57 protein-coding genes and 1 pseudogene (1 of these 58 running past the window's edge) are annotated in these 57,671 nt (G+C 43.4%); 14 read left to right on the top strand and 44 right to left on the bottom strand.

Going from position 1 to position 57,671, the window contains the following annotated elements; all coding sequences use genetic code 11:
* The 8 genes from rlmN to I4V84_RS10000 all read right to left on the bottom strand — a co-directional run.
* Positions 1 to 966 carry the 5' portion of a 23S rRNA (adenine(2503)-C(2))-methyltransferase RlmN gene (gene rlmN / locus I4V84_RS10035; RefSeq protein ID WP_187565060.1) on the bottom strand. It extends 75 nt beyond the left edge of the window, so 966 of the gene's 1,041 nt are visible here — the first part of the coding sequence; its start codon is at positions 964 to 966; its stop codon lies off the left edge, out of view.
* 10 nt (positions 967 to 976) lie between these two features.
* On the bottom strand, positions 977 to 2,326 hold the full coding sequence (gene rsmB, locus I4V84_RS10030; protein ID WP_187565061.1) for a 16S rRNA (cytosine(967)-C(5))-methyltransferase RsmB: 1,350 nt from the start codon (positions 2,324 to 2,326) through the stop codon (positions 977 to 979).
* On the bottom strand, positions 2,319 to 3,032 hold the full coding sequence (locus I4V84_RS10025; protein WP_173718149.1) for a zinc metallopeptidase: 714 nt from the start codon (positions 3,030 to 3,032) through the stop codon (positions 2,319 to 2,321). The genes rsmB and I4V84_RS10025 overlap by 8 nt, the downstream gene beginning before the upstream one ends.
* A gap of 4 nt (positions 3,033 to 3,036) precedes the next feature.
* The gene (gene fmt, locus I4V84_RS10020; protein WP_195991843.1) at positions 3,037 to 3,993 is read right to left on the bottom strand and encodes a methionyl-tRNA formyltransferase; all 957 of its coding nucleotides are present in this window, start codon (positions 3,991 to 3,993) and stop codon (positions 3,037 to 3,039) included.
* Entirely contained in the window at positions 3,994 to 4,476 is a 483-nt protein-coding gene (gene def / locus I4V84_RS10015; protein WP_118578240.1) for a peptide deformylase, read from the bottom strand.
* Between the two features lie 93 nt (positions 4,477 to 4,569).
* On the bottom strand, positions 4,570 to 6,798 hold the full coding sequence (gene priA / locus I4V84_RS10010; protein WP_187565062.1) for a primosomal protein N': 2,229 nt from the start codon (positions 6,796 to 6,798) through the stop codon (positions 4,570 to 4,572).
* A 3-nt stretch (positions 6,799 to 6,801) separates the two neighbouring features.
* Positions 6,802 to 8,259, bottom strand: a complete 1,458-nt coding sequence (locus tag I4V84_RS10005; protein ID WP_195477675.1) for a UDP-N-acetylmuramoyl-L-alanyl-D-glutamate--2,6-diaminopimelate ligase — start codon at positions 8,257 to 8,259, stop codon at positions 6,802 to 6,804.
* Between the two features lie 240 nt (positions 8,260 to 8,499).
* Complete coding sequence (locus I4V84_RS10000) at positions 8,500 to 10,161, bottom strand: DUF11 domain-containing protein (RefSeq protein WP_195991842.1); 1,662 nt, start codon at positions 10,159 to 10,161, stop codon at positions 8,500 to 8,502.
* Positions 10,162 to 10,852: 691 nt separating this feature from the next.
* Here I4V84_RS10000 and arcC point away from each other — a divergent pair.
* Positions 10,853 to 11,785: a carbamate kinase gene (arcC, locus tag I4V84_RS09995; RefSeq protein ID WP_148461122.1), complete on the top strand. Its 933-nt coding sequence runs from the start codon at positions 10,853 to 10,855 to the stop codon at positions 11,783 to 11,785.
* A 160-nt stretch (positions 11,786 to 11,945) separates the two neighbouring features.
* On the opposite strand, the gene I4V84_RS09990 is transcribed toward arcC, so the two are convergent.
* Positions 11,946 to 12,842 (bottom strand): hypothetical protein, encoded by an 897-nt coding sequence (locus I4V84_RS09990; protein ID WP_195991841.1) that lies wholly within the window; start codon positions 12,840 to 12,842, stop codon positions 11,946 to 11,948.
* A 250-nt stretch (positions 12,843 to 13,092) separates the two neighbouring features.
* Between I4V84_RS09990 and asnA the strand changes: the two genes are divergently transcribed.
* Together asnA and I4V84_RS09980 are read left to right on the top strand one after the other, a co-directional pair.
* Positions 13,093 to 14,100 (top strand): aspartate--ammonia ligase, encoded by a 1,008-nt coding sequence (gene asnA, locus I4V84_RS09985; protein ID WP_118578181.1) that lies wholly within the window; start codon positions 13,093 to 13,095, stop codon positions 14,098 to 14,100.
* 20 nt (positions 14,101 to 14,120) lie between these two features.
* Positions 14,121 to 14,531, top strand: a complete 411-nt coding sequence (locus I4V84_RS09980) for a CBS domain-containing protein (RefSeq protein WP_118578180.1) — start codon at positions 14,121 to 14,123, stop codon at positions 14,529 to 14,531.
* An 83-nt stretch (positions 14,532 to 14,614) separates the two neighbouring features.
* On the opposite strand, the gene I4V84_RS09975 is transcribed toward I4V84_RS09980, so the two are convergent.
* From I4V84_RS09975 to I4V84_RS09965, 3 genes are all read right to left on the bottom strand, one after another.
* Positions 14,615 to 15,361 carry an amino acid ABC transporter ATP-binding protein gene (locus tag I4V84_RS09975; RefSeq protein ID WP_270413264.1) on the bottom strand — a complete coding sequence of 249 codons (747 nt, stop codon included), beginning with the start codon at positions 15,359 to 15,361 and terminating at the stop codon, positions 14,615 to 14,617.
* On the bottom strand, positions 15,351 to 16,043 hold the full coding sequence (locus I4V84_RS09970) for an amino acid ABC transporter permease (protein WP_118578179.1): 693 nt from the start codon (positions 16,041 to 16,043) through the stop codon (positions 15,351 to 15,353). Before I4V84_RS09970 ends, I4V84_RS09975 begins: the two co-directional genes overlap by 11 nt.
* A 171-nt stretch (positions 16,044 to 16,214) precedes the next feature.
* Positions 16,215 to 16,994: a transporter substrate-binding domain-containing protein gene (locus tag I4V84_RS09965; RefSeq protein WP_148461118.1), complete on the bottom strand. Its 780-nt coding sequence runs from the start codon at positions 16,992 to 16,994 to the stop codon at positions 16,215 to 16,217.
* Between the two features lie 336 nt (positions 16,995 to 17,330).
* On the opposite strand from I4V84_RS09965, the gene dapF reads away from it, so the two are divergent.
* On the top strand, positions 17,331 to 18,185 hold the full coding sequence (gene dapF, locus I4V84_RS09960) for a diaminopimelate epimerase (RefSeq protein ID WP_195991840.1): 855 nt from the start codon (positions 17,331 to 17,333) through the stop codon (positions 18,183 to 18,185).
* 43 nt (positions 18,186 to 18,228) lie between these two features.
* Here dapF and I4V84_RS09955 read toward each other — a convergent pair whose 3' ends face one another.
* From I4V84_RS09955 to yedE, 8 genes are all read right to left on the bottom strand, one after another.
* A complete protein-coding gene (locus tag I4V84_RS09955; protein ID WP_118578176.1) occupies positions 18,229 to 18,546 on the bottom strand; it encodes an AzlD domain-containing protein in 318 nt (105 codons plus the stop codon).
* Positions 18,536 to 19,261 carry an AzlC family ABC transporter permease gene (locus I4V84_RS09950; RefSeq protein WP_118578175.1) on the bottom strand — a complete coding sequence of 242 codons (726 nt, stop codon included), beginning with the start codon at positions 19,259 to 19,261 and terminating at the stop codon, positions 18,536 to 18,538. The genes I4V84_RS09955 and I4V84_RS09950 overlap by 11 nt, the downstream gene beginning before the upstream one ends.
* A gap of 121 nt (positions 19,262 to 19,382) precedes the next feature.
* A complete protein-coding gene (locus I4V84_RS09945; RefSeq protein ID WP_195991838.1) occupies positions 19,383 to 21,404 on the bottom strand; it encodes an ABC transporter permease in 2,022 nt (673 codons plus the stop codon).
* On the bottom strand, positions 21,397 to 22,164 hold the full coding sequence (locus I4V84_RS09940) for an ABC transporter ATP-binding protein (RefSeq protein WP_173716048.1): 768 nt from the start codon (positions 22,162 to 22,164) through the stop codon (positions 21,397 to 21,399). The genes I4V84_RS09945 and I4V84_RS09940 overlap by 8 nt, the downstream gene beginning before the upstream one ends.
* Positions 22,165 to 22,425: 261 nt before the next feature.
* Positions 22,426 to 23,064: a DUF3786 domain-containing protein gene (locus I4V84_RS09935; protein ID WP_195991836.1), complete on the bottom strand. Its 639-nt coding sequence runs from the start codon at positions 23,062 to 23,064 to the stop codon at positions 22,426 to 22,428.
* A gap of 31 nt (positions 23,065 to 23,095) precedes the next feature.
* Positions 23,096 to 23,338, bottom strand: coding sequence for a DUF3343 domain-containing protein (locus tag I4V84_RS09930; RefSeq protein ID WP_148461113.1), 243 nt, complete (start codon positions 23,336 to 23,338; stop codon positions 23,096 to 23,098).
* Entirely contained in the window at positions 23,338 to 23,544 is a 207-nt protein-coding gene (locus I4V84_RS09925; protein WP_148461112.1) for a sulfurtransferase TusA family protein, read from the bottom strand. The genes I4V84_RS09930 and I4V84_RS09925 overlap by 1 nt, the downstream gene beginning before the upstream one ends.
* Positions 23,545 to 23,635: 91 nt before the next feature.
* On the bottom strand, positions 23,636 to 24,715 hold the full coding sequence (yedE, locus tag I4V84_RS09920) for a YedE family putative selenium transporter (protein WP_118578170.1): 1,080 nt from the start codon (positions 24,713 to 24,715) through the stop codon (positions 23,636 to 23,638).
* A 169-nt stretch (positions 24,716 to 24,884) separates the two neighbouring features.
* Between yedE and I4V84_RS09915 the strand changes: the two genes are divergently transcribed.
* Both I4V84_RS09915 and I4V84_RS09910 read left to right on the top strand, forming a co-directional pair.
* Positions 24,885 to 26,048 carry an aminotransferase class V-fold PLP-dependent enzyme gene (locus I4V84_RS09915; RefSeq protein WP_118578169.1) on the top strand — a complete coding sequence of 388 codons (1,164 nt, stop codon included), beginning with the start codon at positions 24,885 to 24,887 and terminating at the stop codon, positions 26,046 to 26,048.
* A gap of 57 nt (positions 26,049 to 26,105) precedes the next feature.
* On the top strand, positions 26,106 to 27,005 hold the full coding sequence (locus I4V84_RS09910; protein WP_118578168.1) for a selenium metabolism-associated LysR family transcriptional regulator: 900 nt from the start codon (positions 26,106 to 26,108) through the stop codon (positions 27,003 to 27,005).
* A 184-nt stretch (positions 27,006 to 27,189) separates the two neighbouring features.
* Here I4V84_RS09910 and I4V84_RS09905 read toward each other — a convergent pair whose 3' ends face one another.
* From I4V84_RS09905 to I4V84_RS09845, 15 genes are all read right to left on the bottom strand, one after another.
* Positions 27,190 to 27,783, bottom strand: coding sequence for a 50S ribosomal protein L25 (locus I4V84_RS09905; RefSeq protein ID WP_118578167.1), 594 nt, complete (start codon positions 27,781 to 27,783; stop codon positions 27,190 to 27,192).
* A complete protein-coding gene (locus tag I4V84_RS19640; RefSeq protein ID WP_207748651.1) occupies positions 27,764 to 27,988 on the bottom strand; it encodes a hypothetical protein in 225 nt (74 codons plus the stop codon). The genes I4V84_RS09905 and I4V84_RS19640 overlap by 20 nt, the downstream gene beginning before the upstream one ends.
* Before the next feature lie 9 nt (positions 27,989 to 27,997).
* The gene (locus tag I4V84_RS09900; protein ID WP_195991834.1) at positions 27,998 to 28,615 is read right to left on the bottom strand and encodes an ATP-binding cassette domain-containing protein; all 618 of its coding nucleotides are present in this window, start codon (positions 28,613 to 28,615) and stop codon (positions 27,998 to 28,000) included.
* Positions 28,616 to 28,790: 175 nt separating this feature from the next.
* The gene (locus I4V84_RS09895) at positions 28,791 to 29,729 is read right to left on the bottom strand and encodes an ABC transporter ATP-binding protein (protein ID WP_118578165.1); all 939 of its coding nucleotides are present in this window, start codon (positions 29,727 to 29,729) and stop codon (positions 28,791 to 28,793) included.
* Between the two features lie 50 nt (positions 29,730 to 29,779).
* Positions 29,780 to 30,667 carry an ABC transporter permease gene (locus I4V84_RS09890; RefSeq protein ID WP_334286056.1) on the bottom strand — a complete coding sequence of 296 codons (888 nt, stop codon included), beginning with the start codon at positions 30,665 to 30,667 and terminating at the stop codon, positions 29,780 to 29,782.
* A complete protein-coding gene (locus I4V84_RS09885) occupies positions 30,664 to 31,656 on the bottom strand; it encodes an ABC transporter permease (protein ID WP_195991832.1) in 993 nt (330 codons plus the stop codon). Before I4V84_RS09885 ends, I4V84_RS09890 begins: the two co-directional genes overlap by 4 nt.
* A gap of 32 nt (positions 31,657 to 31,688) precedes the next feature.
* Positions 31,689 to 33,269: an ABC transporter substrate-binding protein gene (locus tag I4V84_RS09880; protein WP_195991830.1), complete on the bottom strand. Its 1,581-nt coding sequence runs from the start codon at positions 33,267 to 33,269 to the stop codon at positions 31,689 to 31,691.
* 585 nt (positions 33,270 to 33,854) lie between these two features.
* Complete coding sequence (locus tag I4V84_RS09875) at positions 33,855 to 34,616, bottom strand: ABC transporter ATP-binding protein (RefSeq protein ID WP_195991828.1); 762 nt, start codon at positions 34,614 to 34,616, stop codon at positions 33,855 to 33,857.
* Positions 34,613 to 35,407 (bottom strand): ABC transporter ATP-binding protein, encoded by a 795-nt coding sequence (locus tag I4V84_RS09870; RefSeq protein WP_195391971.1) that lies wholly within the window; start codon positions 35,405 to 35,407, stop codon positions 34,613 to 34,615. Before I4V84_RS09870 ends, I4V84_RS09875 begins: the two co-directional genes overlap by 4 nt.
* Positions 35,408 to 35,530: 123 nt before the next feature.
* Positions 35,531 to 37,069: an ABC transporter substrate-binding protein gene (locus I4V84_RS09865; RefSeq protein ID WP_195982578.1), complete on the bottom strand. Its 1,539-nt coding sequence runs from the start codon at positions 37,067 to 37,069 to the stop codon at positions 35,531 to 35,533.
* 146 nt (positions 37,070 to 37,215) lie between these two features.
* Complete coding sequence (nikC, locus tag I4V84_RS09860; RefSeq protein WP_226814808.1) at positions 37,216 to 38,205, bottom strand: nickel transporter permease; 990 nt, start codon at positions 38,203 to 38,205, stop codon at positions 37,216 to 37,218.
* Entirely contained in the window at positions 38,202 to 39,146 is a 945-nt protein-coding gene (nikB, locus tag I4V84_RS09855; RefSeq protein ID WP_173716039.1) for a nickel ABC transporter permease, read from the bottom strand. Before nikB ends, nikC begins: the two co-directional genes overlap by 4 nt.
* An 85-nt stretch (positions 39,147 to 39,231) precedes the next feature.
* The gene (locus I4V84_RS19635) at positions 39,232 to 39,384 is read right to left on the bottom strand and encodes a hypothetical protein (protein WP_207748650.1); all 153 of its coding nucleotides are present in this window, start codon (positions 39,382 to 39,384) and stop codon (positions 39,232 to 39,234) included.
* Positions 39,374 to 40,312: a LysR family transcriptional regulator gene (locus I4V84_RS09850; protein ID WP_148461105.1), complete on the bottom strand. Its 939-nt coding sequence runs from the start codon at positions 40,310 to 40,312 to the stop codon at positions 39,374 to 39,376. Before I4V84_RS09850 ends, I4V84_RS19635 begins: the two co-directional genes overlap by 11 nt.
* 57 nt (positions 40,313 to 40,369) lie before the next feature.
* Entirely contained in the window at positions 40,370 to 40,489 is a 120-nt protein-coding gene (locus tag I4V84_RS09845) for a nucleotidyltransferase domain-containing protein (RefSeq protein WP_118578158.1), read from the bottom strand.
* A gap of 209 nt (positions 40,490 to 40,698) precedes the next feature.
* Between I4V84_RS09845 and I4V84_RS09840 the strand changes: the two genes are divergently transcribed.
* The 4 genes from I4V84_RS09840 to I4V84_RS09825 all read left to right on the top strand — a co-directional run bounded on the left by I4V84_RS09840 (position 40,699) and on the right by I4V84_RS09825 (position 43,910).
* Complete coding sequence (locus I4V84_RS09840) at positions 40,699 to 41,559, top strand: transporter substrate-binding domain-containing protein (RefSeq protein WP_195991826.1); 861 nt, start codon at positions 40,699 to 40,701, stop codon at positions 41,557 to 41,559.
* A 70-nt stretch (positions 41,560 to 41,629) separates the two neighbouring features.
* On the top strand, positions 41,630 to 42,313 hold the full coding sequence (locus I4V84_RS09835) for an amino acid ABC transporter permease (protein ID WP_148461103.1): 684 nt from the start codon (positions 41,630 to 41,632) through the stop codon (positions 42,311 to 42,313).
* Between the two features lie 2 nt (positions 42,314 to 42,315).
* Entirely contained in the window at positions 42,316 to 42,813 is a 498-nt protein-coding gene (locus I4V84_RS09830; RefSeq protein ID WP_195991824.1) for a hypothetical protein, read from the top strand.
* Positions 42,814 to 43,163: 350 nt separating this feature from the next.
* Positions 43,164 to 43,910 (top strand): amino acid ABC transporter ATP-binding protein, encoded by a 747-nt coding sequence (locus I4V84_RS09825; protein ID WP_195991822.1) that lies wholly within the window; start codon positions 43,164 to 43,166, stop codon positions 43,908 to 43,910.
* Between the two features lie 183 nt (positions 43,911 to 44,093).
* On the opposite strand, the gene I4V84_RS19930 is transcribed toward I4V84_RS09825, so the two are convergent.
* The 4 genes from I4V84_RS19930 to I4V84_RS20515 all read right to left on the bottom strand — a co-directional run bounded on the left by I4V84_RS19930 (position 44,094) and on the right by I4V84_RS20515 (position 47,921).
* Complete coding sequence (locus tag I4V84_RS19930; protein WP_243284068.1) at positions 44,094 to 45,926, bottom strand: methyltransferase domain-containing protein; 1,833 nt, start codon at positions 45,924 to 45,926, stop codon at positions 44,094 to 44,096.
* A 167-nt stretch (positions 45,927 to 46,093) separates the two neighbouring features.
* Positions 46,094 to 46,954, bottom strand: a complete 861-nt coding sequence (locus I4V84_RS09815; protein WP_207664904.1) for a class I SAM-dependent methyltransferase — start codon at positions 46,952 to 46,954, stop codon at positions 46,094 to 46,096.
* A 203-nt stretch (positions 46,955 to 47,157) separates the two neighbouring features.
* Positions 47,158 to 47,679, bottom strand: coding sequence for a GNAT family N-acetyltransferase (locus tag I4V84_RS09810; RefSeq protein WP_195991820.1), 522 nt, complete (start codon positions 47,677 to 47,679; stop codon positions 47,158 to 47,160).
* Positions 47,680 to 47,804: 125 nt separating this feature from the next.
* Positions 47,805 to 47,921, bottom strand: a complete 117-nt coding sequence (locus I4V84_RS20515) for a DUF6783 domain-containing protein (RefSeq protein WP_308768459.1) — start codon at positions 47,919 to 47,921, stop codon at positions 47,805 to 47,807.
* Here I4V84_RS20515 and I4V84_RS20510 point away from each other — a divergent pair.
* Positions 47,880 to 47,993, top strand: a pseudogene (locus I4V84_RS20510) (DUF6783 domain-containing protein); the annotation flags it as partial. The gene I4V84_RS20515 and the pseudogene I4V84_RS20510 sit on opposite strands and share 42 nt — an antisense overlap.
* A gap of 33 nt (positions 47,994 to 48,026) precedes the next feature.
* Here the strand turns inward: I4V84_RS20510 and I4V84_RS09805 are convergent.
* The 4 genes from I4V84_RS09805 to I4V84_RS09790 all read right to left on the bottom strand — a co-directional run bounded on the left by I4V84_RS09805 (position 48,027) and on the right by I4V84_RS09790 (position 51,314).
* A complete protein-coding gene (locus tag I4V84_RS09805; RefSeq protein WP_207748649.1) occupies positions 48,027 to 49,046 on the bottom strand; it encodes an aldo/keto reductase in 1,020 nt (339 codons plus the stop codon).
* Positions 49,047 to 49,199: 153 nt separating this feature from the next.
* A complete protein-coding gene (locus tag I4V84_RS09800) occupies positions 49,200 to 50,138 on the bottom strand; it encodes a hypothetical protein (RefSeq protein ID WP_195700392.1) in 939 nt (312 codons plus the stop codon).
* 3 nt (positions 50,139 to 50,141) lie between these two features.
* The gene (locus tag I4V84_RS09795; protein WP_195700391.1) at positions 50,142 to 50,945 is read right to left on the bottom strand and encodes an ImmA/IrrE family metallo-endopeptidase; all 804 of its coding nucleotides are present in this window, start codon (positions 50,943 to 50,945) and stop codon (positions 50,142 to 50,144) included.
* 3 nt (positions 50,946 to 50,948) lie between these two features.
* The gene (locus I4V84_RS09790; RefSeq protein WP_173718179.1) at positions 50,949 to 51,314 is read right to left on the bottom strand and encodes a helix-turn-helix transcriptional regulator; all 366 of its coding nucleotides are present in this window, start codon (positions 51,312 to 51,314) and stop codon (positions 50,949 to 50,951) included.
* A 350-nt stretch (positions 51,315 to 51,664) separates the two neighbouring features.
* Between I4V84_RS09790 and I4V84_RS09785 the strand changes: the two genes are divergently transcribed.
* Positions 51,665 to 52,033, top strand: coding sequence for a metal-dependent transcriptional regulator (locus I4V84_RS09785; protein WP_118578152.1), 369 nt, complete (start codon positions 51,665 to 51,667; stop codon positions 52,031 to 52,033).
* 168 nt (positions 52,034 to 52,201) lie between these two features.
* Here the strand turns inward: I4V84_RS09785 and glgB are convergent, their stop codons facing one another.
* Positions 52,202 to 53,983 carry a 1,4-alpha-glucan branching protein GlgB gene (glgB, locus tag I4V84_RS09780; RefSeq protein WP_195991818.1) on the bottom strand — a complete coding sequence of 594 codons (1,782 nt, stop codon included), beginning with the start codon at positions 53,981 to 53,983 and terminating at the stop codon, positions 52,202 to 52,204.
* 956 nt (positions 53,984 to 54,939) lie between these two features.
* Between glgB and I4V84_RS09775 the strand changes: the two genes are divergently transcribed.
* Positions 54,940 to 55,488: a TetR/AcrR family transcriptional regulator gene (locus tag I4V84_RS09775; RefSeq protein ID WP_118578150.1), complete on the top strand. Its 549-nt coding sequence runs from the start codon at positions 54,940 to 54,942 to the stop codon at positions 55,486 to 55,488.
* A 113-nt stretch (positions 55,489 to 55,601) separates the two neighbouring features.
* Positions 55,602 to 57,539, top strand: coding sequence for a DNA helicase RecQ (gene recQ, locus I4V84_RS09770; RefSeq protein WP_207748648.1), 1,938 nt, complete (start codon positions 55,602 to 55,604; stop codon positions 57,537 to 57,539).
* Positions 57,540 to 57,671 lie beyond the last annotated feature (132 nt).

Below are 57,671 nucleotides of genomic sequence, written 5' to 3'. Positions count from 1 at the left end.
TTCCCTTCTAATAGTAACATTAATTCCGCATTTTTCAAGTTTTATTTTAAAATTCTCTACAGCCTGATGCGTAGAACGCCTGTAAGAACGCTCCTTAATAGGGTTTACCGGGATTAGATTTACATGACAATTAATATCATGGATTCTGCTGCTCAACTCTCTTGCATCTTCGTCACTGTCATTAACACCAGCCACAAGACTGTATTCAAAAGTAATTCTCCTTCCAGTCTCCTGAAAATAATTGCGGCATGCATCCAGGACTTCGTCCATACTGTACCGCTGTGCAATAGGCATAAGCTCCTGTCTTTTTTCATCATTTGGTGCATGCAGAGACAAGGCAAGGGTAATCTGCAGTTTTTCCTTTGCAAGCTCATAAATTTTTGGAACAATTCCGCAGGTCGATACGGTGATATTCCTCTGGCTGATGTTAAGACCATTTTCATCGGAAAGCAGATGTACAAAGCGTACAATATTATCATAATTATCCATAGGTTCGCCAGTTCCCATTACTACTACATTAGATACCCGCTCTCCCGTTATGCTCTGGATCCTGTAAATCTGATCCAGCATTTCCGAAGGAAGAAGGTTTCTTGTCCAGCCTCCAATAGTGGAAGCACAAAAACGGCACCCCATTTTACAGCCTACCTGTGACGAAATACATACGGAATTTCCATGCTTATAACGCATAAGAACACTCTCGATCACATTTCCATCAGAAAGGCGGAACAGATATTTTCTTGTGCCGTCAATGGCAGAAACCTGTTCATCCACCATTTCCAATGCCGCTATGGGATAGTCTTTCAGTTTTTCTTTTAGTTTTCCTGGTATGTTTCCCATCTCATCATAAGAGGTTACCAGATGTTCATGTAACCAGCTGTAGATCTGCTTTGCCCGAAAGGGTTTCTCTCCCAGTTCGGTCATCAGATTTTTCAGTTCGTCTTTCGTCATCGACTTAATGTCTGTCATATTTATATTCCTATTTTCTTCTGAATTTCGCAATAAAGAAACCGTCTGTCTTATGTACTCCCGGGAGCAGCTGCAGATATCCAAGTGCAGTTGTCTCTGAGTGCAGCTCCTCTGGAAGATAAGGATCCAGGCTCTCCAGCTTAAACGGATAATTATTCAAAAACCACATCATGTTCTCTTCGTTTTCTTCTTTTGCAATGGTACAGGTACTGAAGATCAGCTCTCCTCTTGGCTTCACATAGTTTGCTGCGCGATCCAGAATGGTTCTCTGCAGAATCACTATTTCATCCTGTTTCTGTGGCGTAACACGGTATTTGATCTCCGGCTTCTTGCCGATCACTCCATACCCGGAACAAGGTACATCTGCAATTACGACATCTGCAAGCAGTTCTGAATCCTGATCAAAAATAGTAGCATCCTGCACTCTTGCCTGTACATTAATAGAATTGGTACGCTGGATGTTTTCCTCGATCAGATTGACTTTATACTGGCTTACATCTCTTGCATCTACCGTTCCATATCCCTCCATCTTGTCTCCCATATGAAGACTCTTTCCACCTGGCGCAGCACACACGTCAATAACATAATCACCCTTCTTCGGATCTGCAACCTCCGCAACCAGCATGGAACTAACATCCTGCACGACAATTTTACCCTTGATAAAAGCATCCAGTGCAAGAATATGGTTAAATTCAGAAATGCTGTATGCATAAGACAGATATGGTGCAGGTGCTACATGAACGCCTTGACTTTCCAGGCTTTTTATAACCTCTTCCTTGGAATTCAGATAAGTCCGGCATCTGATGGTAAGAGGATGTTCCGTAAGAAAATCCGCCAGTATCTTCTCTGTTGTTTCTTCTCCATAGGCTTCCAGCCACCTGGTTACCAGCACCTCTGGCATGGAATACTTTACAGAAAGATATTTCAACAGATCATCTTCTTTTTGAGGGAACCGGACCTGATCCATTTCCCGGGCTATGGTACGAAGAACACCATTTACAAAAGGCTTCAGATTATAAAAACCTTTTCTTTGCGCCAGCTTCACAGCCTCATTGCACACTGCGCTGTCTGGCACACTATCCATGTATTTCAGCTGATATACTGCACTTCTTAAAATTTCCCGGATTGCAGGCTTCATCTTATCAACTGTCACCTTGGAAAAAGAATTGATAATGTAATCAATCTGGATCCGGTATTCCAGCGTTCCTTCACAGACACGGGTGATAAATGCCCGGTCCTGTTTGGGAAGGAACTGATATTTGGAAAGGGCATTCCGAATTGCCACGTGGCTGTGCTCGCCCTCTTCGATTTCAAGTAAAATTTCCAGGATCATCTCCCTGGAATTGATTCCGTTAATCATCCCGTCTTCTACCTCCGGAAAGTATGATCAGTCTCAGAAGCTGTAAAATGGAAGAAGCAAGAGCTGCTACATAAGTAAGGGCTGCCGCTGTAAGAACCTTCTTCGCACCTTTGTTTTCCTCGCGGCTTAAAATTCCTGTGCTTTCCAGCATTTTCAAAGCTCTTGAGGAAGCATTGAATTCTACCGGAAGTGTTACAAGCTGAAACAGTACCGCCAGTGAAAACAGCACAATTCCTACAGTTGTAAGTGCCGGTATGGAAAGGATCAGTCCCAGAAGAAAAATCGGCCAGGAAAGGGAAGATCCGATATTTGCCACCGGAACAATAGCTGAACGGATATTCAGCGGTGCATAATTTATATTGTGCTGAATGGCATGACCACACTCATGGGCAGCGACACATACAGCTGCCACAGAAGTTCTTCCATATACGTCCTGTGAAAGTGCCAGCCTCTTTGTTCTCGGATCATAATGATCTGTAAGGCTTCCGGAAATTGGAACAATCGTTACGTCGTAAATTCCGGCTGCATTTAAAATCCTCTGGGCAGTCTGAGCTCCTGTAAGACCTGAATGGCTGCGCACCTGCTGATAACGTGCAAAAGTGCTTTTCATCTTTCCAGATGCAGCCAGTGCCAGCACCATTCCAATGATCAGCAATACATAAGTAGGATCAACATAAAATCCATAAGGATATCCATATCCGTACATAAGATCACTCCTTTTTATCTGTGAATCTGCTTCCGGTTTCTATATGACATCCTCGAAGGAATGCATCCGCATCCATTCTCTTTTTTCCTTCTAACTGTACCTGTGAAAGTACCAGAACATCCTCACCGCAAGCCACGTAAATTCCTTTTTTGTCTGTTTTTACTACTGTTCCAGGTTCTGGCTTTTCTGCGCCAGTTTCTTCACTTTTTACTACAAAGCTTTCCCATACCTTCAAAGTTTTTCCATTCCAGAAGGTAAATGCGCTTGGCCACGGATTTAAACCTCGCACCAGTCTTTCCAGTTCCTCGGCTGATTTCCCGAAATTGATCAATCCCATCTGTTTGGTGATCATACCGGCATATGGAGTAGGGCTTTCCTCCGGCTGTTTCTCGTAAACAGCTGTGCCATCAAAAATGTGAGGCAATGTCTCAACAAGAAGCTTCGCTCCTGCTTCTGCAAGCTTATCAAACAGAGTTCCGCCCGTCTCATCTTTTGCAATCGGCACTACGATTTTTGAAATCATATCTCCTGTATCAAGACCTGTGCCCATTCTCATGATCGTAACACCAGACTCCTTTTCCCCATCAATAACCGCCTGCTGAATAGGAGCTGCACCGCGGTATTTCGGAAGCAGGGATGCATGGATGTTAATACATCCGTATTTCGGAAGCTCCAGAATGCTTTTGGGAATGATCTGTCCAAAGGCAGCTACCACAATAATATCGGGTTCCATTTTCTCCAGAACCTGTAAAAATTCCGGATTGCGTACCTTCACAGGCTGGTAAACCGGGAACCCATGTTTCATTGCCTCTTCCTTTACAGGAGTGGGAAGCATAGTCTTTCCCCTTCCCTTCGGCTTATCCGGCTGGGTTATAACACCTGCCACCTCATAGCCAGCTTCAGCCAGTGCATGAAGGGGATTAACTGCAAAATCCGGCGTTCCCATATAAACAATTTTCATTTATTCCTCTTCCTCCTCATTGTCATAACTTACATGATGTAATTCACCTTCAACCAGACGTGTGTACATTTTTCCGTCAAGATGATCCAGCTCATGACAAAATGCACGGGCAAGGAGTCCTTCTCCTTCATATATCTGCTCATTCATATCCATATCAAGAGCTTTTACCTTCACATAATTTGGGCGGGTAACCTGACCGGACATTCCCGGAACACTTAAACATCCCTCCTCGCCTGTCTGCTCACCGGATGTCATAAGAATTTCCGGATTGATAAGAATAATTGGACCATCTCCAATATCGATCACTACGATTCTCTTTAATATACCCACCTGGGGAGCTGCAAGGCCAACACCGCATGCGTCATACATGGTTTCCAGCATGTCTCCTACCAGATCCTTTGTACGTTTGTCGATTTTCTCTACTGGTCTGCAGATTTTTTCCAAAACGGAATCTCCCTCTGTTCTGATTGTTCTAAGTGCCATCTCTGTGTTATCTCCTTTATCTTTGAATTTGGAAATACCCGTTGTTTCAAAGCCCTGCACCTTAACGCAGCCCTTTATTTCCGGTATTTCGCCTTATGAAAAATCAAATTGTATATTAACTTTTCTGAAGCCGGAATTGATTTCTATATATTCCTCCAGCCTGTCCTTTATTCGGACAAGCAGATCATAATTCTCATGTTTCAGATAAAGTACTCTTCTGTATACATCCTTTACTTTCCCTACAGACGCAGGGGCGGGACCGATCACATGAAGATCTTTTCCCGCATATATTTTTCCTGTAAACAGACCAAGATAGTGCATGGCTGTCTCAAGAAGCTTCTCATCCTCCGAAGAACCAAGCACTGCCATCATATGGGCAGCCGGGGGATAATCCATAAGAAGACGGTATCCCATCTCTTCCTGGTAAAATTCTTCGTAATCCTGCTTTGCAGCTGTCTGTATGCTGTAATGATCCGGACTATAAGTCTGGATCAAGGCATGGCCTTCTTTCCTTCCTCTTCCTGCTCGTCCCACCGCCTGGGTAAGAAGCTGAAAAGTGCGCTCACCACTGCGATAATCATCAGCATTCAGGGATAAATCTGCAGCAAGGATCCCCACAAGCGTAACATCCGGGAAATCATGTCCCTTGACGATCATCTGGGTTCCAATCAAAATATCGGCCTCATGCCTGGAAAAAGCAGACAGAATTTTTTCATAGCTTCCCTTAGCTCTTGTAGTGTCGTAATCCATTCGAAGAACTCTTGCCTCTGGAAATTCTTTTTCTACCACCTGCTGGATCTGCTGGGTTCCCGCTTTAAAACCGCCTATATATGGGGAAGAACAGACTGGACATTTGTCCGGTTTCACAGTTTCATAACCACAATAATGACAGATCAGCTTTCTGCCATTATGCTCACTTAAGGAAACGTCACAGTGAGGACATTTCATTACATGACCGCAGGAACGGCATGAAACAAACCCTGCGTAGCCACGGCGGTTGAGAAACAACATGGCCTGCTCCCCTTTTTTCAGGCACTGGCTCAGGTCTTCTCTCAGTTCCAGACTGAGGGCAAGGCGGTTTCCTTTTTTTAGTTGTTCCCTCATGTCAATAATTGATACCCTGGGAAGAGGTCTTTCTTCAAATCTGGCTTCCAGCTTTACAAGGACATATTCTCCTTCTTTCGCCCTGTAATACGCTTCCATAGATGGAGTTGCAGAACCAAGAATTACTCTTGCGCCTTCCAGCTTTGCTCTGTGGATAGCCGTTTCCCGGGCGTGATACCTTGGACTGTTTTCACTTTTATAAGAAGATTCATGCTCCTCATCAATAATGATCAGCCTCAGCCTTCCAAAAGGAGTAAAAAGTGCTGAACGGGGTCCCACCATAACCTGCAGTTCTCCCTGTTTGGCTCTTTTAAACTGGTCATAACGCTCTCCCAGGGAAAGTCTGGAGTTAATTACCGACACCTTATCACCAAAACGACCATAAAATCGCCGTACAGTCTGATAAGTCAGCGCAATTTCCGGAATCAGCACGATTGCCTGACCGCCTTCCTTTATCACCTTATCGATCAGCTCCATATATACTTCCGTTTTTCCACTGCCGGTAACTCCGTGAAGAAGAACCGGTCTCGGATCCGGGTGTTCCCATTCTGATAAGATCTGATTCACAGCCATTTGCTGGGATATACTTAATACTGCTGGTGCCACATGCGGAATATTCTCTGCATCTGCAACTGCATTTCTATACACTTCATCTGACTCCACAGAAGCAATCCCCTGTTCTTCAAAATATCTCAGGACAGAAGCCGTAGTGCCAAGCTCCTTTGAAGCCCAGGCAGTCTCAATTTTCCCATTTTCATTCTGCAAGAGTGCTTCCAGAAGGCGGATACGTGCTTTAAATCTGGTCATGCTGAGCTCTTCCAGAAGCTTTTCCCCATCTTCTCTGGAAATCAGAAGGGTTATCCACCTTTTTTCCTGGGCTTTCATCTTTTTCTGAATAGGAAGAACTGTTTTCAGAGCCTGGATCATGGTAGAGCCATAATTTTCTTTCATCCACCCTGCCAGCGCGATCAGCCTGGATTCTGTGGTTTCCTGATCATTTTCAATACCGGCAACAGATTTGAGCTGGATTCCCTTTACTTTAGGCTCACCAGAAATCCCCACTACATATCCCTTGCGCACATGATTTCCTCTTCCAAATGGAATGGAAACCACCATTCCCACCTGTATCTCTTCCTTCAGTTTCTCCGGAACCAGATATTGAAAGCTTTTATCCAGCTTCTCATGGGAAATGTCTACAATAATATCTGCATATGTCATGTTTTACTTTCCAGCAAGAATATCTGCGATCAACACACGCTCATCCATAGGATATTTTTTACCTTTGATTTCCTGGTAATCTTCATGACCTTTACCAGCCAGCACCACAATATCCCCTGGTTCTCCGTGATGGATGGCATAAGCGATTGCTTCCTTGCGGTCTGGGATCTCCACATATTTACCCTCTGTCTTCGCCATGCCCACTTTGATATCATCAATAATAGCCTGAGGCTCCTCATCTCGCGGATTATCAGAAGTAATGATGGTCAGATCTGCCAGACGACCGGAAACTTCTCCCATCTCATAACGACGAAGCCTGGAACGGTTTCCGCCACAGCCAAACAGGCAGACTAGTCTGTGTGGATGATATTCACGCAATGTAGTAAGAAGACTTTCCAAAGCCATTGCATTATGTGCATAATCAATCATCAGGGTAAATTCATCAGATACTTTCACCATCTCAATACGGCCTTTTACTTTTGCTACCTTCAGAGCCTTCAGGATATTTTCCTGGGAAACCTTAAAATGACGGCAGATTGCAATAGCGGTAAGAGAGTTGTAAATACTGAATTTACCCGGGATGTCGATTTCAACAGGGAAATCCATAAGTCCCTTCAGCTGATAGGAAATTCCAAGATAGCCTTTTCCGCCAATCAGTCTGGCATCCTCAGCGCGAAGGTCTGCTTTTTTTGAAAAGCCATAGGTTTCCAGAGTACAGGTATGTCCCTCTACAATTCTGTCAAAATGCTCATCATCACGGTTTACAATTCCTACGCGGCACTGCTTGAGAAGCATAGCTTTACAAGACAGATAATGATCGAAGTCCTTGTGCTCGTTTGGACCAATATGATCTGGTTCAATATTTGTGAAAATTCCAAAATCAAACACAAATCCCTGAGTACGATGCAGCATCAGCCCCTGTGAGGAAACTTCCATAACCACACAATCACAGCCAGCTTCCACCATTTCGTGAAAATACTCCTGAACTACATAGGATTCTGGTGTGGTATTAGAAGCAGGTATTATCTTATTTCCGATAATTGCCTCAATAGTACCGATCAGACCAACCTTGTATCCGGCATTTTCCAGAATGGATTTTACCATATAGGTAGTAGTGGTTTTTCCCTTGGTTCCGGTAATTCCGATTGTTTTCAGCTTCTCTGCCGGATGTCCAAACCAGGCCGCTGAAATAAATGCCATAGCATATCTGGTGTCTGTCACCTGGATAACCGTAACATCTGACGGTGCAGAAACCTCCTCTTCTACTATCAGAACTTTAGCACCTTTTGCTGTCACATCCGGGATAAATTTATGTCCATCTACAACAGCACCTCTGATACAGATAAACAGAGAGCCGTCTGTTACCTTTCTGGAATCATAAACAACACCAGTGACTTCCTGCTCTGTGCTCCCCTGCACGCAGGTGTATTCTAACTTCTCTAATAAGGATGATAATTTCATAATATATGCCTCCCTATATTGACGTTGCTTTAAAATCACGCCAGAGCTTATTTGAAAAAGACTTTCAGCAAGATGTGCGTCACAATTTGCGGGAATGATTTTTCAAACACGCTCTAATCTGGTGACATCATACAGCAACGCATACTCTTTTATAGAATATCACACACAGAATTTGTTTTCAATCTTTCCTGTTAAAAAAGCAGTAACCGTTCACCTCACATTATAGTTTCCATTCACGGGTCATCTGTGAGCATTGCCTCCAAACATTCTTCTGGCGGCTACAGCGGAAAAAAGAAACGAAAGCAGAATCAGTACCTGAAACAGCTCTTTGTGGGAAGTATCCCCTGTTTTTGGAGAGGTGGACGCAGCCATTGTGCTGCCATCATTATTCCCACTGCCTATGCCAGTTCCATCTCCATTTCCACCCCCATTTCCGTTTCCGCTTCCATTTCCATCCTTCTCCTTATCTTCCACACGGATGGTTGCCTGATCCCGCACTGCGCTTTCCTCACCAGTCTCGTCAGTAACTACAATAATCTGATTCATCAGATTCTGGTCTTTCAGATCTTTTGGAAGTACAACTTTTGCCTTTAAATTCACACAGCCACCAGGTGCGATTTCCTGGATTTTCGCCTGAGTCCTGCTTTTATTCAAGGTTATACCTCTCTGTTCCTGAAAAGTAGCTGTTACTCCGGCAAGCCCGAAACGTTCTGTAGTAACTACGGAATGCAGAGTCACCTCCCCGGTATTGTGAATACTGATCTGATAAGTCACAGTCTCCCCAGGGCTGGCGTTGTCGCAGTCAGCTGTTTTCTTTACCGTAAAAGAGGCTTTTCCCTGCTGTAATGTTAACTGTTTTTCTGCTGCTTTCTCCAACGAAACCGGATTTTCTGTTTTTGCAAAAAGCTCCAGCTCCAGATTACTTTTCTGATCCATGTCCGGATCTATATAAAAAGACAGGATTCGTGTTTCCCCTGCGGAAAGGCTTTCCAGCACTGCACCACTTTCCGAAACTTCAAGGCCAGGCTCCTTTTCCCACACAGGTACCAGTTCCTGTTCTTTTACTTTGGCCTGAAGGGAAATTTTATAAAAAGGTACCTGACCATTATTTGTCAGATTCACTGCCATATGAATGCGTTTTCCAGTATAAAGCGCCTTTTTCTTGGCTTCCATCTCCACTGAAAAATCCATGTATGCAGCTGGTATCTCCAGACTCTTAGATAAGGCTTTACACAAAATGTTTTTTTCATTTTCCACTTTTTTTACAATGTAAACTCCGCCTCCATTTTCTTCTCCGCTTATAGCACCATTTGCATGCAAAATATCCTGACAGGTAGGAACTGTATGTTTTTCTGCTGGAAAACGATATTCATCCCGCAAGGTAACCGGAATTTTCAGCTGTTTGCCCTGTTCTCCCGGATTTATTTTCCAGCGGAATCCGGTTATACTGCTGGATCTTCCGTCAGCAGTCTCGATAGGAAGCTCCTCTTTCAGGCAGCCTTCAGGTGCCATAAACGAAGCATCTGGCTGAAAATATTCAGAAAGCCAGACTACCAGTTCGTAAGATGTTGGATGAGGTATTGTTTCATCCGAAAAATCATATTGATCATTTTCCAGGCTCCCGTCCTGATTTCCACTGCTGAATAAATTTTCATCGCCACTTTCATATTCCTGGTTTTCATTTTCCCACGTAAGTGACGCCAGCCCATCTGCCTTTACAGAAATCACCGCTTGAAATTTCTGTAAATCTGTCCATGCCGCATCTTGGGCAACAAATAACCCGCCTTCCATTTCTGCTCCATATGCCACTGCCGGCTGCGCCGTGCATCCAACCAGCATCCCAGCTTCTGCAAGCAGACTTACTCCCACTGCCAGTATCTTTTTCCATATCCTGTTTTTCATTATAACTTCTCCTTTTCTACCCCTATTTTTCACTAATCTCTGTTATTAAACTACTATTTTACAAAACGGACTTGCCGCCTACTGGCGACGTCACCATATAAATGAGTCACTGACAGCACATGGGAATCACACCTTTCTCACTTAAACAGATCCTATTCACAGCATTCCGAAGCAAATTTGCCTTGCCATTGTATGCATCCATTTTCAAAAAAGCGTATAAAACGCCCAGGTTAACAGGTTTCCTTCAAAAAACGGGTTATCTTGCGCCGAACCGGCGCGGTAGAAATTCTTTTCTGCAGAATGCAGAAACAAGATAGGTTTACTTTACCACACTTGGTCTTTAAATGCAATAAAGGGTCGGATTTTATTTTCATTTCATATTTTTTCGATTTCTTTTAGATTTGAGACACATTTTCCTCACAAATTGCCGATATAATGAATTTCGGATAGATGAAAAACCACTCTCTATCTCCCCCCTCAAAAATATAGGAAATGAGCCATCTGCCTGATGCGGATGGCTTTTCCTGTTTCAAGGACTTTTCTATTGCAATTCCCACCCTTAGCTTTTATAATGGAAGATATTACACAAGGATGTCCGGAGAAATCATTCATGTTGCTGTGAATACTTTCACAGTAATCCACTTAACTCTGATATCCGCATTATATTCTTGACAGAAACGAGGTATCTCCTATGAGTGAAAAAATCGTAGTAGTTGCATTAGGTCACAGAGCTCTCGGCACCACACTTCCAGAGCAGAAAGTAGCCACCAAAGCCGCAGCAAAAGCAATCGCAGATCTTGTTGAAGAGGGGGCCAAGGTGGTAATCTCCCACAGCAATGGCCCACAGATCGGCATGATCCACACTGCAATGAATGAATTTGGAAAGACACACCCGGATTATACATTCGCTCCTATGTCAGTCTGCTCCGCAATGAGCCAGGGCTACATTGGATATGACCTTCAGAATGCGATCCGCTCTGAATTTATCAGCCGCGGAATTTACAAACCTGTTGCTACCATTCTTACCCAGACTGTTATTGATCCATATGACGACGCTTTTGCAGATCCGGAGAAAATTATCGGACGTGTTCTCACTGAGGAAGAAGCTGAAGCAGAGGAAGAAAAAGGAAACTTTGTCACCAGACTTGCTGATGGCGGATACAGACGAATCGTAGCAGCTCCGAAGCCACAGAGAATTGTAGAGCTTGAGACCATACGAGCACTTCTCAATGCAGACCAGGTTGTTATCGCAGCCGGCGGCGGTGGAATTCCAGTGCTTGAGCAGGGCATCAACCTTCACGGTGCCAGTGCCATCATTGAGAAAGATCTTGCTGCAGGACTTCTTGCGGAAGAATTAAATGCCGATACTCTTCTGATTCTCACAAGTGTAGAGAACGTAAGTCTGAACCACGGTCAGGTAAATGAGCAGAAGCTTGGCAGCATCACTGTAGCAGACGCTAAGAAATACATCGAAGAGAACCAGTTTGCTTCCGGTTCCATGCTTCCCAAAATCGAAGCAGGTATTTCCTTTATTGAGAAAGGGGAAGGCCGGAGCACTGTGATTACCGATATGGCTCATGCCAAAGAGGGCTATGAAGGGAAAACAGGAACTACCATCCGCTAGAGAGTGTTTGAAAAAGGCTTTCTGCAAGATGTGCGTCACAATTTGCGGGAATGATTTTTCAAATACGCTCTAAACATACAAAAAGGAACCTCCGACGAAATAAGTACTCATCTGACGAGGTTCCTTTTTTTACTATTATTTTACTATTATTTCCCCAATCTCAACGAGCAGTAAGCATCAATGAGGAATCCTCTGACTCTGTATTTATGATTCCGATCAGATCTCCCTCTTTCAGGGTAATCTTACGCTCCACGCCATCTGTCACTGTCATGCTTCCGTTTTCACCATCTTCTCCCATGATCATAAAACTCACAAAACCATTTGAACAGGAAGCAATGTAATATCCTGGGACAATGCCTCCATCCACATTTTCCCCAACCTCCAGCACATCTCCCGCCATCAGTTTATAAGAGGCTGAATCAGCCCCAGAGCCGAACATATCTCCAAATTCTTCTTCAAGTATCGGAGCAAGGCTGTCCTTTAGGGAATCCCGGATTTCCGGTAAGCTTGCGCAAATGATCACCAGGACCATGAGCCATCCAAAAAGGGAGCCTTTTTTCTTTTTTACCGGTTTCTGGGTGTAAACACTGCTTTTTTTAGCTGTAGTGCTGTAAGTTCCAGCTGTACTTTGTCTGCTCTTGGAATTATAATTCCCAGCAGGGACAGAGACCTTATTTCCATTCTTAGCAGCGCCAGTGCTGCCTCCATATGTACTTCCAGCTTTCACACTTCCCTTATTATAAAAATTCCCTGTGCCTGCACCAGCCAGTGACTTAGAACTTCCAGTTCCCGTTTTCTGATCATATTTATTTCCGGCTCCTGCCACGCCTGTTCCGGTCCCGGTCTTATATGCAGCACTTCCAGCCTTCTTATCTCCCAGCGGGATTTCCTCCTGGCGCATGATTGCCCGCGCCCGGCTGGTAGCATGACGGTAATGGTCACTTCTGTTCTCATTCAGATGATACAAAGTCTCATCATTTCTATAAGGCATTCCACACAGCTTACATCTGCCATTTACAACAGGCCCGTCGCAGACCTGGCACCTCTTTTTCTCCATAGACATCCTCCCGGTTCTCTGGTTATTCTGTTTCACTGCAACCTGTAATTCCTGTTTTTGCTCCAACAGGGAAAAATCATCACATTCTTTGTCTTTTATTGTATCTTTTTTGCATATTTCTTGCAAGGTCTAAATTGCCAAGCGGGAAAATACCTGTTATAATAAACCAAGATTGTTCCTGTTCACGGTCTGACTAGAAATTATCGTGAACAGAAAACAGAGATTAACACAATCAACAAGGAGGATTCCCATGGAACAATTAAAAATTCCTATGGGCTATCATGCAGACCTTAATCTTCATGATACTCAGGTAGCAATTAAAACTGTGAAAGATTTTTTCCAGCAGACACTTGCACAGAAGCTGAACCTTCTGCGTGTCTCCGCACCTATATTTGTAGATCCAAGTTCCGGCCTCAATGATAACCTGAACGGCGTGGAGCGTCCGGTAAGCTTTGACATCAAAGGCATGGACTGCAACGCTGAAATCGTACATTCTCTTGCAAAATGGAAGCGTTATGCACTGAAGAAATATGGTTTCTCTGTAGGTGAGGGCTTATACACCGATATGGTTGCCATCCGCCGTGATGAGGATGTTGACAACATCCATTCCATCTATGTAGACCAGTGGGACTGGGAGAAGATCATCACCAAAGAAGAGAGAAATGTAGAAACTCTCATTAACACTGTCCGTACTATCTACAGCGTACTCCGCAAGACAGAGAAATACATGGCAGTACAGTATGACTACATAGAAGAAATTCTTCCAAGAGAGATTGCATTTGTCTCCACAGAAGAGCTTGTAGACATGTATCCGGATCTTACCCCTAAGGAAAGAGAATACAAGATCGTCAAAGAAAAAGGCGCTGTTTTCCTTATGCAGGTAGGTAAGAAACTGACAAATGGCGAGCGCCACGACGGACGTGCTCCAGACTATGATGACTGGGAATTAAACGGCGATATTCTGGTATACTATCCTGTACTGGACATTGCCCTTGAACTTTCTTCCATGGGTATCCGTGTAGACGAGACAGCACTTGACAAACAGCTTACAGAAGCCGGCTGTGACGACCGCAGAGAGCTCCCGTTCCAGAAGGCCATTCTGAATAAAGAACTTCCATACACCATCGGCGGCGGTATCGGTCAGTCCCGTATCTGTATGTTCTTCCTGCGCAAGGCTCATATTGGAGAAGTACATGTTTCCCTGTGGCCTAAGGAAATGCAGGAAGAAGCTGCTAAAGGCGGTATTCCACTTCTGTAAAATAGAATCGAGGGATCAAATTGAATATACTTTTTTTCTTAACACCGAAAAGTGATATTGCCTACATTTTCGAAAATGAAACTTTGAGGCAGACTCTTGAGAAAATGGAACACCGGAAGTTTTCCTGTATTCCTATTCTGAATCCAGAGGGAAAATACGTAGGTACTATTTCTGAGGGTGACCTTCTCTGGGGAATGAAAAATCTGAACATCACGGATATGAAAACAGCCGAGGAAGTACCGGTTATGGCTATCTCCAGAAGAGCCACCTACAAACCGGTACACGTTGACTGCGACATGGAGGATCTCCTGGACCGCGCAATCAACCAGAACTTTGTTCCGGTTATAGATGATCAGGATCACTTTATCGGAATTGTCACAAGGAAAGAAATCATCAAATATTGTTATAAAGAAATGAAGAAAAACGCATAGGATTTTAAATCACCGCGTTTTTTCACAAAAAAAGACAACCTCTGTCCCATTTAAACCAATGGAAAAGGTTGTCTTTTTTCTTTTTACAGAACCTTAGACAAAAATTCCTTCAATCGCGGATTCTGCGGATTTTCAAAAAACTCCTTCGGCGCATTCTGTTCCTGAATTTTGCCGTCATCAATAAATAAAACTCTTGTTGCAACCTCTCTTGCAAATCCCATCTCGTGAGTAACTACAACCATAGTCATGCCGCTCTTTGCAAGCTCTTTCATCAGCTCCAGAACCTCTCCAACCATCTCCGGATCAAGTGCAGAAGTAGGCTCGTCAAAAAGCATAACATCCGGATTCATGGCAAGGGATCTTGCAATGGCAATACGCTGCTTCTGACCACCGGAAAGCATATCCGGATAAGCATTTGCCTTATCTGGAAGTCCCACACGGGCAAGAAGCTCGTCCGCACGTCTGGAAGCCTCTTCCTTTGTCATCAGTTTCAGGGCAACCGGTGCCATCATAATATTCTGCTTTACCGTCTTGTGTGGAAACAGATTAAACTGCTGGAAAACCATTCCGATCTTCTGACGATGTCGATTTATGTCAACCTTGGGATCTGTGATATCTGTTCCTTCAAACAGGATTTTACCTCCTGTAGGCTCCTCCAGAAGGTTGAGAGAACGAAGGAAAGTAGATTTACCAGAGCCAGATGGTCCGATAATGGCAACAACCTCGCCCTGACAGATATCTGTGGAAATTCCATCCAGAACCTGATTGGATCCAAACGCTTTTTTCAGATCCTGTACCTGGATCAAAACTTTACTCTTATCAACGCTCACTGGTTCTCAGTCTCCTCTCCAGTTTATTCATAAAGAAGGTCAATACCATGACCACGATCAGATAAATTGCAGCTGCTGCCAGAAGAGGCATAAAAGCATTGTAGGTACGGCTCTGGATCAGCATTGCACCCTTGGTCAGGTCCATCATTCCAATGTAACCGATAATAGAAGTTTCCTTGATCAGCACGATAAACTCATTTACCAGTGCAGGAAGTACATTCTTAAACGCCTGTGGAATGATAATAAGACGCATGGTCTGGGTAAAATTAAGTCCCAGGCTACGTCCTGCCTCTGTCTGTCCCTGGTCAATTGACATGATTCCGGAACGGACGATCTCCGCAACGTAGGCACCTGAGTTGATACCAAATGCCAGACTTCCTACCAGAATCTCATTGACACTTACAGAACCAAAAACTACAAAGTTCATGATCAGAAGCTGGATCACAGTAGGTGTTCCACGGATCACAGTCAGATAAACTCTGCAGATGGAGTTGGCAATTTTAAAATTCCCGGATTTATCGTGGGAAGAACGGATAATTGCCACCAGAAAACCGATACAGATACCGATCAACAGGGCGAAAACTGTGATGATCATGGTATTTTTCAAACCATCCAGCAGCCAGGTGTATCTGTCATCTTTTATAAAATTGATATAAAAATCGTGTCCAAATTTTTCAAACATATTTTTTTCCTTTTTATCCTGATATCTTTATAACGCAGCCTTGAACGTGTTTGAAAAAGCATTTCTGTTTATGCCTGCATTATAGGAAAAGCTGTCGGAAAAGCACTGGCTGTCTGATGCAACTCAGTCAGCCAGTACCAGGTTCCGGCAGCTTATACTTTGTTCTCTCTATCAGTCAGCTTTTACAATGATAACCTGGCTTGCATTTGCATAGGTGTCTGTGAAATCAACGCTCTCCAGACGATCCTCTGTAACGGTCATTCCGGCAGCACCGAAATCAGCTTTTCCAGACTGCACTGCAGCAAGGATTGCATCAAACTCCATATCGTCGATCTCAAGCTCATATCCAAGCTTATCGCAGATTGCCTGTGCAATATCAGCGTCGATACCAACAATCTCATCACCGTCACGGTACTCATATGGCTCGAACTCAGCGTTTGTTGCCATTACAAGAGTTCCGTTGGAACGGTCTACATCTTCCGGAGACTCATATGGTGTCTCGCCAATGTTGTCGCCGATGTAGTTGTTCATAATATCATCAACAGTTCCGTCCTCTTTCAGTTCTTTTAATGCGCCGTTGATCTTGTCAAGAAGCTCATCATTGCCTTTCTTCAGGCAGATTGCATACTCTTCTTCAACAAATGGCTCGTCCAGGATCTTCAGTCCGTCTGCATTCTCAACGAATTTCTGAGCTGGCTGGGAGTCGATGATCACACAGTCGATCTGGCCTGCCATAAGTGCCTGGATTGCTTCGCTTCCTTTGCTGTAACGCTTAACAGTTGCTCCGTCAGCCTCATATTCACTAGCTTCAATATCACCGGTTGTACCAAGCTGTACACCGATTGTTGCATTCTTAAGATCATCCTTTGACTCAACAGTTGCAGCAGATACGCCAGCAGTCATGGAAACTGCCATTACTGTGCCAAGTGCAAGAGCTACTAATTTTTTCATATTCTTTTCCTCCTCTTAATCTCATATACAGAACCAGTTCCTTATATCTTCATCCACATAGTAAGCTGTTGCTATTTATTTCTTCCACAACAACCGACTTCACAAGATGGGGACATAATTATTCATGCTTTCTGCATATTCATTCATCTATCTTTTCCTCATTTTATCAGCTTTTTGGAAAAATGCAAGAGTTTCCATAAATTTCCCCAACTTCTTTGTCATTATTTGGAAAAATTCACTTTTTGATAACAGATCTGTGTTATGATATGATTTGTGTGGAGTAATTAAATAATTGAATGACCAAGGCGTTAACCGCCCAAACAGGAGGTATTTATTATGAAATTTACAAAAATGCATGGTATCGGCAACGATTATGTATATGTGAACTGTTTTAAAGAAACTGTGAAAGATCCATCAGCAGTTGCCAAATTTGTGAGTGACAGACATTTTGGAATTGGCTCAGACGGACTGATTCTGATTAAGCCGTCTGACATTGCAGACTGTGAGATGGATATGTACAACCTGGATGGTTCCCAGGGTGCTATGTGCGGCAATGGCATCCGCTGTGTAGCCAAGTATGCTTACGATTACGGCATTGTAAACAAGACCAGTATCAGCGTAGCGACCAAAAGCGGCGTGAAATATCTGGATCTTTCTATCCGTGACGGAAAAGTCAGTATGGTAAAGGTCAATATGGGCGCCCCTATTCTTCAGGCTTCTCTGATTCCAGTTGTATCTGAATCTGAGCAGGTCGTAAATGCCCCTATTGAAGTAGACGGACAGATTTATCACTTTACAGCTGTTTCCATGGGAAATCCTCACGCCATCGTATACATGGATGACGTAGACGGGCTGGAAATCGAAAAGATCGGTCCATCTTTTGAAAACCATATAAATTTCCCTGACCGCGTCAATACCGAATTCGTAAAAGTCATCGACCGACACACTGTCCAGATGAGAGTCTGGGAGCGCGGTTCCGGTGAGACTCTGGCTTGTGGAACAGGTGCCTGCGCAGTTGCAGTTGCTTCTATTTTGAACGGGCTGGTTGACCGTGATCAGCCGGTTACCGTGAAGCTTCTTGGTGGCGATCTTAATATTTTCTGGGACGAAAATGACGATCAGGTTTATATGACTGGTGCGGCGACTACTGTATTTGATGGGGAAATTGATCTGGGATTTCTTGGAGAATGACTCAATAAAAAGGCCCTTGCGGACCGTAGGCATTTTGTAATGCTTACACCGCAAAGGCCATTATTCTTTCTACAATAAATACTGCACCACAGGCAAGAAGCGCCACAGTCAGCAGACTCTTCTCTTTGTACGCTGCAATCAGCGCCACTACAAATCCCACTACAGCTGAAATTACACTTGCCGTTGCCGACAAAATCGCCGGAAACGTCATAGCTGCCAGACAGGCATAGGGCACATAAAACAGAAATGATTTTATAAAAGGATTGGTAATCTCCTTCTTCGCCAGTGCCAATGGCAGCATACGGATCAAATATGTAACGCCAGCCATAACCAGGATATAAATATAAACATTAGGCTTCATGAGCTTCCTCCTTGGCATTTTCTTCATCAACCGGGCAAAGCCATGCTGCCAGTCCGGCTACCAGAATTGTAGTAATAATAATCACAAATCCGGATGAGACTTTCGATAATACAGGAACCCAGGCAAATAATGCGCTCACTGCCATTGCTCCAAGAACAACCAGAAGCACTGCTTTGTTTTTCTTGGATGGCGGAATAATGACAGCCAAAAACATTCCATAAATGGCAACTCCAAGTGCACTCATAATAAAATCAGGAAGAATACTTCCTGAAATAGCTCCAAGCAGGGTTCCAATGGTCCATCCCGGGATTGCTACACTCATTACACCATAATTATAAAACGCACTGACTTTCCCCGGTTTACTGGCACTGACTCCGAATATCTCATCTGTTACGCCAAATGCAACTCCGTAACGATGCCCCCAAGTTTCATCACGTCTTAGCTTCTGTGAAAGGGAAAACGACATCAGACAGTATCTCAGATTGATAATCAGCTGAGTAAGTGCCATTTCCCATAAGGAACCTCCTGCTATGATAATATCAAGACCTGCAAATTGTCCCGCTGACGTAAGATTCGTCAAAGAAATCAAGACCGCCTGCCAAATAGACAGTCCGCCCTGCACCGCCATCATACCAAACGTAAAGGAAACAGCCAGATACCCCAGGGCAATGGGGATTCCATCTGTAATTCCTTGTTTAAAGCTCTCTTTTTTCATGAGAGATTTCCTCCGGTTTCTTCTGTAGTCACGCAAAGAGCCTGGGAAACAGTTTTGGCCTCCCAGGCTCTCTCATTGTAGCACTTTACACTAATAAATTCAACTATTATCCCTTGTATTCTCACTTTCTCTCTACAATCTTGTAATAAACCTTCGCTGTCAGCCCATAAATCACGCCATAAACCAAAGCAAACACCAATAATGTCACCACCGTGCATCTGGCAAACAAACCGCTGTTTGTCATGCTAAACAGCGCCAGCAGTCTCTTTACCATAGGAAATGCCATAGCAATATGCAGTGCTGCCATTCCAAGAGGAAGGAAAAATACCATAAGGATCTGTCTGTGAATGGAAGATTTCACCTCTTTATGAGTCATGCCCACCTTCTGCATGATCTCGAACCGTTCCTTATCCTCATAGCCCTCTGAAACCTGCTTGTAGTAAATGATCATGGCCGCCCCCATCAGGAACAGCAGTCCAAGGAAAATTCCAAGGAACAAAATTCCACCGAACATACTGTAAAAACTGTTATACAGATCCTGTTTTATAGTATTGTAGTTCATTCCCACTTCTATAGTTCCAGCTGCTTTTTCGGAATCCAGAAGCTCCGTTGCAAGATCGCTTACTTTGGTGGCAGATGCATATTTTTCTTCTTCACTTCCAGACAGATACACATCCGTTTCCAGTTCCATCAGAGACATTGCACTTTGATAAACTTCCTCCTGCTGCAAAAACAAAGCAAAAAAGTCTTCGTCATTTACAACCAGCTTCAAAGAATCCATAGAAGAAAAATTATCTCCCACATACTGATAATTTTTCAGCCATTCTTTCACCTGGTAAACCTTGTTATGAATCTCCAGAGTCTCACCGTCTGTTTTTCCATTGTGGTAAGCAAGAACTTCACCTGGCGCAAGGGAAATCTCTTCTCCCGTAACCCTGGCATACTCTTCCTGTGGAACCACGGTAAGGGTTTCCAATGAGGCTGGCATTGCCATAAGGGAACTCCCATCAACATTTGCAAATTTCCAGCTCCCATCTTCGCTTCCCACAAGCGTAGATGAAAAAGCAATTTCGGTGTTAATTTTCTCATAAGAAACCTGGTTTTCAATTTTTCCCAGTAATTTCTCTCTCATTTTTTCCAGATCTTCATAAGAATTTCCCCGGTACAGCACATTCACATCCGCCGGACAGCGTTTGTTCATAATATCATCCAGTCCGGAATTCAGGCACACCGTAGAAGAGATCATCAGAAGTACGCCTGTGCTCAGAATGCAGATACTTGCAAGTCCAACTGCATTTTGTTTCATGCGGTACAGCATACCGGAAACAGCAGTAAAATTCTTGGTTTTATAATAAAATTTCTTATTCCAGCGCAGGACTTTGAGCACCACAATGCTTCCTGCTGTAAAAAGAAGATACGTTCCTGCCATTACCAGAACCACTGCCACAAAGAACAGCGCCAGCGCCGAAAGAGGTGACTCTGTGGTAATGGCAATATAATATCCGATAAACAGACAGATAAAACCAGCAACCGCCATCAGCCATTTTGCTTTTGGTTCCTTTTCCCCTGTATTTTGTGCCTGAAGAAGCTGAATCGGGTTTGTTTTGTAAACCTTTCGGATATTTACCAGAAGGATCAAAACAAAAATAGCTCCAAACACTTCCAGGCATATTCTGATTGCCGGAACGCTGACTTCGAACCCAAAGGACGCCGGAACCTTGATCAGTTTCAAGAGCAGCAGAAGCGCCAGCTTGCTTCCCAGAATTCCCACAAGGATTCCGCCAACAAAACTGATCAAGGCACTAAACAGATTCTCCAGCATCATAACCCAGCTGATATGCTTCTTTTCCAGCCCGAGAATGTTGTAAAGTCCCAGTTCCTTTTGTCTTCTTTTCATGAGGAAACTGTTGCTGTACAACAGGAAAATAAAGGAGAAAATAACAATAACGCCAACTCCCATAGTCGTGATCATCAACACGTCACCACTGTGACGGATCGTTTTCATTCCTGCATTATGATTGATAAAAAGCATCATATACAGCATTGCCACATTGAACAGACACGCCAGAATATAGGGCACATAAATCTGTTTATTTTTCCGGATGTTTACAACTGCCAGCCTGGAAAAAAGTCCCTTACGCATGATACTCACCGCCCGTCATCAAAATGGTTAAGGTATCGGAAATCATCTGGTACATCTCCTCTTTTGTTTTCTCGCCGCGATAGATCTGGTGGAAAACTTCACCATCTTTTATGAACAGAACCCTGGATGCCCGGCTGGCTGCCTGGGCGCTGTGAGTAACCATGAGAATGGTCTGGCCCTGTCTGTTTATCTCTCCGAAAACGTCCAGAAGAGCATTTGCAGCCTTGGAATCGAGAGCCCCTGTGGGTTCATCCGCAAGGACCAGGCGCGGCTGTGTGATCAGAGCCCTGGCAACTGCACATCTTTGTTTCTGTCCTCCAGAGACCTCATAAGGATATTTTTCCAGCAGCTCATAAATATGAAGAGCCTGTGCAATAGGACGGATTTTCTGCCCCATTTCCCGGTAATCTTCACCTGCTAGCACCAGCGGCAGATAAATATTATCCCTCAGGCTGAAGGTATCAAGAAGATTAAAATCCTGGAACACAAAGCCCAGATTTTTTCTTCGAAATGTAGAAATCTCCTTATCAGAAAGGTGTCCCAGGCTTTTTCCATCCAGAAGTACGTCTCCGGAAGTAGGTTTATCCAGTGTTGCAAGAATATTCAGAAGTGTAGTTTTTCCGGAACCGCTTTCTCCCATAATTGCAACAAATTCACCTTTTTCCACAGAAAAATTCACATTGGTCAATGCCTGCACCTTATTTCCGCCAAAACGGGTGGTATATATTTTTTTCAGATTTGTAACTTCAAGTAATGACATTTTTTACTCCTCTCCTTTATCAATGAGCTTTTTCATACGCTTCCTTGCAAAAAACAGTATACTTAAAAAAGTCACTTGCTGCCATCGAATCAGATTACAAAATGCAGGCAGAATCTTACAATATTGTAAGGTTGTCACATAAAGTTTGCAAGAAAAAAATTTCATCTGGCAAAACTCTTTATGATATAGAAGATTTGGTCAGTATTTTTTGCAATATAAAAAGGCCGCTGACATATACGACCTTTTTTATATTATAATCCCCTATTGGGCATATATCTTCTCTGGCGTCATTCCGGCAGCCAATGTAAGATAATACACCGCGTCCGCCGCCACACACACTACGTTTTCCTCATGCATAAACTCTGTGATTTCCGAATCAAAAAGCATGTTTGCCTGTGCTTCAAATTCCTCATCCTTATCCCAGAACAAAACTGCAATATTCAAAAAAGGAAATACCGGAAGCACATACCCCACATCTCCCTGAGGAAGCAAAGTTCCCCCAAGAGCCTCACAGGCTTTTCTTAATTCTTCTGTTTTCCCGGCGAAAAGCTCCTGCAGCCTAAAAATAATCGTCCTTCTGTAAGCAGCCTCAAAAGGATACACTCTCTTCACCTGGCGAAAAGCCACCAGATTGCCCGATGCCACAGGATGAGCTGCTGAATAGTAAAACGTATTATAAATATTCATCACCGTATCAAATCCAGGGCTTTTCCCATCTTCTGTAATGAATCCGTTTTTTCGGTCAATTCGAAATTTTTTTGAAAAGTAGATGATATAAAGAAACTCCTCATCAGCTTCCAGCTGAAATTTGCGAATCAGTTCCTCCTGATCCATTTCCAGGAATTTCAATCTCCAGTTCTCGATTACCTGGTCATAATTAGACTGCCTGTTTTCTGGCATAATACATTCTCCTCTTATCCGCTATTTACCTTTAGCTATGCCATATAACTTGAAAGCTTCCTGTTTCAAGTATTTTTACCAGCTGCTCCACTTCATCGGAGTTCCAGTTTTGCGCAGTCTGTGCTTCCCCTGTGAATTTCACGCAGGTTCCGCAGGAAGAGCTTAAATTCCTTGGCACCGGCATGATCGTAGCCGGATATCCCTCTTTCTCACATTTTTTCTTGAAAGACATAGCTCCAAAATGGGAAAAAAATGTGGCTATGTAATCTCCCATTATTTCTCAAGAGTGAGGACAAAGTCTTCCCCATCCTCTTTTACAGACACCTTATATCCCTGATGCAGGGCGAAACGGGATACGTTTTCTTTGGCTGTTACGTTATCTACCATTACCGTATATGCCTTCTCACCGGATGCCAGCGCATTCTTAGTACGGATCACAGGTTCCGGGCAGGAAAGCCCTCTTGCATCTATTGTTTTCATACACTTAATCTCCTTAGATTTTTCATTATTTCAACTAAACGGAATTGTCTGTTTACACAGATATACTATAAATGAGCGTCCTTAATCAACTTCACGCTTCATTCTTACGCATGGAATTTACTGTCGCAATCACGATCAGAACCACAAAACCGATCACAACAGCGATCTTGCCATTTGCAGTCGGGCCTTCTCCAGAAGATGCCAGTCCGAAATTATGTGCTACAGCTGCACCAGCCATCAGACCAAATACTGTGATGGCGGAGTCTGTGTTTCCTTCACCAGCCAGAACCAGCTGACGAAGCGGGCAGCCTCCAAGAAGGACACAGCCAAATCCTGCAAGCGCCATTCCAAGTGCATTCCAAAGACCATCTGTATGTGCGACAGGTTGTCCTGCAAATCCTGGATTAAAATATCCCAGGATCATGTTTCCGATCAACGCACTTACCAGAATTGCAATAAATCCAAGAAGCAGCTTCCACTCTCCAAACAGTACCACGTCACGGATTCCTCCAACCATACACAGGCGGGTTCTCTGTGCAAGTGCACCTACCAGAAGCCCTGCGATCAGGGAGATTGCAATTGCAGCATGCTTTGCTCCAGGACCACCGTCAGCTTCTGTGAAGTGGATGAATGCAGGTGCTGCAATGAGAAGCAGAAGAATTCCGATTTCCACTACTGGGAAAATGCCGCCTTCAACCGGCTGCATTTTATAGGAACGTTTCAGAGTATAGCCTTTTTTCAGGAAAAATACTCCGGCAAGGATTCCAGCAATAAATCCGATCAAACCAAAGATGGCGTTGAAATCGCCGCCAGCCAGACGAAGGATCATGCGGAATGGGCAGCCAAGGAACATCAGGCAGCCGATCATAACGAACATTCCGATCACAAAACGGGTAACAGGTGCGGAGCCGCCTCTTGGCTTAAATTCTTTGGTTGCAAGAGCAAGAATGCAGGAGCCAAGTACCAGTCCTACAATTTCCGGGCGGATGTACTGAACCGCAGCTGCACTGTGGAATCCCAGTGCTCCTGAAGTATCACGCAGGAAGCAGGCAATGCAGAAGCCCATATTTGCAGGGTTTCCGAAATATACCAGAGCCACTGCAATGATTCCGATGATGACACCGGCTCCGATGATTATGGGTGTTTCTTTCTTTGACAATGTTTCTTTCATACTCTTTCCTCCTTAGATAACTGTCAAATCTTTCCTCTATTTTAGCATTTTTTGTCAGAAAACTCTAATTGATTATGTGGGATTATTTTAAGTATTTATAGATATTGTCGATAAATCGTGGTATTATAGATATATTAAATAACCATTTTCCAAGCGAAAGGATATAATCATGAACCGAATTTACCTCGACCAGGCCAGCACCTCTTTTCCAAAGGCTCCAGGTGTGGCACAAGCTATGATGGATTACCTGACTATGAACGGAGTTAACGTGAACCGCGGCTGCTACTCCAGTGCTTACTCAGCAGAAGAAGTTATTTATGAGACACGCCAGCTGCTGGCAGAACTTTTCCACTTTTCCAAATGCAAAAATGTAATTTTTACACCGAATGTCACCACCAGTCTCAATTTTATTTTAAAAGGATTCTTAAAACCAGGAGACCATATTCTGGTATCCGCCATGGAGCACAATGCAGTTATGAGACCTGTAGTACAGCTGGCTTCCTCAGGGATTTCCTTTGACCGGATTCCTTGCAGAACGGACGGCTCTATGATTCTGGAAAAAGTAGAAGAACTGATCCGCCCTGAGACGAAAGCTATTGTCACTTTACATGCTTCCAATGTATGCGGAACCAGGATGCCCCTTGATGCCCTTGGGGAAATCTGTCAGAGGCACCAGCTTTATTTTGTTGTGGATTCTGCACAGACGGCTGGGATCGTACCAATTAATATGGACAAAATGCATATTGACGCGTTAGCTTTTACCGGACATAAAGGACTTCGGGGACCACAAGGGACAGGTGGTTTCCTGGTTTCCCAGGAATTGGCAGAACAAATGGAACCACTGATTTCCGGCGGTACCGGAAGTGTATCTCATACGGAAGAAATTCCGGATTTTATGCCGGATCGCTTTGAATCCGGGACACCTAATCTGCCTGGAATTTATGGACTGCATGAAGCACTTTTGTACTTGAAAACGCATTCTTTGCAGGCGATAAATGAAAAAGAATTGTCTCTCACTGGTTATTTTCTGGAACAGCTGCAGGCACTGGACGATACTGGCAGACATATCCGTATTATTGGAAAAAAAGATCTCACTGACCGAAATGCAGTTGTTTCGATCCAGACACCAGAAATCGACATGTCACAGGTGGCGTGGCAGCTGGACAATGAGTATGGTGTTATGACCAGAGTCGGACTCCACTGCGCTCCAAACGCCCACAAGACGCTTGGTACTTATCCTGCCGGAACTATCCGGTTCTCCTTTGGACCGGAAAATACAAAGAATGAGCTGGATTTTGCCATCCAGGGATTAAAGAAAATTTTAGACTTATAAATTCAGCATTAGTAACACTTAATTAGTCTTTGAGAAAGGAACCAGTATTTTTATCCTATGGAATTTAAACAATTAGAGGCCTTCGTAGCCGTAGTCGAAAATAAAAGCTTCTCCGAAGCCGCCCGCCAGCTGAACCTGACCCAGCCCACCATCAGTGCCCACATCAATTCTCTGGAACAGGAATTGAACTCGCGGCTGCTGATCCGCACCACCAAGAAGCTGAACATCACCCAGCGCGGTCTTCTGCTCTATGACTGCGCCTCCAATATGCTGAACATGCGCAGCAACATTATAGAAGAGTTCACCGGACAAAATAAAAAGATCATTGACCTGGCTGTTTCCACCATTCCTTCCTCCTACCTTCTGCCAGGTATTCTCAGTGCCTTCACCTGCCAGATTCCAGACGTATATTTTCACTCCTGGCAATCCGACAGTCTCGGCGCTGTGGCAAGAGTTCTAGATGGCAGCGTGGATCTGGCTCTGGTGGGAAATACCTTTGACGAACCAGACTGCTGTTTTATCCCTTTTTGCAAAGATAAACTTGTAATTGCCACCCCGGTCAACCAGCATTACCTGCAATATCAGCAAAAAATGGATTCCGGTACCCTTGATTTCTCTGATTTTCTAAGAGAACCCTTTATTATGCGCGAAACTGGTTCTGGAACCAAAAAGGAAATTGACCGCTATCTGGAAAAACGAAATATCCCGGCTTCTTCCCTGCACATTGTAGCCCGCATGAACGATCTGGAGGCCATCCGCAAGTCTGTAGCCGGCGGCCTTGGAATCTCCATCCTCTCTGCCTGCTCTGCCAAAGATCTGGCCGACACCCACCAGATTCTCATGTTTCCCCTGAATCACGAATCCGCCATGCGAACCTTCTACATTGTGTACAGTAAGAACCGGATTCTGAAGCCACATGTGAAGCAGTTTTTAAAATTCGTAACAAATTTTTATTAGAGCGTGTTTAAAAAAGGCTTTCTGCACGATGTGCGTCACAATTTATGGGAGATTTTTCAAACACACTCTAATAACCGCTTTTAGAAATACCAGACAAAAGGAAGCTGCCCACCAATTTCCCAGTGAACAGCTTCCCATTTCATTCACACATATTCAAAATTCAATTTCAGCAACTGCCGCCAGCTTATTTCTCCTCAGCAGTCTCTTCAGCCTCTGTCTCAGTCTCCGGAACTACGTTGTGAACTGGTGTTACAGTTGCGACAACTGCTTCCGGATCAGTTGTGATGTGGATATTCTTATTCTTGGCGATTTCAAGGTCTTTCACACGAAGCGTATCACCAATCTTCATACCAGCGACATCAACCTTGATCTTGTCAACCAGATCTGCCGGAAGTGCTTTGTATGCAACCTCTTTCAACTCATCCTGCAGAACACCGGACATAACTTTCTCTTCATTTTCCAGAATGATCTCAGCAGTGGAATGAACCATCTCATTGCTTACCAGTGCCTGGAAATCAACTTCCTCTACTGTATGTGCAAGTGGATTATAATCAACTTCCTTGATCAGCGCATCATAGGTTTTACCATCCAGTTCCAGCATTACCTGGCTTCCTTTATTGTTGTTTTTCAACAGAACTTCAATTTCTTTCTTAGTAAACTTAAGGGGAATGGAACCTTCAATTTCTCTGCCGAACAGGTTACCTGTTACAAATCCTTCTCTTCTTAATTTCTTTGCTTTGACATCCATGCTTCTTTTTTCAGCTTTTAAAGTATTCATTTATCTTTTCCTCCAAAATTCTGAAACGCTTAGCAGCCTTCAACAAAGAGGTTTTGTTAAGTACTTCTTTTTTCTTTTTACGTCCCTTATTATAGTCACTTGTTTCAATTATGATTAACCAAACATAACTTTTTTTAAGGGATTTTTTTGTTAAAATCTGCTCTTGTTTTTCTTGGAAAATGGAAGTATAAAATAAATGAATCACTCAAAATTTTCAGGCAGTTGTCTTCTCTGCCGTAAAAGGCAGTTTTCGCTCTGCAACCTGCTTCAATAATGCCTCACTATGAGATACCACGATCAACCCGATTTCCCGCCTTTTTACTTCTTCCAGCAGAAAATTCCAGATCTGGCTCTGCGTGATGAGATCCAGCATGGTACTGATCTCGTCTGCAATCAGAAACCTTGTCTCTTTTCCCAGTGCTCTTGCAATACAGAAACGCTGCAATTCCCCACCGGATAATTCCTGAGGATACCGGTTCAGCCAATCTTCTTCTATCCCCAGCCCCTCTATGATCCGATTTTCAACCTGCCCTCCATCAGACAAAATTTTTTCCATTTTCAGTCTGGGATTCACAGCCCTTTCCGGATGCTGCCAGATCATCTGCACCGGACAATACCCTTTCTTCGGCAAAGGCTTTCCATCCAGCAAAACCTGTCCTTTGCTGGGTTCCAGATAACCAGCCAGAATTTTACACAATGTGGTTTTTCCATAGCCACTTGGTCCTGGCACCCACACTCTTTCGTTGTTTTCCACTTTAAATTTTATATTTGAAAAAAGTTCTGCGCCTTTTCTCTCATAAGAAAATGAAATATCTCGTGCTTCCAGAATCATTTTATATCTCCTGTTATAACTATTCAGTAGGCAATATGCATTAAAGTTATCCCCTATCTGACTTTACTATGAAAGTCCCGGATTACGAATGCTGTCTGCAGCTGTTGGAGTGCCACAGGCACACAACCGCTGACTTTCCTATATAGTGATGTCGCCGATAGGTGGTATTTCCGTTTTACATACAATACCGGATACACCTGACACTTCCGCATCCAGCCTCCACCATAGGTATTTCCCCTTTGCATTCTTCCCGATACCAGCTGCACCTTGGTCCAAAAGGACATCCCTGCGGCATGTCTTTCACATAAGGCTGGGTTCCGTCAAGAGGGGTAAAGCCATTCTGCGGAAGTGCCCGCCACAATGCTTTCGTATAAGGATGGCGCAAGGTCTCTTCTGAACGAAAATCCGAAACCGGGGCCTCTTCCACTGTTTTTCCTGCATAAAAAACAACGATCCTGTCAGCAACTTCCAGTGCCAGCTCAATATCATGAGTAATCAGAAGAACTCCATTTCCTTCATCTGCAAATTTTCTGAAATCCTCCATAGACTTTTTCGCAAGTGTCAGGTCCATGCCAGGCGTAGGTTCATCCGCAATAATAAGCTTTGGATTTTCCATTAATGCAGTAGACAGCAAAATTCTTCTGGTCATTCCTCCAGAACACTCGAAAGGATATTTCGTTTCTGTTTTCTCAGGCAGACCATACCTGCGGAACAATTCCGATTGCTTTTCTGACCCCTTTTTCCCTCTTTTTCCACAGACCTGTTTCCCCACTTTCATAAGAGGATCCAGATATAAGGTGCTCTGAGGTACGAAAGCAATTTCCTTTCCACGAAGTTCACTGATCTTCTTTTCGTCCATCAATTCACCCTGGAACTTCATAATTCCGGATACTTTTGCATTATAAGGCAGAATTCCCAAAATCGCATGTGCCAGAAGACTTTTTCCGGAACCGCTGGAGCCGACTACAGCCACCAGTTCCCCTTCCCTCACTGCAACAGATAGACCTGAAATCACGGGAAGCCAGCTCTGTCTGCTGGTTTTCCCTTTATATTGGAGAAAGGAAACGGAAAGCTCTTCTATTTCCAGTATTTTTTTCTTATTTGTACAACTCATATTTTTTCATACGCTGCTGTCTCTTACCGGACAGTCCCTCCTGCTATTCTCTATTTGTGCACACTTCCCGGATCCAGAAGCTGACGAAGAGCTGTACCGCCTTTTTCAAACAGCACAACCGTAAGAACCAGCATCATTCCAGGAAATACAGCCAGCCACCATTTGCCCATGATCAGATAGCGCATACTTTCTGATAAAATAACTCCAATCGCCGGCTGCTCCGTGGAAAGCCCAAAGCCCAGAAATGTAATACTGGACTCATGAAGAATTGCGTGTGGGAAAAGCAATACCAGCCCAACAATAAACTGGGGCAGAACATGGGGAACTATGTGTTTTTTCGCAATCTCCCATTTGCCCAGCCCAAGCTTTCCTGCAATCTGAATATATTCACTTTCCCGAAGCTGCATAACCTCTCCTCGAATCAGCCTTGCCAGAGATGTCCAGTGCGTCAGCGCCACACCTGCAATCACTCCCTTCAGCCCTTTTCCCATAGCATAGGAAATCAGGATCAACAGCAGAATATGCGGAATTCCCATAACAGTGTCAATTGCAAAAGAGATGGCAGAGTCCACCTTTTTTCCAAGAGTTGCTGCACAAATTCCAAGAATCAGTGCCATAACTGCGCTTACACCTGCTGCCAGCACGCCAATAAGAATACTCATAGATAAACCGGTAAGAGTACGGTAAAACATATTTCTGCCCAGCCAGTCCGTACCAAAAGGATATTTCAGACAGGGAGCAATATTTTTTCTGGAAAAATCAGTCACCATAGCGGCATCATGAAGCACCACTCCAAGTATGGCTGTCACCGCCAGAAAAGCTACAGAAAAAATCAGCAAAATCCTTGCTTTCTGCCGCTGATTCAGCCTTTTCCCCTGCTTTTCCACGACTCCCGGGCTGCCCTTTGAACAATTGTTTTTCATTACACCTTCACTCATAGTCCCAGCCCTCCCTTCCGGATTCTGGGATCAACAACTCCATACAGTACATTTGCCAGGAAATTTCCCAGAAAAACAATGGCTGCTGTTATTAATGTAATCCCCATAAGAAGAGGCACATCACTGCCAGTTCCCGCCGCTACAGCCGCCTGTCCCAGTCCCGGATAGGAAAATACCTGCTCCACAAGAACCGAACCTCCTATGATCTCACTGACAGATGCAAACTGCAGGGTCATGGCCGGAAGCAGCACATTACGAATGCCATGGTGAAAAATGATGCTTCCGGTTTTCTCTCCCCGCGCCTTTGCAAAAAGGATGTAATCGCTTTCCATTATATCAATCATTTTTTCCCTGGTATGTAATGTGATATTCGAAATTCCGGTTATGCTTAAAGTGACTGCCGGAAGAATGGCATGACGCACTCTGTCCAAAAAGGAAACACCGCTGGCTTCTACTCCAATAGGAACACTAAGTCCAATGGGAAGGATTTTCATCCAGACTCCAAAAATGATCAGTAGCAAAAGTGCCAGCCAGAAAGAAGGAGTGCTGGCAATCACCAGTGAATAACCTTTTATGATTTTATCCGGCAGCCTGCCCTGAAACACCCCTGCAAGTACTCCCAGAAGGAAGCCCACAAATCCGGAAACCACCCACGCCAGTCCCATAAGAAAAAGAGAATTTCCCAGCTTCACTGCAATGACCTTTGTCACCGGCTGCCGGTATAACAGAGAAATTCCCCCATCTCCCTTTATAAATGCATTCAGCCAGTTCAGATATCTCTGCACTGGCGGTTCATCCACGCCCCAGTAGGAGCGCAGCTTTTCTTTTTGTTCTTCACTCATACTGCCCAGGGCAGCCTGCCCCACATTGGCCTGTAACGGGTCAATGGGGGAAGCTGATACAAGGGCAAAGGTAAGAATGCTTACTGCAAAAAGCAGTAATATGATTCGTAGCAGGTTCTTTCCTGCGTAAATACCTATGCGTTTCATCTTAATTTATCCGTTTCGTTTTTTCTTACTCTTTATTCCCACTCCCACTGGTCAACATTGTTTACAATAGACCAGCCATGGCCATGAGGATGTAATTTCTGATCTGCCACTTTCAGACCATCACGTACAAAATAAAGATGATCAATATTGCACAGCCAGATCCACGGAATATCCCCTTCCTGTGTAATTCCTGTGGTTCCGTCCCACTGGGCTTTTTTCCAGAGATCGTAGGATTCTTCCAGGTTGCTGCTTGCAAGTGCTTCGTCCATGTATTTGTCAACTGTCTCATTTGCATATGGAGAATATTCCGCACTTCCGGTATCTTTGATGGTGTGATAAATATTGTAAAGCTCCATAGGGCTATGTGCTCCCCATCCCCATATAAGCGGTTCTGACTGTGCCTGATCGTAGGCGGTATCCCAGCCAACACCAGAAGTAGTTACATCAATTCCAAGCTCACGCAGCTGATTCGCAGAGTCTTCTGCAAGTGCCTGGCGCACAGAATCTCCATTTGAAAACATAATGGTAAGCTCTGCTTTTTCCCCATCTTTTTCTCTTATTCCGTCATCGCCTTCTATCCAGCCTGCTTCTTCCATCAGAGCCTTCGCTGCATCAAGGTCATACTCTGTAACAGCCTCCTCGTTGTACCATGGCATTTTGTCGCAAACACTATAGGCTACTGTTCCATAACCATTGAGTACATTTTTGATCATCTCTTCCCGGTCAATAGCAAGATTAATTGCACGTCGTACCTTCACATCGGAAGTCAGACTGTTTCCATATGTGATACCGTCTTTTTCTTCTGGTTCTGTACAAGGAAGATTAAAGCCACGGTTATCCACAGTTGCCACACTCAGGAGTTCATACCCGTCAATTTCCTGGTCACTGTAAGAGGCTGCTGTGTGAGCTACATCTGCCTGTCCGGACATTGCCGCTGCCATGGCTGCATCTTCTTCCATAAACAGCACCGTCATTTTTTTGATCTTTGGTTCTTCTCCGTAGTAATCCGGGTTTGCTTCAAAAATAACCTGCTGTCCTTTGTCCCACTGCTTCATAATATAACGTCCGGAACCAATTGGATTCTGTCCATAATTTTCATCATAGGCATGCTCTGGTATGATTCCTACAATTGCCATGGTGTATGGCCAAATGGAATATGGCTCATTCATATGAAACTCTACCGTCGTATCGTCCACTGCAACCGCTTCCTTCAACATGGTAAAATCGTTTACAGAGCTTTCATCGCGACAGGTATTAAAGGTAAAAGCAACATCAGAGGCGGTCAATGGCTCCCCATCTGTAAACTTCACATCATCACGGATTTTTACAGTCCAGGTAAGACCATCGTCACTGCAGGAATACTCTGTAGCAAGGTCATTTTCAATTCCAAGGTCCTTGGTGGTACGAACCAGGGTGCTCTGGATCAATGGCTCATGAACATGCTCTCCGGCTCCCCATCCGTAAGCCGGATCAAAACCGGATTCCGGTTCTGATGTGGTTGGCATTGTAACTACCACAGACTGATCCTCCGCACCCGCATAAACATTCCCGGCTGGTACAGCCAGCAGCATGGCCGCTGTACATAATAAACTGATTACTTTCTTGATTTTCATAGCAGTTCTCCCTCTTGTTTTTATTATCAGCAGAAATATTATTTTCTGAAGATTTCTGATTCTTTTTTCTCCCATCCCTCATTTCTTCTCAGCGCGTGTCTGAAAAAAGCTTTCTGCAAGATGTACATCACAATTTGTGGAGATTTTTCCCGAATCCGGGTGAAATATACCGCAAAGTGAGGCGTGCAGACTGCGGAATTTTTTTCAAATACGCTCCAGATAAGAAAGGCAGTTATAAGCTTTTGTCCTATAACTGTCTTTCTATAGAAGGTCTGTATTTACATGTAATAATGAGTGGAGGTGTTACATGTAACTATGTATAAAAATTCGCATTTCAGGCGTTTTCTGCCTTGCTGCTGAAACCTATTGTACCAGAATCAACAGGTATCACAAGCTCCCCAGGGGGATATTTACCCATTCCCATTTTGCATATTTTTCTGCTTTTATGGAATATCTTACAAGGAAATTTCAAGAAAAAAAAATCCTGCTTGCAGGATTCTCCGACTGCGGCGGGTTGCCTCGAACGGCAACTCCCCTTTCATCGCAGTGCAATCCTGCCCGGCAGGGCTTTCTTCTGTGCTTATTTTATTCAAATACTGCATCCACCAGCTTCTTTGTATACGCCTCTTTCGGCTCATTGATAATATCATCCGGCTTCCCGCTCTCCACCACTTTTCCGTCATACAGAACCAGCACCTTATCGCAGAAGCTCTGTACAAGTGCAAGATTATGGCAGATAAATATAAAGGATAAGCCATGTGTATCCTTCAGCTCTTCCAGAAGCTCCATGATCTGCTTCTGAATGGTCACATCCAGTGAGCTGGTAGCTTCATCGCAGATCAGCACCTTCGGTTCCACTGCCAGTGCCCTTGCAATTGCAGCTCTCTGGCACTGTCCTCCACTGACCTCATGTGGATATCTTTTTGCCAGCTCTTCTTCAAGTCCGCACTGTTCCAGCAGTTCTTTCACCCTTATTGCAATATCTGCCTTCTTCATGCCACGATTTCGAAGGCTCTCTCCAATTCCGTCTCCCAAAGTTCTTCTCGGGTCAAAGGAACCTGTCGGATTCTGAAAAACCATCTGGATATTTCCATATACATCCCTCAACTGGCTCTGTTTCAATTTCGTAATGTCTTTTCCCTGGAATTTCAAAGTACCATCTGTAATATCCGTCAGCCTTGTGATCATCTTCGCCAGTGTACTTTTTCCGGAGCCGGATTCGCCAACGATTCCAAGTGTTTCTCCTGCCTGCAAAGAAAAGCTTACGTCATCCACAGCTTTAAAAGGCTCTTTTCCCCTCTGCGCAAATACCTTCGTTAAGTGTTCAGCTTCCAAAAGTGTGTTCATGATCTTTCCTTTCTCTTAAGCCTTGGAACTGCTGCCAGCAGCTTCTTCGTATAGGGATCCTGTGGATGGTTCAACACCTTTTTTGCCTCTCCATATTCCACCATTTTTCCATTCTTCAGAACCAGAACGGTATCCGCCATTGCCCGAACTACACCAATATCATGGGTTACAATTATAATTGCTGTTCCAAACAATTCCCTGAGCTTTAACATTTCTCTTACTACCTGACGCTGAACCGATACATCCAGTGCACTTGTAGGTTCGTCTGCCAAAAGAATCGGTGGATTCATCAGCATGGAAATGGCAATCCCTGCTCTCTGGTTCATTCCACCGGATAATTCAAAGGGATAGCTGTCCCACACGCGCTGGCTGTCTTTAAAATTCAGCTTTTCAAACAATTCCATGGCACGATCCTTTGCTTCATTTCTGCTCACTTTCTTATGGGCGCGCATACTCTCATAAATCTGGTCACCAATCGTACGGATGGGGCAAAGAGAGGCTCCTGCATCCTGGAAAATCATGCCGATTCCTGATCCCCGGATTTTTCTTTTTTCCTTCTCTGAAATATCCAGAATATTCTGTCCCATATAACAGATGTCGCCTCTGGTTACCAGGCCTCCTGAACCAAGAAGTCCCATAGCAGCTTTGATCAGTGTACTTTTACCACTTCCGGATTCTCCTACAAGCCCCAGGATTTCGCCCGGTGTGAGTGAGAAGCTTACATCATGGACTACCGCTTCCCCATCAAAGGATATCTCCACCGAATCATAGGTCAGTATTTTATTCTCCATTGTCGCGCAAACTCCTCCTTGATATCCAAAAAATATTTCTGCCAGCTGCCTGTATTATCCATACATGGCAGCTGGCTCTCATTTAGACCATAGGCAGGTCAAACTCACAAAGCGTATTTTTCCTTAGTTAATATCCAGATCTGCTGTCAGCTCATAGTAATCACAAGGATGGGCCACAAGACCGGTTACATTTGACTGCATGATCATGCTCATTTTAAGATGAGAACAGAACACATAAGCGTTGTCGTCCAGAACGGTCTGCTGCATCTGAATTCCCAGTTCGGAACGTTTTTCTACATCAAATTCTTTTCCCATCTCTTTTGCAAGCTCTTCCAGCTTATCACTGTGATAATGTCCATTATTGGAAACAGAGTTATCCAGAGCACAGGTTGTGAAGAAATTCTCCGGATCTCCTGTTGGGGCTGTTACCATGGCACTTGCGTATACGTCCCACTGCGCAGGATCTTTGCGGATGGTATTGCTGTCAGATGTGCAGTTAACCTGAACATCCATACCAATCTCTTTCAGAGTTGCCTGGGCTGATTCTGCCAGCAGCGGAAGCTCCTGACGGCTTGGATAGGTAAGCCAGCGGATTACAAGCTTCTCGCCATCCTTTTCACGGATTCCGTCACCATCGGAATCAATCCAGCCTGCATCCTCCAGAACCTTTTTGGCTCCATCCGGATCATAGCTCTCTGTAGTCAGATTCTGTCCGCCAAATGAAAAAGTATCCGGGAATGCACCAACTGCCGGATATCCGTATCCATTCAGAAGTACGGATACGAAGCTCTCTTTGTCAATTCCCATGGCAATTGCCTTGCGGACTGCCGGATCAGAAGTTACCGTACTTTCAAAATTCATCCATGCATAGAATGCGCGGCTTGTTGCAGCACTGGAGAACGTAAAATCATCATTCTCAAATAAAGGATAGCTTGCATATGCCATACCATAGGCAGCATTGATTTCACCTGCCTGAAGTGCAAATGCCAGTGTATCTCCATCGGAAATGGTTCGAACCGTGATTTCATCCACATTTACATCCCCATTCCAGTAGTTTTCATTTTTTACAAGTGTAAGATGATCGTCCGTTACCAGATCTGTAGCCACATAAGGACCCGTGCCGATTACAATTCCATTGTCTGTAATTCCGGCCTGTACATCAATGATACAGCCATAGGGATCACTTAAATAGTTAATCAATGCCGGTTTCGGCTCTGTGGTCTTAATGGTAACCACATTTCCATCTGCCTCAATACTGTCAATGCAAAGGTCCCCCGCTGCTCTTTCATGATTTTCAACCAGAGACTCCAGGCTTTCCTTTACCGCCTGTCCATCACAGACACGCCCATTGGAAAATACAACACCATCGTTCAAAGTAATTTTCCAGGTCAGCTCATCTACATTTTCATATTCTTTGGCAATCCATGGTTCAATTTCCATGGTATCAGAATAGCGGAACAGGGTTTCGCCGACACCATAGCGGATGCAGGCCCAGCCGGCGTAGGTGTTCTGTGGATTGATATCCGCTTCTTCATTCTCCGCATTAAAGGTGGTATCACCAAATACAAATGTTTTCTTATCTTCCGCCATTGCGGGCACTGTAGTTAATCCCATTGTCATACAGACAGCCAGTGCAATTCCAAGAATCTTCTTTGTTTTCATTTACATTCCTCCTCGTGTTTATTCATACTCTTATATTTAACATGCTTTTTTCCAAAGCTTACATATTTCATTTCCGCTTTGACAGCACAAAAGAGTCCAAAATTGTGTTTTGGAAGCCGCGTATTTCAGCCTCTGACTGTCTCGCATCACTTGATCCGGCTATTCTTCGGATCCAGGTAATCCCGGACGGTATCTCCCAGCAGATTAAAAATAACCACCGATATAAAAATCGCAATTCCCGGCGACAGAACCACCCATGGATATGTCTGGATCATACTTCGTCCACCGCTCATCATGCTTCCCCACTCAGCCATTGGAATCTGCGCTCCAAGACCCAGAAAGGAAAGTCCTGCAAGCTCCATCATCATGGTTCCAATATCCAGCATAGCTGTTACCAGAACCGGTCCGATCATATTGGGAAGAACATGTCTAACAAGGATCTGAGCAGAGCTGTCCCCAGCCAATATCGCCGCATGGATGTAAGGTTCCTCTTTCAAAGCCAGTGTCTGACTTCTGGCTATACGTGAATACTTTGGCCAGCTGACCACTGCCAGCGCAATAATAGCATTTTGGATACCTCCCCCAAGAATGGCCGCGATCGCCATTGCAAACACCAGCCCTGGAAATGCCAGACAGACATCAGAAATTCTCATCATAACAGAATCCAGAATTCCGCCATAATAGCCACAGCATAATCCCACAATCGTACCAAAAATGGAAATCACAGCCACCAGTATAAAAGTGGAAAAAATACTGGCTCTTGCTCCGCTGATCACCCTGGACAGCATATCCCTGCCATAAGTATCTGTCCCCATTGGATGCTGAAGACTGGGTGCCTGAAGGGCGCTGGAAAGATCCTGGGCGTAAGGGTCATAAGGACAGAGATGGTCTGAAAAAACTGCCAGGACTACAAGACAGACAGCCAGAACGCTGAAAATTATCAGCTTTTGTTTTATATGAATCTTTCTAATCCTCTGCACACGCACGGTTACGTGCTTTCCATTATCTGTGCTTTGCCCATTTTTCAGCACTACACTTTCTTTTTGACATCTACCTTGTTCTTTCTTACCCATCTTTGCCAGTATTTTACTTTCCGTTTTCTTTTCTGGCACTTCGTCCATTTTTTTTACACTCACTGCTTCGCACCTCCCAGACGGATTCTCGGATCAAGGAACCGGTAAGACAGGTCTGTGAGCAGATTCACCAGCACATAAATGATCGCCATCCACATAACATACGCCTGAATAATGGGATAATCGCGCATGGAAATAGCATCTACTGCCATTTTTCCAACACCGTCCCACATAAAGATGGACTCCACAATTGCCGTACCGCCAAGGAGGTTTCCCACTGACAGCATTAACAGGGTAATGACCGTAACCAGGGATGCTTTCATAATACTTTTCCATAAGGTAACAGAAAACTTCACCCCACGGGCACGGGCGCCTGCTACATAATCCTTACTCAGCTCATCTAACACAGTAGCCCTTACCTGCCGCAGATATTTCGCAGACATGGCAATGGCCAGGGTTATGGCCGGCATTGCAACACTTTTCAGACTCACATCCTTGGCAATAACAGGGAAAATCCTGACCCGGATTGCAAGAAAATACATAAGCAAAAGTGATACAAAGAAATTAGGAAGACTGTTTCCTATAAAACTGCAGAAACGAATCAAGTAATCAGCAATTGTATTCTGCTTCACCGCAGACAAAATTCCCAAAGGAATCGAAATAATAATAGTAAGCAGAATGGAAGTAGCCGTAAGAAGCAGGGTTGCCGGCAGTTTTGATATAAAAGTATCAAAGACCGAAACTCCTGATACATAGCTGTTTCCCATATCTCCACGCAGCAGTTTTCCAAGCCATACAAAATACTGGGTTAAAAATGGCTTATCCAGCCCCAGCTCTTCTCTTGCCGCATCCAGTGCAGCTTCTGACACTACCCCTCCTGTATTCTCCATTTTCCGCGTTACAACATCACTTCCTGCAATACGCATCATTCCATAAGAAAGAAAAGTAATTGCAAACAGAATGGGAATCAGCTGAAGGATACGTTTGATTGCATATTTTTTCATTTAATTGTCTCCATTCCATACTGTACAAGTAGGTTTTTACTCATTCTTTCATCCCTTGGTGTAGTTTAGCAAAATAAAAAACAGCCTACAACCCGCCCAGGGGGTTATAAGCTATTCTTATTTGGAATATATTTTCAATTTTCAGGAATACCTTTTCTCTATTTATGCAGACCGGCACACGTTCCTTTAGCCGATTCTGCTTCCGTTTTTTTTTATCCCTCTCATATTCAGCTGCCATTCTCCAGCTTCAATTTTTCCCTTAAAAATCCCAGCAATTCCTCCATCAGCTCATCCGTCTCGTCATTCTTTCTTCTGATGTATCCGAAAACCACCTTATTCTTTTTGAATTCCAGCGGAATGCCTTTGTTTGCTGCCTTTTTATCATTGGAAAGATAACTGCCGCTGATATTGCAAAGTCCGGTCTCTTTCAACATCTTTTCCATAATGTAGTCGCTGTTTGTAATAATGGAAACATTCAGATTTTCCCAGCTGAACACACTACGTTTTTCTTTCTCTCCCAATTCCAGAAACTCATCACGGAAGTTCTGGATAAATCGGAAGTTCTTCATCGCTTCCATATTTACGGTCTGTGCATTCTCTCTGTCAGCTGCTTCCTGATCCAATATATTCAACTTTCCCGGATAAAATGTCGCCGTACTTTCCTGCATAACGGTAAAAACCAGCTTGTTTTTCGCCAGCTCATACTGGAATTCCTTTTTTTGCTGTTCCATCACGTATACAAAGCCAATGTCTGAAAGGTAATCCCGCACACGTTCCATGACCGTGCGCACACCGGCTGTATAGATTTCAAAATGATAATCCTTGTCATAATTTTCCTTATAAAACTCCACAAACTGATTCGTAAACCAGGAACTGGGATTCAATGAAATCCGTAGATATTTTGCCATATTCCCATGGCTCATCTCTTCCAGTATCCGGGAATCATTTATGATCCTGCACGCATATCGGTATGCCTCCCGGCCTTTCGCCGTAAGCGCAATTCCCCTTGGCATACGCTCAAACAATACAATTCCCATTTCCTCCTCCAGCGCTTTGATTGCCTTGCTCACACTGGGCTGGGTTGTATAAAGCAGCTTGGCAGCCTCGCTGATAGAGCCAGTTTCAGCACACACTATAAAATATTTCAGTTGCTTCAGATCTAACATAGCTATTCCCTCTCCGGCGAAAACTTCAGTCTTTTTACATCTGCTTTCGTTCTGTTTTTATGTTTCCTCATCTACATCCAGTGCAAATCTGCAAAAATCCCCGCCACTGACTGCAAGATCAATGTCACTCGTCCTTTTGAAATCTCCACGCGCCCTTGATCCAAAGAGAATTATCAAGCCTCACTCCCACCAGATTTCTTTCTTCCACTTTACCATATCTTCCTATTAAGTCAAGCTGTGTACTTTCAATTTAAGCATGTTATAGGCATTTCCTATAGCCAGCTATCTTTATTCCATATTAGACAAGACCAGATTTCTATGCTATCATTCAATCCATATTAATCCTAGTTGCTAAATAGGAAACAAAACAAGAGGAGGATACAATTATGAGAAAAAGCATCTTGACTTTAGGAATTGCAGCAGTATTAACAGGAGTTCTGGCAACATGCAGCATGGCCTACGCAGCTGATGACGAGCTTGCACAGATTCAGGAATCAGGAAAACTGAAAGTCGGTGTGGAAGGAACCTATCCTCCATACACCTATCATGACGACAACGGAGAGCTTACCGGATTTGACGTGGAGGTAGCAAAGGCAATTGCAGACAAGCTTGGTGTGGAAGCAGATTTCACAGAATCTGACTGGGATTCCCTTCTTGCAGGAATCGACAGTGGACGTCTTGATACAGTTATCAATGCAGTAAGTATCACCCCTGAACGTGAAGAGAAATACGATTTCGCAGGACCATATTTCTACATCACACAGCAGATCGTAGTAGCCAAGGACAATGATGATATCGTAGATATGGCTTCCCTGGATGGCAAAAAAGTAGCAAACACTGCTACAACCGCTTACCTTGATATTCTGGAAGACGCCGGTGCATCTCTTGTACAGATCAGCACAGCTGACGAAGCGGTTTCCCTGATTGAATCCGGACGTGCCGACTTCACCACCTTCAATTCCGTTGTATTTAACGAGTATCTCCAACAGCACCCTGACGCAAATCTGAAGGTTGCATTTGAGATTCCAGATGTGGTTGATACCTATGCGGTTCCCATCAAAAAAGGGGAAACAGCTTTATATGATGCAGTTCAGAACGCTATTGACGAACTGAAAGAAGACGGAACTTTAAGCAAGCTTTCTGAGGATTACTTCGGCACAGACTTCACACAGCCACAGGATGAAAATGCAGCAAATACAGACACCGCTTCTGAGGATGCAACAACAGAAAGCACTGATGAAAACTAATTACTTTTCCACAGCTGTTGTCCAGAACAACAGACTATCATCCAACAATTGAAAGTAAAAGGAAACAATTATGAGTGAACGTTTAGCAGGGATTCTGGTATCTTCTTTCACCAGGATCCTCATACCCGGAATAAAAGTTACAATCCCCCTTACCTTATTATCCTTTGTTTTTGGCTGCATCATCGCCCTTTTTCTGGCCCTGGTACAGATTGCCAATGTAAAAGGACTGAAGCAGTTCGCAAGATTTTACATATGGGTCTTCCGCGGAACCCCACTTATTGTACAGCTATTCATCATCTTCTTTGGCCTGCCGTCTGTAGGAATTATTCTGGACGCTTTTCCATCCGCTGTGATCGCCTTTGCCCTGAACCTTGGCGCTTACAACGCTGAGATTTTCCGATCTGCGATCCAGGCGGTACCAGAAGGACAGACAGAAGCTGCTTATATGGTGGGTCTGAGTTACCGCCAGACCATGACCAGGATTGTAATGCCCCAGGCATTCCGAATCGCTTTTCCACCACTATTTAACTCACTGATCGGACTTACCAAGGACACTTCCCTTGCCTCCAGTATCACAGTTGTGGAGCTGTTCACCACCGCACAGCAGATTGCCGCCAGAACCTACGAGCCCTTCGCCCTGTACTGCGAGGCTGCTGTTATTTACCTTATGATCTGTACCGTACTTACATGGGTACAAAACTATTTTGAGAAAAAGCTGGTATGGAATGCTCCAGCACCAGTGAAAGGAGAATAATCATGTCTTATATTTCAAAAATCGACCCGGAAACAGCAGGCGAAAAAGAGAAAGAAGTAATCAGGGACCATCTTGCACAAGGATACAGGCTCACTAATGAAAAGCTTACTCTTCTCCATAATGCAGAAGCCTTTAAAGCCATTGAAGACAGCTCCTACTCCCTCGACCGGGAACTGCAGAGACTGATTGGAAAAAGAGCTGGTGACTTCTTTGAATATGCAATTTCCGAAGAAAATGACTGCCTGGTATGCAGTACTTATTTCAGAAAGCTTCTGAAAGATAATGGTATTGATTTCGACAATTTTCAATTTACAAAGAAGGAAGAATTACTTATTTCTTTTGGCCGCGCTCTTGCAAAAGATCCGAAAAACATTCCGGATGAAATCTATACTGAATTAAAAGAAGAATTCACAGAAGAAGAAATCGTAGTTATCACAGCTATGGGTGTGCTAATGGTTGCCAATAACTACTTTAATGATATTTTAAAGATCGAAGTATAATCAATGTCGCCTTCGGCAGCATCACCATATGTGAACAACTCGTATTTTATGATACCAGTGTCAAAAGGTCAAAAAGCTGTTCGTGTTTGCACGATAAGGCGTTTGAACTTGGGACACGCCAAATATGAGAAAGTAGCGATTTACGCAGTAAATCAGCGGATTTCGAATATTTGGAGGATTGCGGGAGCAGCGTAGCTGGGTCGCAATCCGGGGTATCAAATGAGTGGCAAAAGACCTTTTGACACTCATATCATTTTATATCATTTACTACAGAAGAAAGACTTTTAAGCTTCTTCATAATACCCTGTTATCAATTACCAAATTTCTATATAAGAATGTGAGAAAAAAATATGCTGGAAGTAAAGAATATCCATAAAAAATTCGGATCAAACGAAGTATTAAAAGGTGTTGATTTCAAAGTTGAAAAAGGTTCTGTGATCGCAGTTCTGGGAAACAGCGGTTCTGGAAAGACAACCCTTCTCCGCTGTATCAGCTTTCTGGAGCAGGCAGATAAAGGAGAAATCACCTTTGATGATTTCCACAAAGATATCACTGCTGTGACCAGAAAAGAGATCCGGCAGTTACGAATGAAAATGGGCTTTGTCTTCCAGGGATACAATCTTTTCCGCAACAAAACAGCACTTGACAATGTACTGGAGGGTCTTACCATTGCCCGTAAGAATTCTCCGGAAGAAGCGAAGAAAAAAGCTATGGAAATGCTGGAAAAAGTAGGCATGGCAGACCGCGCCAACTTCTATCCGGACCAGCTTTCCGGTGGGCAGCAACAGCGTGTAGCTATCGCAAGAGCCATCGCCTACAATCCGGAAGTAGTTCTCTTCGACGAACCAACCTCCGCCCTTGACCCAAGACTTACCGGCGAGGTTCTGGATGTTATGAGAAAGCTTGCCGACGAAGGAACCACCATGGTCGTAGTCACCCACGAAATGGATTTTGCCAGAAAAGTTGCCAACTGGGTAGTCTACATGGAGGACGGTGTTATCGTAGAAGAGGGACCATCCAAAGAGTTCTTCTCACAGCCCAAGAGTGAGAAAACGATGGCATTCCTCCATATGACAAGTTCGGATTATGTGATTTGATAACTTTCTTTTATTTTGATATCCCTTTTTCCCAAAAATGTGCCTGGGAAATAAATTCCGGGCACATTTTTATGTCACCATATATTTTTCAGGCTTGTATAACTATGATACCTGCGGATTGTTTCGTCCGTTGCACTCCCATAACCTACTCAATTCGCATATCGTGAAGCATACGCTCCGCTTTTATGCTTTCTTTGCTGCAATGGCAAACATCGGAGTTGGATTATAAAATTCATCCTTCTCTTTATAAACCCGTCTGCTCAACCCCAGATCAATGGAAATCTGCTCCATTCCTGTTTTTCCAAGCTCTTCCACGTCCCAGGCCGGGCGGAGGTAAGAACTGATGGGCAGCTGACGTTTGATATCTTCGCACTCCTGCATCAGGGAATTTCCAAGCTGGTTGTGGGCGTGATTTTCCGGAAGGCCGGAGGTTTCGGCAAAGTTTGTAGCACCATAGTTGGCATCAAAATTCAGAAGAAGTCCACCTGGTTTTAACACTCTTGTCCACTCCTTATAGGCCTGTGCTGCCTCTGGTAAGGTCCAGGTCAGGTTCCTGGAAATGACTACATCGAAGCTTTCGTCCCGGAAGCTTAAATGCTCTGCATCCATCACCTGGAAATCACAGCTTACCTGCTCTTCTTTAGCAAGAATCCGGGAGTTTGCGATCATGTCCGGAGTAAGATCGGTGCCGGTTACATGGTGCCCCTGTTTTGCAAGAAGGATGGTAAAAAAGCCGGTTCCGCAGCCCACATCTAAGATTCTAAGCTTACCATTATCAGTCTCTTTTTCCTTAATTTCTATGACTGCTTCTTTTCTTTCTTTGCTTTCATCCTCAATTACAGGTTCTGTATTTTTTCCGTTATTCAAATATTTTTTATCGGTAAGTTTCTGAGCTTTTTCTTCAGAACTTAACGCCTTTTGGGGCAGATATTTCTCAATTTCTTCCAGCCATCTACCAGCTAATGGACTATGTAATTCTGCTCTTCTCTGCTCCAGGAAACTGTCGCTTCGCTTTGTCCAGTAAGCTGCAATCTTCTCTTTTCGGTCGTCTTCCTCGTAGCTGATCCGACCGTAAGCTACCATCGGACCATCCTTAATCACCTGCAGGGAACCAGTCTGATACAGGATTACTCCGTCCCCATAGGAGGTACAGGTTTCCAGAATGTTATCCTCATAATCCTTTACATAGCCAAGAATTTCTCCTTCTGTAAACAGGTCTCCTGCCTTCTTCTGGGGATACCAGAGTCCCGTATAAGAGGCGGATTGATACTGCACATCCGTTACATTTAACGGATAATATTTCCGCATACTTCTATGTCCGTCATAAATACCGAGGAACCGTAAAATACTGCGTACATCACGCTTCATAGAACGCACTTCTTCTGTCTCCCAGGCTCCCATTCCGCCCCGCTCCAGAAGAACGGAAGGAATGCCGCAGGATGCTGCATAATTATAGCTTCCACCAGACGATACCTCAGATTTTACCATGTAAGGAACATCCACCTGCTCTGCCATCTGACGGGAAATTTTCATCACTTCCGGGGCTGCTTTACCTGCATAATACACATAGGGAGTCAGTTTCTCATAGTCGTCACCGCTGTGAAGATCAATATAAAAATCTGCCACCTTCTGCAGCTCTTCAACTACTGCATAAGCCAGTTTTTCGTATGTGGTACCTTCTTTTTTTCCTGGAAAAAGGCGGTTCAGATTCTCACCTGTCGCTCTGCAAAGAGAACCGTGACGGTTTTCAAATTCTTCCCTCGCCACTACCTTTACAATAATCACTGTTCCTGTCATTTTCTCAATTTTCAAATCTCTTCCAAGCTCTACGGCACTCTGGATTCCCACATATTCTCCAGCGTGGATACCAGCTGTGATAAGAGCTGTTTTACCTGGTTTTTCGCCCCTGACAATTGTTGCAGGAAGAGAAAATCTACCATTTCCAATGGAAATAAAACCATGGACACGCTGCCCTGGTGTCGCACTTAAGCCACCTATATTTATTATTTCACTCATTATTTTCTACCTTTTCCAATAATATCTTTACAAATAATTTTCCTTACGATTCAATAAAAACTTATCCTATTTTTTAAATACTCTAATACTTCATTCTTACAACCAACACCGCTTTACTTATCTTTAAATTCGTACAAATTTCTGTATATCACTGATAATATCTTTTTCTATTTTACAGCCTCCACCATAAACATGGGTGTAGATCCATAATTCAGCTTCTCTTCCTCGCTCCATACCTGCTGCCAGATGTCCTCATTCACCTGAATCTGCGCTGCTCCAAGCGCTTCCAGTACCTTCACATCCCATCCCGGACGCTTGGTCTCCGACAACGGAACCTGCAGCGCAATTTTCTCCATTCGGTCAATATCTGTGCACAGATAATGGTCATCCAAGCTTCCTTTTTCCACATTTTTACGGTCGTTCTCGTAAGCCTCACGCTTCTTATCATCATAGAGATATCCATACCAGTTGGCATCAAAATTCAAAAGCTTTCCACCTTTTTTCAGCACCCGAAGCCACTCTTTATATGCCATTTCCGGATGGGGCAGATTCCAGGTCAGGTTTCTGGAAATGATCACGTCAAAGCTCTCATCTTCAAACTCCAATGCCTGGGCATCCATTCTTTTAAATTCAATATTCCGGCTCTTTTCTCCGATAAATTTCGCTGCATTTTCTGCAGCCTTTTCCAACATTCCCGGAGTGTAATCTATGGCTGTTACATGATATCCTGCTTCCGCAAGAATCATAGGGAAAAAGCCTGGACCTGTGCCGATATCCAGAATTCTCAGGTGGTCCTTATATTTGTCTGTATGTTGTTTTTCGGAAAATTCTTCTTCGAAAACTTCTTTTTCCACAGAATTGTTTTCTGAATCCTCATTTTTCCCAGACCTTTTTCCCCAAAATCCGCGTTCCAGAGTCTCCAGCCATGCCTTTTTCTGCATCCCATTCAACTCTTTTTCATTCACCTCAGAATACCCCTCCGTCCGGGTACTCCAGTAACTCTCTATTTCATCCAGTAATTTATCCACTTGTAATTCCTCCGCATTTAACTCTAATGTTAAAATTTTATCAAAACCAGTTTTCTTCCGCAAGCCCCCCGGGGGGATGGAACTCTATATAAAAAGGCAGACGAATCTGTATCTCTACAAACTCGCCTGCTCTCTTTTCTTTTTTTCCTTAAAAAGCTGTCTAAATTAAGGGAATCCTTAATAAAATAAGGGAATTTCAACTATTACAAATGCTTCTCCAACAACACCAGCTGCACATCCGGTATCCCGTTAAATACTGTAGGCACAATCCCGATTTCTTTATATCCAAGCTTCTTATACAGCCCCCTTGCAGCAGCATTTCTTGCGTTGGTATCCATTCGAAGTTCCGGACAGCCGTGACTTAAAGCGTAATCCTCATAGAACTTTACAAACCTCTTTCCATAGCCTTTTCCAGAAGCGGAGGGGGAAACTACCAGAGTGTGAAGGACGCAGACCTCCTCATCCCTGGCTGCGAATTCCCAATCGCCTTCTGCATAAGAATCCACCTGCGCTTTATTGATTCTGGCCGCTCCCAGGATCTCACCTGCATCCTCCAGAACAAACAAGTCATTGGCATCTAATGCTGCCTGTGCCGTAGCTCTTGTAGGATACACGCCACGGATCCAGCCAATGGTCTGCTGACCTGTTTCTTCTGCAGTATGAATATCATTGTAAAGCTGTTCCACTGACACAAGATCAGCCTGTGTTCCCTTTCGAATTATCATTTTCTGTCCCTCTCCTTATGCAAAATATAATTGTTTTTCTTCGTCTCGGAAAAAGCCCTATCTGCTTCTTTTTAATACTGTTCATAGCTGTCAGGCTTCTGGATATATCTGGGATTTCATGCTTGTTATCTAGAGCATGTTTGAAAAAGGCTTTCTGCAAGATGTGCGTCACAATTTGTGGGAGATTTTGCCCGGATGAGGGCGCCGTAGCGGGCTACGGCAACCGAATTCGGGTGAAATATACCGCAAAGTGGGGCGTGCAGATTGCGGAAATGATTTTTCAAACAGGCTCTAATACATCGAATATTAAGTAACTGCCATATTGACTTGTCTGCATATTGGTATCGTTATTTACGAAACGATGTACTGGCTGTATTTTCAGCCGCAATTTCATCAATTCTCACAAGCTCTTCCTCCGTAAATGGTGCACAGTGGATTGCTTTTATGTTATCAAGGATCTGCTGTGGTCGTGATGCTCCAATGAGTACACTGGTCACCTCCTGCTGTGCAAGCAGCCAGCCAAGAGCCATCTCCGAAAGCTTCTCGCCACGCCCTGCAGCCATATCATTCAGCTTCCGGATCTGTAGCAAACGCTCTGGAGTCAGATTGCTTTCCTTCAAAAATCTGCCATCGGTACGAATTCTGCTGTCCTCCGGAATGCCATTAAGATAGCGGTCTGTAAGCTGTCCCTGTGCAAGAGGACTGAAAGTGATCAGACCTTTTTTCAGAATTCCTGTGGTCTTTTTTAGTCCATTTTTCTCCACAGTTCTGTCAAAAATAGAATAACGATTCTGATTAATTACAAAAGGACAATGCATTTCATACAAAATCGACGTTGCCTGTGAAAGTGTTTTTCCATCGTAATTGGAAAGTCCCACATATAGGGCTTTTCCGCTCTGCACTGCACTGGCCAGCGCTCCCATGGTCTCTTCCAGAGGGGTCTCCGGATCCATTCTATGATGGTAAAAAATATCCACATATTCCAGTCCCATACGCTTCAGGCTCTGGTCAAGACTTGCCAGAAGATACTTGCGGCTGCCCCAGTTTCCATAAGGACCATCCCACATTTCATATCCTGCCTTGGTAGTAATGATCAGCTCGTCCCTGTATTTTCCCAGATCTTCTTTCAGAAGCCTGCCGAAATTAATCTCTGCACTCCCCGGCTCCGGTCCATAATTATTTGCCAGATCGAACTGTGTGATTCCGTTGTCAAACGCAGTAAAACACAGCTGTCTCATATTCTCAAATTTAGACGTATCTCCAAAATTATGCCACAGTCCAAGCGACACCTTCGGCAGCATAAGTCCGCTGTCACCGCAACGGTTGTATTCCATTGTGGTGTAACGTTCCTTTGAAGCAATGTACATAATAAAAACCTCCCTGAAAACGATCATTAGTTTTAATATACTACCCGGAAAATGATTTGTCATTGGAAAATATGACTGTTTATGCCTTTTTTCAAACGGGCATTATCCTATTCTGGATCCACAGCCTACCAATTACATTTCCCAGAGCTTTTCTCAAAAAATAATATTAATCCCATTTGGCTCCATTATTTTCCCTACTAACGCTTCACTTGGCATGGATATGCTCACATTAATATCAAAATCATACGCCGTTGTTCCCATAACAACTATATTTCCAGAGGTTCCTTGAGATATAATATTTACCATCTCATTTTCAGATATTTCTATTTGCTCCTGAAACATATGCTGAACCACTTTAGGAGTACTAAACAATATAATCTTTGCCCCTCTGTTCTGTACGTTTGTTCTTTTTACTGCGGAATCAATTTTTGATGCTGCACCTTTATCATCTGTCAGTACACATATTTTCCCATCTACGATTCCAGGAAGATGTGACAGTATATGTACGCATATCGCAATAAGTTCTTCCCCTAAATTATCCGCATGTTCTTTGTTTTCTCTCACTGTGGCAAAAAATCTACGATATATATCAGACTGTCTTAAATTTTTCCCTTCAAGCACTTCTGCTGTAAGTTTCTCGTCATTTTTCAACGTTTCTGTTATTGTACTAACCGGAGATTTTACCATTCTCACAGCCCAGGATAAATACTCATTTATTCTTTCATTTGTAGAAAAGCATTCTGAAAGAATGTCATATGTATATTCTTCATTAAATATCACAACCTTAATTTCTGCCTCAGCCATTTTTTTTATGAATGCAATATATTCTTCTGCTAAACTATGCCTGTCTGATGCAAGCTCCATCAAAATACATTTCGTGATAAATACCACTGTTCCATGTATTTTATAATAATTCATCAATACTTTTATCTCTTTATCCGGCAAATGAGAATGCTTTTGAAACGAGCATGCATCATAAAAAATAACTCTTTGAGCCAGATAGAAAATTTTCTTTATGCCATTAATCTCTTTTTCAACAAAAGTACCTATCTCATTAAAATTATCGGGAGTTTCCGTATATGTAGTTGGCATATCTTACTCCCTCCTTATTTTCTGGTATAGTTCACGCATATTATGAAGAACTTTATCTAATGTACGCTCATTTATATATCCATCCTCGACATATTTTTTTCCAAACTTCTTAACTATAGCTTCTACGTGCAGATAATCATCTTTTTTTGATGGTTCCATTATGGCCTCGTCCAACCAAAGATCAGCTAATTTTTGTTTAATCTGGGTACGATCATGATTAAGTAATCCTTCTGTAACTGCATTTCCAGCTATCAATCTCAATTCAAGGCATCTAATCAAAACTGCCATAAATGGAACTTCATAATATGCCATTAATCGGATAATTGTATCTACTTCATTACTGTCAGATTCTTCTTTAAATTTCAAATACATTCTTCTAAAACTTATCTCTGGCATTAACAACATCCCAGCAAAAAGATTTGCAGCATATTCTTCCTCATGTTCATAATAATGATCGTCTGAAAATTCTACCTTTGAAACAAATTCATTTTCGCCCCAGAAAACATGATAAATTTCATGTGATATAGCAAAATTCGTATTCACCTTAGGTAAAGAAGTGTTAATTACAACATACCCTAATCCATCACCTTTATAACACAAAGCGCCTATTTCATCATCGGCAAAAGGTATTTCCAAAACCAGAAATCCTTTTTTCTGAAAAGAGGACCGCACAATTTGCAGAACATTAAGAAGATCACTATCATATTCAATCCCGGCAAATGAACAGAATCTTTTTATCATAGAGTAGATTTCGTCATGATTTTTATCACTATATGCAATGATTTTTCGTAAACGCTCTATATTCATCACTTAACTCCTCGCTATATTTTCAAAACGACTGTTTGCACTGATTACTTCATCAATATTTTCCATTAATTCCACTAACTGCTTGGCGATCTGCTCTTGTTTCTTGGAAGGTTCTCCAGCATAAAATGCAATTTTATTCATTGAAGAACTTCCGACCTGTGAAATGCTCATAGATTCTTTCAAAAAAAATCCAATACTTTTCCCAAGTCCACGTGCAATCTTCTCCATATCTGTACCGCTTTCTTCTTGTGAACCAGTCAATAAACGCGACATTTTATTCTTATCTATACCTGTAACCATGCTTAGATAAGATTGCTTAATCTTCATTTCTGATAAATATTTATTCACGTTGCTTATAAACTTCGTCATGGCTCTCAACTCCTTGGCTCTCTTTTTACCTTTTAATATTTTATTCTATGTACCTAATATTATACTTCTCTCTTTATATAATGCAACCATTTCATCTCAAATTTTAAGATTTTTATTTGTTGCATTTTAGATATAGCATTTATTTCTTCCATAATTTCATTCTTATTTTCTCAAATTTTGATATTTGCTATATATTGTAAAAATCATATCTGTTCTCTTCATAAACAATAAACAGATCTGAATTACGCTTTTTCTTCTGCAAAAAATAATTGCCCTAATCGGTAAACTATGGTATTCTATAGGTATTATACGTGTACTGCTACACACGCAAAAAATTGAGGTGATCTATCGTGAAATCTAATGAATCCGCTGAGAACTATCTGGAAACCATTCTTATTCTCAGCAAAAAGAAACCTGTTGTGCGTTCCGTTGATATTGCTGATGAGCTTGGATTTAAGAAATCAAGTGTCAGTGTTGCTATGAAGAACCTTCGTGAAAAGAACCATATCACTGTCACTCCAGAAGGATATATTTATCTTACCGAATCCGGACAGAAGATTGCAGATATGATTTATGAGCGACATGAATTTTTATCCTCCTGGCTGATCAGTCTGGGTGTTGATCCGGAAACTGCAACCTCCGATGCATGCCGTATCGAGCATGTCATCAGTCCAGAGAGTTTTACCGCTATCAAGGAGCATCTCTCTCCTGGTAAATAAATTATACGCATTGCGTTTTTGCATTGCATTTTCCTACAATTACAGAAGCTCATTGACTGCTGTACGCAGCAATCATAAAGACCTGTACTCCAGATAAAACCAATGACAAGGTTCCATCATTGTAGAATTTTATCCGGATACAGGTCTTTTTTATTTATATACTTTTCCTTATTTCACCAGATAATATCTGGCAGAAAATGGTCCCATTTTAAATACTGTTTTTCCGCCTGTAATTACCTTTTCTTTTTTCGTGTAGCGCTTTTTACCGCCATATTTCACCATATCACTTGCAAGGAGAAGCTCATATCCGGCATAATCTTTTTCCAAAGTGTATTCCTGGATTTCGTCGGAGAAATTGAACACAGCCAAAATTTTCTGATCCCCACTGATTCTTTCAAACAGATACATGCACTTCTGCTCCTGATGGCAATCCACCCATGAGAAACCATCCTGGCTGAAATCTCTCTGGGAAAAAGCACTGTTCTTCAGATAGCATTGGTTCAGATCTGCCATGAATTTATGAAATGCTTCATGAACAGGGAATTTCAGCAAAATCCAGTCCAACTCATCCTTTTCGCACCATTCTTTCAGCTGTGCCAGCTCATTTCCCATGAAATTCAGCTTTGCACCCGGGTGCGCATACATATACATATAGAAAGCTCTTGCCTGTGGAAATTTCCCGTCATAACCACCGTTCATCTTCTGGGCGATGGTTGCCTTTCCGTGGACAACCTCGTCATGGGACAATGGCAAGATATAGCGCTCATTGTAAAAATACATCATAGAGAATGTCAGCTTGTGATATTTTTCCTGTCTTTCTTTTGCATCTGCCTGAAAATAAGACAGAGTATCATGCATCCATCCAAGATCCCATTTGTAATCAAATCCAAGTCCGCCCTCCCATACCGGCTTTGTCACACCCTGATATGGAGTGGAATCCTCGGCAAAAAGGAGGCAGTCAGGGATTCTTTCCTTTAAGCCCTGATTCATGGTACGGATAAATTTCAGAGCTGCCAGGTTTTCTCCACGGCTTGCGTCCCCCTGCCAGTAAATCAGATTTCCTACTGCGTCCATGCGAAGGCCATCGAAATGAAATTCATTCATCCAGTAATAGGCAGAGGACTGCAGAAAACTGCAAACTTCTCCTCTGGAATGCATAAAATTGCAGCTTCCCCATTCGTTGCGGCCAACTGCCATGTTTGGATATTCATAAAGAGCTGTTCCGTCATATTCTGCCAACGCATAATCATTCACTGCAAAATGCACTGGAACAAAGTCCAGAATGACCCCAATTCCAGCCTGGTGGCACTGGTCTACAAATGCTTTCAATTCTTCCGGCTTGCCATAGCGGGAGGTTGGACTGAAATATCCTGTATCCTGATATCCCCAGGATTCGTCGCATGGGTACTCACAGAGAGGCATGATCTCCACATAATTATAGCCGTGTTCCTTCAAATAGGTGATAAGGATCGGTGCCAGTTCCTCATAGGTGTACCAGTCTTCCTGTCCTTCGCCTCGTTTTTTCCAGGAGCCAAAATGCATTTCATAAATGTTTACTGGTTTGTCGTAGCTTGCTTTGCGGTTTTTCAGCCATTTGCTGTCGCCAAATTCATAACCGCCAAGAGCATAGGTCTTTGAAGCAGTGCCTGGACGCATCTCGCTATAAAAAGCATAGGGGTCTGCATGGTCCACGAAGGAGCCGTCCTGACGGTAAATTCTGTATTTATACATCAGGTCAGAGCCTACATTATTCATGGTGCATTCCCAGAAATTGCCATCATGAACGCGGTTCATAGGAGTCTCTGTCCAGCCGTTGAACTCACCAATTACAGATACTCGCTGCGCTGCCGGGGCAAATGTACGGAAGGTGGTTCCGCCATCCCATACGTGAGCACCAAGGTACTGATATGCTTCAAATTCTTTTCCTGTATAAAAGTTGTAAAAATCCATGTTTTTGCTCTCCCATTCATTATAAAAAGATATTAGACAGTAGTTGTTTTTCTCTGTATAATAAGTATAATTGTGTAAATGAAAAATTGCTACCGACGAAAAACGACATTAGTTGGATTTCCAACGTTTTTTGAAATGTGTCGGATTTCTTTATAACCTATTTAGTGTGTTGAAAGTTGTTCAAGGCGGACGCACTCGGACAATGGTGATTGCTCACTCGCCGGCGCAACGCTCCAGCGAACTAACTGCTAACTGCGACTAAATCGTTCAGGAGAGCCTTCACGATTAAGTCGACCTAAGCAGTGGATTTCGCCTACGCTAAAACCGCGCCTGAAATGGCTCGCTGGAGCAATCACCATTGCCCGAATGCTGTGTACTGGCTGGACTTATTTGTACATAGTAACTTTCAACAGGTGGGGTGGGTGAGTGATTGGTTTCCCTATACTGTATCGGAAACGAAAGTTTATGGGAATCTTGCCGAAAATTAGCGGCTTTTATAATTTCTATGAAGTATTTGCACATTCTTAGGGCTGTTTTGCAAACAAAGAACTTGACATATTATTTTATGTGTCTTCAATACCCCATTTAGATGGTTGATACTTCGCAGCTTTATTGGTTTTACCTAATCTATCATTGGCAAGAAAGTTTCGGGGAAACAATCACTCCCCCTCCCCTCGTTAAAAGTTCCTAAATAACCTCAGTTCCAGCCGACACACAGCATTTGGGCAATGTGTATTACTTCAGCGAGCCATTTCAGGCGCGTTCTTAGCGTAAGCGAAATCCAGCGCTTACGTAGACTTATGCGTGAGGGCTCTCCCGAACGCATTAGTCGCAGTTAGCGATTAGTTCGCTGGAGCGTTGCGCCGGCGAGTGAGTAATACACATTGTCCAAATGCGTCCGCATTGAAGAACTTTTAATCAACTAAATAGCAAATTAAAATAAAGGATAACGCTATATGGATATTAGAATTGAAAAAACCAGACAGAGTATTATAAATGCTTTTATAGAGTTGCGTTCTCATAAGGAGCTGGAGAGGATTACGATTAAGGAGTTGTGTGAGAAAGCGCAGATCAATAAATCTACATTTTATGCACATTATCAGGATATTTATCATCTCTCGGATACATTGGAAACGGAAGTTGTGGTATCAATTATGGAGAATCTCACTCATCCGGAGAGAGTACTGGACGATACTGCTTTTTTTTCCAGGGAACTGTTTATGGGGTTTCTGGCAAAGGATTCGCTGATTGGAATTTTGTTTTCGGGAAGCAGGAGTAAATGCCTGGTGCAGAAAATTGAAGCAGCTTTAAAGGAGCTGGTGTTTGGAGCTTACCCTCAATATCGGGATGACAAGGACATTAATATTATGCTCACTTACATTCTATATGGATGTTATTATGCGTTTTATGAAAACCGAAAATATGGAGATGTGCCAGTGCTTTCCAGTATTACAGAACTTACAGGCAAGACGGCGCAGGCAGCATTAAAAATGATAAAAAAATAAAAGCACCTCAATGCACGCAACATTAAATATGATAAAAACTAAAAGCACCCTCGAAGTGTGCAACTTTGCAACTACTAAACAGTTACCTATTTTCATCGCAGGAGGTCAATAAATTGACAACAAACAATTCGAATATACAAGAAATAAATTCTGGTACTCCACCAGTATCTCCCTTACAAATTTTAAAAACTTACTTCGGATATGATTCCTTCCGGGAAGGACAAGGAGAAATTATAGATACCATTTTAAGTGGAAGAGATGCTCTGGCAATTATGCCGACAGGGGCCGGAAAATCCCTTTGTTATCAAGTTCCAGCGCTGCTTTTGCCAGGAATTACATTGGTGGTTTCACCGCTGATCTCACTTATGCAGGATCAGGTGAAATCTCTGAATGAAGCAGGAATTCACGCGGCTTATATTAATTCCTCACTGACTGAGGGACAGATTAATAAGGCTCTTTCTTTCGCTGCGCGAGGTGTCTATAAGATTATTTACGTAGCACCAGAACGACTGGAAACAGCTTCATTTCTAAGCTTCGCGCTACATACTCCTATCTCCATGGTAACTGTAGACGAGGCCCACTGTATCTCCCAATGGGGACAGGATTTCCGTCCAAGTTACTTAAAAATCATAGATTTTGTGGAACAGCTGCCTGGCAATCCGATCATCAGTGCCTTCACTGCCACCGCAACAGAAGTGGTAAAAAATGACATTGCAAGGATCCTGAAACTGAAGAATCCCAACGTTGTTGTCACTGGTTTTGACAGAGAAAATCTCTATTATCAAGTGGAACATCTCACTGGAAAGCAGAAGGACATCTTTATCCAAAATTACATAGAAACCCACCCAAACGAAAGTGGAATCATCTACTGTGCCACCAGAAAAAACGTGGATACTTTGTATGAGAAATTATTGAAACAAGGCGTCTCTGTAACCCGTTACCACGCTGGAATGAGCAACGATATCCGCAAAAAAAGTCAGGATGATTTCATCTATGACCGCGCTCAGGTTGTGATTGCCACCAATGCTTTTGGCATGGGAATCGACAAATCCAATGTGCGTTTCGTCATCCACTACAACATGCCTCAGAGCATGGAAAACTATTACCAGGAAGCTGGCCGCGCAGGACGTGATGGTGAACCTGCAAAATGTATCCTTCTCTTTTCCACTCAGGATGTGATGATCAGCAAACTCCTTCTTGGAAGCAAAGACTTCGAAGGTATGGATTTTCAGGAAATTGAACAGGTAAAACATCAGGATTCCCGCCGTCTCCAGCTTATGGAAGGCTACTGTATGACCACCTCCTGTCTGCGCAATTACATCCTGAAATACTTCGGAGAAACCACACATCAGCCTTGTGATAATTGCGGCAACTGCCACCAGGAATTTGAAGAACTGGATATGACCCTGGATGCCAAATGGGTAGTCGGCTGCATCACCGAAATGCGCGGCCGCTATGGCCAGGCTCTGGTAATCGGCACCCTCCTGGGCTCAAAAAAAGCCCGTCTGAAGGACATTGGCGCCACCTCCTACAACTGCTATGGTCAGTTAGAGAACCGCACTGAAGCCGATCTCCGGCTCCTTATTAGCCAGATGATCCGTATGGGTTATATCACCCAGACAGAAGGAGAATACAGTGTTTTAAAAGCAGGAAATATTGCAGATTTACAAAATAAAAATACAAAGATCATAATAAAGAAATTCAAAGAAAAAGAGAAAATATCAACCACAAAGAAACACAAAACTCCATTCAAAAAGGACAGTTTTTCCGCTTCCACCGAAAGCTCATCCACTGATTCCACCGCCACAAACTCCAGCCACAATTCTGCCCTTTTTGAAGCCTTACGTCAGCTCCGTCTCCAGATTGCCAAGGAAGAATCTGTCCCTCCCTACATCGTCTTCACCGACAGAACCCTTATCGATATGTGCAGTAAACTTCCTCAGAATGAGGATGAAATGCTCAATGTATCCGGTGTAGGACAAAACAAACTTAAGAAATACGGCCAACGATTTTTACAGGAAATTTCCGCATTTCAGTCTGCTGATCACTAGACATCATTGCTATTTAGTTGATTAAAAGTTCTTTAATGCGGACGCATTTGGACAATGTGTATTACTCACTCGCCGGCGCAACGCTCCAGCGAACTAATCGCTAACTGCGACTAATGCGTTCGGGAGAGCCCT

It is taken from the genome of Ruminococcus sp. 1001713B170207_170306_F1 (genome assembly GCF_015668065.1).
GTDB classification, from domain to species: Bacteria; Bacillota; Clostridia; order Lachnospirales; family Lachnospiraceae; genus Blautia_A; species Blautia_A faecis.
The sequence above is the reverse complement of the archived record's forward strand: the minus strand, read 5'-3'. Positions and strand labels throughout refer to the sequence as shown.

Excerpts from the sequence above, each read along its gene's own strand:
- I4V84_RS09990 (WP_195991841.1), bottom strand. The coding sequence starts at position 12,842 with ATGGAGAAAAAGAGGTGCCAGGTCTGCGACGGGCCTGTTGTAAATGGC.
- I4V84_RS09800 (WP_195700392.1), bottom strand. The coding sequence starts at position 50,138 with ATGCCAACTACATATACGGAAACTCCCGATAATTTTAATGAGATAGGT.
- I4V84_RS09840 (WP_195991826.1), top strand. The coding sequence starts at position 40,699 with ATGAGAAAAAGCATCTTGACTTTAGGAATTGCAGCAGTATTAACAGGA.
- I4V84_RS09790 (WP_173718179.1), bottom strand. The coding sequence starts at position 51,314 with ATGACGAAGTTTATAAGCAACGTGAATAAATATTTATCAGAAATGAAG.
- yedE (WP_118578170.1), bottom strand. The coding sequence starts at position 24,715 with ATGAAAGAAACATTGTCAAAGAAAGAAACACCCATAATCATCGGAGCC.
- asnA (WP_118578181.1), top strand. The coding sequence starts at position 13,093 with ATGGAACAATTAAAAATTCCTATGGGCTATCATGCAGACCTTAATCTT.
- rsmB (WP_187565061.1), bottom strand. The coding sequence starts at position 2,326 with ATGATTAACGGAATCAATTCCAGGGAGATGATCCTGGAAATTTTACTT.
- I4V84_RS09905 (WP_118578167.1), bottom strand. The coding sequence starts at position 27,783 with ATGAATACTTTAAAAGCTGAAAAAAGAAGCATGGATGTCAAAGCAAAG.
- I4V84_RS09825 (WP_195991822.1), top strand. The coding sequence starts at position 43,164 with ATGCTGGAAGTAAAGAATATCCATAAAAAATTCGGATCAAACGAAGTA.
- I4V84_RS09910 (WP_118578168.1), top strand. The coding sequence starts at position 26,106 with ATGGAATTTAAACAATTAGAGGCCTTCGTAGCCGTAGTCGAAAATAAA.
- I4V84_RS09835 (WP_148461103.1), top strand. The coding sequence starts at position 41,630 with ATGAGTGAACGTTTAGCAGGGATTCTGGTATCTTCTTTCACCAGGATC.
- I4V84_RS09875 (WP_195991828.1), bottom strand. The coding sequence starts at position 34,616 with ATGAACACACTTTTGGAAGCTGAACACTTAACGAAGGTATTTGCGCAG.
- priA (WP_187565062.1), bottom strand. The coding sequence starts at position 6,798 with ATGACATATGCAGATATTATTGTAGACATTTCCCATGAGAAGCTGGAT.
- dapF (WP_195991840.1), top strand. The coding sequence starts at position 17,331 with ATGAAATTTACAAAAATGCATGGTATCGGCAACGATTATGTATATGTG.
- I4V84_RS09940 (WP_173716048.1), bottom strand. The coding sequence starts at position 22,164 with ATGTCATTACTTGAAGTTACAAATCTGAAAAAAATATATACCACCCGT.
- I4V84_RS09915 (WP_118578169.1), top strand. The coding sequence starts at position 24,885 with ATGAACCGAATTTACCTCGACCAGGCCAGCACCTCTTTTCCAAAGGCT.
- I4V84_RS09965 (WP_148461118.1), bottom strand. The coding sequence starts at position 16,994 with ATGAAAAAATTAGTAGCTCTTGCACTTGGCACAGTAATGGCAGTTTCC.
- I4V84_RS09885 (WP_195991832.1), bottom strand. The coding sequence starts at position 31,656 with ATGAAACGCATAGGTATTTACGCAGGAAAGAACCTGCTACGAATCATA.
- I4V84_RS09890 (WP_334286056.1), bottom strand. The coding sequence starts at position 30,667 with ATGAGTGAAGGTGTAATGAAAAACAATTGTTCAAAGGGCAGCCCGGGA.
- arcC (WP_148461122.1), top strand. The coding sequence starts at position 10,853 with ATGAGTGAAAAAATCGTAGTAGTTGCATTAGGTCACAGAGCTCTCGGC.
- I4V84_RS10025 (WP_173718149.1), bottom strand. The coding sequence starts at position 3,032 with ATGTACGGATATGGATATCCTTATGGATTTTATGTTGATCCTACTTAT.
- nikB (WP_173716039.1), bottom strand. The coding sequence starts at position 39,146 with ATGAAAAAATATGCAATCAAACGTATCCTTCAGCTGATTCCCATTCTG.
- I4V84_RS09865 (WP_195982578.1), bottom strand. The coding sequence starts at position 37,069 with ATGAAAACAAAGAAGATTCTTGGAATTGCACTGGCTGTCTGTATGACA.
- I4V84_RS09970 (WP_118578179.1), bottom strand. The coding sequence starts at position 16,043 with ATGTTTGAAAAATTTGGACACGATTTTTATATCAATTTTATAAAAGAT.
- fmt (WP_195991843.1), bottom strand. The coding sequence starts at position 3,993 with ATGAAAATTGTTTATATGGGAACGCCGGATTTTGCAGTTAATCCCCTT.
- I4V84_RS09900 (WP_195991834.1), bottom strand. The coding sequence starts at position 28,615 with ATGATTCTGGAAGCACGAGATATTTCATTTTCTTATGAGAGAAAAGGC.
- I4V84_RS09850 (WP_148461105.1), bottom strand. The coding sequence starts at position 40,312 with ATGTTAGATCTGAAGCAACTGAAATATTTTATAGTGTGTGCTGAAACT.
- I4V84_RS10005 (WP_195477675.1), bottom strand. The coding sequence starts at position 8,259 with ATGAAATTATCATCCTTATTAGAGAAGTTAGAATACACCTGCGTGCAG.
- I4V84_RS09935 (WP_195991836.1), bottom strand. The coding sequence starts at position 23,064 with ATGCCAGAAAACAGGCAGTCTAATTATGACCAGGTAATCGAGAACTGG.
- I4V84_RS09870 (WP_195391971.1), bottom strand. The coding sequence starts at position 35,407 with ATGGAGAATAAAATACTGACCTATGATTCGGTGGAGATATCCTTTGAT.
- I4V84_RS19635 (WP_207748650.1), bottom strand. The coding sequence starts at position 39,384 with ATGGCAGCTGAATATGAGAGGGATAAAAAAAAACGGAAGCAGAATCGG.
- I4V84_RS09930 (WP_148461113.1), bottom strand. The coding sequence starts at position 23,338 with ATGGGAGATTACATAGCCACATTTTTTTCCCATTTTGGAGCTATGTCT.
- I4V84_RS09805 (WP_207748649.1), bottom strand. The coding sequence starts at position 49,046 with ATGTACATTGCTTCAAAGGAACGTTACACCACAATGGAATACAACCGT.
- glgB (WP_195991818.1), bottom strand. The coding sequence starts at position 53,983 with ATGGATTTTTACAACTTTTATACAGGAAAAGAATTTGAAGCATATCAG.
- I4V84_RS09925 (WP_148461112.1), bottom strand. The coding sequence starts at position 23,544 with ATGAAAACAATAGATGCAAGAGGGCTTTCCTGCCCGGAACCTGTGATC.
- I4V84_RS09775 (WP_118578150.1), top strand. The coding sequence starts at position 54,940 with ATGGATATTAGAATTGAAAAAACCAGACAGAGTATTATAAATGCTTTT.
- I4V84_RS19930 (WP_243284068.1), bottom strand. The coding sequence starts at position 45,926 with ATGAGTGAAATAATAAATATAGGTGGCTTAAGTGCGACACCAGGGCAG.
- I4V84_RS09950 (WP_118578175.1), bottom strand. The coding sequence starts at position 19,261 with ATGAAAAAAGAGAGCTTTAAACAAGGAATTACAGATGGAATCCCCATT.
- I4V84_RS09795 (WP_195700391.1), bottom strand. The coding sequence starts at position 50,945 with ATGAATATAGAGCGTTTACGAAAAATCATTGCATATAGTGATAAAAAT.
- I4V84_RS10000 (WP_195991842.1), bottom strand. The coding sequence starts at position 10,161 with ATGAAAAACAGGATATGGAAAAAGATACTGGCAGTGGGAGTAAGTCTG.
- I4V84_RS09880 (WP_195991830.1), bottom strand. The coding sequence starts at position 33,269 with ATGAAAATCAAGAAAGTAATCAGTTTATTATGTACAGCGGCCATGCTG.
- I4V84_RS09895 (WP_118578165.1), bottom strand. The coding sequence starts at position 29,729 with ATGAGTTGTACAAATAAGAAAAAAATACTGGAAATAGAAGAGCTTTCC.
- I4V84_RS09830 (WP_195991824.1), top strand. The coding sequence starts at position 42,316 with ATGTCTTATATTTCAAAAATCGACCCGGAAACAGCAGGCGAAAAAGAG.
- I4V84_RS09945 (WP_195991838.1), bottom strand. The coding sequence starts at position 21,404 with ATGCGTAAGGGACTTTTTTCCAGGCTGGCAGTTGTAAACATCCGGAAA.
- def (WP_118578240.1), bottom strand. The coding sequence starts at position 4,476 with ATGGCACTTAGAACAATCAGAACAGAGGGAGATTCCGTTTTGGAAAAA.
- I4V84_RS09955 (WP_118578176.1), bottom strand. The coding sequence starts at position 18,546 with ATGAAGCCTAATGTTTATATTTATATCCTGGTTATGGCTGGCGTTACA.
- I4V84_RS09810 (WP_195991820.1), bottom strand. The coding sequence starts at position 47,679 with ATGATAATTCGAAAGGGAACACAGGCTGATCTTGTGTCAGTGGAACAG.